Origin of the sequence: Pseudomonas sp. 203-8, assembly GCF_020708595.1 — a bacterium.
Classification (GTDB): Bacteria; Pseudomonadota; Gammaproteobacteria; order Pseudomonadales; family Pseudomonadaceae; genus Pseudomonas; species Pseudomonas aeruginosa.
Genome location: NZ_JAJFDF010000017.1, coordinates 1 through 56577 on the forward strand (window position 1 = coordinate 1; position 56577 = coordinate 56577).

56 protein-coding genes and 4 tRNA genes (1 of these 60 only partly in view) are annotated in these 56577 nt (G+C 63.5%); 55 read left to right on the plus strand and 5 right to left on the minus strand.

The annotated features are described in order from the left end of the window. Window positions 1-229: 229 nt before the first annotated feature. From birA to bfr, 50 genes are all read left to right on the plus strand, one after another. On the plus strand, window positions 230-1168 hold the full coding sequence (gene birA / locus LJF27_RS29390; RefSeq protein WP_003117986.1) for a bifunctional biotin--[acetyl-CoA-carboxylase] ligase/biotin operon repressor BirA: 939 nt from the start codon (window positions 230-232) through the stop codon (window positions 1166-1168). Then, window positions 1165-1911, plus strand: coding sequence for a pantothenate kinase (locus tag LJF27_RS29395; protein WP_003118934.1), 747 nt, complete (start codon window positions 1165-1167; stop codon window positions 1909-1911). Before birA ends, LJF27_RS29395 begins: the two co-directional genes overlap by 4 nt. Before the next feature lie 8 nt (window positions 1912-1919). Next, complete coding sequence (locus LJF27_RS29400; protein WP_003118935.1) at window positions 1920-2624, plus strand: SPOR domain-containing protein; 705 nt, start codon at window positions 1920-1922, stop codon at window positions 2622-2624. 147 nt (window positions 2625-2771) lie between these two features. Next, a tRNA-Tyr gene (locus tag LJF27_RS29405) sits at window positions 2772-2856 on the plus strand. Window positions 2857-2882: 26 nt separating this feature from the next. Beyond that, window positions 2883-2956 (plus strand) — tRNA-Gly (locus LJF27_RS29410). A 19-nt stretch (window positions 2957-2975) separates the two neighbouring features. After that, a tRNA-Thr gene (locus tag LJF27_RS29415) sits at window positions 2976-3051 on the plus strand. An 84-nt stretch (window positions 3052-3135) separates the two neighbouring features. Continuing rightward, window positions 3136-4329 (plus strand): elongation factor Tu, encoded by a 1194-nt coding sequence (tuf, locus tag LJF27_RS29420; RefSeq protein ID WP_003115146.1) that lies wholly within the window; start codon window positions 3136-3138, stop codon window positions 4327-4329. Window positions 4330-4384: 55 nt separating this feature from the next. Next, window positions 4385-4460: transfer RNA gene (locus tag LJF27_RS29425), tRNA-Trp, on the plus strand. Between the two features lie 45 nt (window positions 4461-4505). Further along, window positions 4506-4874 (plus strand): preprotein translocase subunit SecE, encoded by a 369-nt coding sequence (gene secE, locus LJF27_RS29430; protein ID WP_003108030.1) that lies wholly within the window; start codon window positions 4506-4508, stop codon window positions 4872-4874. Between the two features lie 9 nt (window positions 4875-4883). Then, a complete protein-coding gene (gene nusG / locus LJF27_RS29435; RefSeq protein ID WP_003108028.1) occupies window positions 4884-5417 on the plus strand; it encodes a transcription termination/antitermination protein NusG in 534 nt (177 codons plus the stop codon). Between the two features lie 116 nt (window positions 5418-5533). Further along, window positions 5534-5965 carry a 50S ribosomal protein L11 gene (rplK, locus tag LJF27_RS29440; RefSeq protein WP_003093751.1) on the plus strand — a complete coding sequence of 144 codons (432 nt, stop codon included), beginning with the start codon at window positions 5534-5536 and terminating at the stop codon, window positions 5963-5965. Continuing rightward, the gene (rplA, locus tag LJF27_RS29445; protein WP_003093749.1) at window positions 5965-6660 is read left to right on the plus strand and encodes a 50S ribosomal protein L1; all 696 of its coding nucleotides are present in this window, start codon (window positions 5965-5967) and stop codon (window positions 6658-6660) included. The genes rplK and rplA overlap by 1 nt, the downstream gene beginning before the upstream one ends. A gap of 198 nt (window positions 6661-6858) precedes the next feature. After that, window positions 6859-7359, plus strand: a complete 501-nt coding sequence (rplJ, locus tag LJF27_RS29450; protein ID WP_003093748.1) for a 50S ribosomal protein L10 — start codon at window positions 6859-6861, stop codon at window positions 7357-7359. A gap of 78 nt (window positions 7360-7437) precedes the next feature. Beyond that, window positions 7438-7806 carry a 50S ribosomal protein L7/L12 gene (rplL, locus tag LJF27_RS29455; protein WP_003093747.1) on the plus strand — a complete coding sequence of 123 codons (369 nt, stop codon included), beginning with the start codon at window positions 7438-7440 and terminating at the stop codon, window positions 7804-7806. 221 nt (window positions 7807-8027) lie between these two features. Beyond that, window positions 8028-12101, plus strand: a complete 4074-nt coding sequence (gene rpoB / locus LJF27_RS29460) for a DNA-directed RNA polymerase subunit beta (RefSeq protein WP_003093746.1) — start codon at window positions 8028-8030, stop codon at window positions 12099-12101. Between the two features lie 65 nt (window positions 12102-12166). Continuing rightward, window positions 12167-16366: a DNA-directed RNA polymerase subunit beta' gene (gene rpoC, locus LJF27_RS29465; protein WP_003093745.1), complete on the plus strand. Its 4200-nt coding sequence runs from the start codon at window positions 12167-12169 to the stop codon at window positions 16364-16366. 151 nt (window positions 16367-16517) lie between these two features. Continuing rightward, entirely contained in the window at window positions 16518-16889 is a 372-nt protein-coding gene (gene rpsL / locus LJF27_RS29470; protein ID WP_003093744.1) for a 30S ribosomal protein S12, read from the plus strand. 99 nt (window positions 16890-16988) lie between these two features. Further along, window positions 16989-17459, plus strand: a complete 471-nt coding sequence (gene rpsG / locus LJF27_RS29475) for a 30S ribosomal protein S7 (RefSeq protein ID WP_003093742.1) — start codon at window positions 16989-16991, stop codon at window positions 17457-17459. 30 nt (window positions 17460-17489) lie between these two features. Next, window positions 17490-19610 carry an elongation factor G gene (gene fusA, locus LJF27_RS29480; RefSeq protein WP_003093741.1) on the plus strand — a complete coding sequence of 707 codons (2121 nt, stop codon included), beginning with the start codon at window positions 17490-17492 and terminating at the stop codon, window positions 19608-19610. A gap of 30 nt (window positions 19611-19640) precedes the next feature. Next, window positions 19641-20834, plus strand: coding sequence for an elongation factor Tu (gene tuf / locus LJF27_RS29485; protein ID WP_003115146.1), 1194 nt, complete (start codon window positions 19641-19643; stop codon window positions 20832-20834). Window positions 20835-20990: 156 nt separating this feature from the next. Then, complete coding sequence (rpsJ, locus tag LJF27_RS29490) at window positions 20991-21302, plus strand: 30S ribosomal protein S10 (RefSeq protein ID WP_003103876.1); 312 nt, start codon at window positions 20991-20993, stop codon at window positions 21300-21302. Between the two features lie 82 nt (window positions 21303-21384). Beyond that, window positions 21385-22020 (plus strand): 50S ribosomal protein L3, encoded by a 636-nt coding sequence (rplC, locus tag LJF27_RS29495; protein ID WP_003103877.1) that lies wholly within the window; start codon window positions 21385-21387, stop codon window positions 22018-22020. Window positions 22021-22033: 13 nt separating this feature from the next. Then, entirely contained in the window at window positions 22034-22636 is a 603-nt protein-coding gene (gene rplD / locus LJF27_RS29500; protein ID WP_003093737.1) for a 50S ribosomal protein L4, read from the plus strand. Beyond that, entirely contained in the window at window positions 22633-22932 is a 300-nt protein-coding gene (gene rplW, locus LJF27_RS29505; RefSeq protein ID WP_003093736.1) for a 50S ribosomal protein L23, read from the plus strand. Before rplD ends, rplW begins: the two co-directional genes overlap by 4 nt. An 11-nt stretch (window positions 22933-22943) precedes the next feature. Further along, the gene (gene rplB / locus LJF27_RS29510; protein WP_003103878.1) at window positions 22944-23765 is read left to right on the plus strand and encodes a 50S ribosomal protein L2; all 822 of its coding nucleotides are present in this window, start codon (window positions 22944-22946) and stop codon (window positions 23763-23765) included. A gap of 16 nt (window positions 23766-23781) precedes the next feature. Further along, window positions 23782-24057 carry a 30S ribosomal protein S19 gene (gene rpsS, locus LJF27_RS29515; protein ID WP_003093734.1) on the plus strand — a complete coding sequence of 92 codons (276 nt, stop codon included), beginning with the start codon at window positions 23782-23784 and terminating at the stop codon, window positions 24055-24057. Window positions 24058-24069: 12 nt separating this feature from the next. Continuing rightward, window positions 24070-24402, plus strand: a complete 333-nt coding sequence (gene rplV / locus LJF27_RS29520) for a 50S ribosomal protein L22 (protein ID WP_003103908.1) — start codon at window positions 24070-24072, stop codon at window positions 24400-24402. A gap of 12 nt (window positions 24403-24414) precedes the next feature. Further along, a complete protein-coding gene (gene rpsC / locus LJF27_RS29525; protein WP_003093727.1) occupies window positions 24415-25101 on the plus strand; it encodes a 30S ribosomal protein S3 in 687 nt (228 codons plus the stop codon). 11 nt (window positions 25102-25112) lie between these two features. Beyond that, window positions 25113-25526 (plus strand): 50S ribosomal protein L16, encoded by a 414-nt coding sequence (rplP, locus tag LJF27_RS29530; protein ID WP_003093723.1) that lies wholly within the window; start codon window positions 25113-25115, stop codon window positions 25524-25526. Continuing rightward, on the plus strand, window positions 25526-25717 hold the full coding sequence (gene rpmC, locus LJF27_RS29535; protein ID WP_003093720.1) for a 50S ribosomal protein L29: 192 nt from the start codon (window positions 25526-25528) through the stop codon (window positions 25715-25717). Before rplP ends, rpmC begins: the two co-directional genes overlap by 1 nt. A 2-nt stretch (window positions 25718-25719) precedes the next feature. Further along, window positions 25720-25986 carry a 30S ribosomal protein S17 gene (gene rpsQ, locus LJF27_RS29540; RefSeq protein ID WP_003093717.1) on the plus strand — a complete coding sequence of 89 codons (267 nt, stop codon included), beginning with the start codon at window positions 25720-25722 and terminating at the stop codon, window positions 25984-25986. A gap of 23 nt (window positions 25987-26009) precedes the next feature. Beyond that, window positions 26010-26378, plus strand: a complete 369-nt coding sequence (gene rplN / locus LJF27_RS29545) for a 50S ribosomal protein L14 (protein ID WP_003093714.1) — start codon at window positions 26010-26012, stop codon at window positions 26376-26378. A 12-nt stretch (window positions 26379-26390) separates the two neighbouring features. Next, a complete protein-coding gene (gene rplX / locus LJF27_RS29550) occupies window positions 26391-26705 on the plus strand; it encodes a 50S ribosomal protein L24 (RefSeq protein ID WP_003093711.1) in 315 nt (104 codons plus the stop codon). A gap of 19 nt (window positions 26706-26724) precedes the next feature. Continuing rightward, window positions 26725-27264: a 50S ribosomal protein L5 gene (rplE, locus tag LJF27_RS29555; protein WP_003093703.1), complete on the plus strand. Its 540-nt coding sequence runs from the start codon at window positions 26725-26727 to the stop codon at window positions 27262-27264. Between the two features lie 13 nt (window positions 27265-27277). Beyond that, window positions 27278-27583, plus strand: coding sequence for a 30S ribosomal protein S14 (rpsN, locus tag LJF27_RS29560; RefSeq protein ID WP_003093701.1), 306 nt, complete (start codon window positions 27278-27280; stop codon window positions 27581-27583). A gap of 189 nt (window positions 27584-27772) precedes the next feature. Further along, on the plus strand, window positions 27773-28165 hold the full coding sequence (rpsH, locus tag LJF27_RS29565) for a 30S ribosomal protein S8 (RefSeq protein ID WP_003093700.1): 393 nt from the start codon (window positions 27773-27775) through the stop codon (window positions 28163-28165). A gap of 11 nt (window positions 28166-28176) precedes the next feature. Further along, window positions 28177-28710: a 50S ribosomal protein L6 gene (gene rplF / locus LJF27_RS29570; protein WP_003093699.1), complete on the plus strand. Its 534-nt coding sequence runs from the start codon at window positions 28177-28179 to the stop codon at window positions 28708-28710. A 10-nt stretch (window positions 28711-28720) separates the two neighbouring features. Beyond that, window positions 28721-29071 (plus strand): 50S ribosomal protein L18, encoded by a 351-nt coding sequence (gene rplR, locus LJF27_RS29575; protein WP_003093698.1) that lies wholly within the window; start codon window positions 28721-28723, stop codon window positions 29069-29071. Window positions 29072-29074: 3 nt separating this feature from the next. Further along, complete coding sequence (gene rpsE, locus LJF27_RS29580) at window positions 29075-29575, plus strand: 30S ribosomal protein S5 (RefSeq protein WP_003093697.1); 501 nt, start codon at window positions 29075-29077, stop codon at window positions 29573-29575. Window positions 29576-29577: 2 nt separating this feature from the next. Continuing rightward, entirely contained in the window at window positions 29578-29754 is a 177-nt protein-coding gene (rpmD, locus tag LJF27_RS29585) for a 50S ribosomal protein L30 (protein ID WP_003093696.1), read from the plus strand. A 3-nt stretch (window positions 29755-29757) separates the two neighbouring features. Beyond that, on the plus strand, window positions 29758-30192 hold the full coding sequence (rplO, locus tag LJF27_RS29590) for a 50S ribosomal protein L15 (protein ID WP_015502295.1): 435 nt from the start codon (window positions 29758-29760) through the stop codon (window positions 30190-30192). Further along, complete coding sequence (gene secY, locus LJF27_RS29595; RefSeq protein ID WP_023102833.1) at window positions 30193-31521, plus strand: preprotein translocase subunit SecY; 1329 nt, start codon at window positions 30193-30195, stop codon at window positions 31519-31521. It abuts the gene before it with no gap. A 28-nt stretch (window positions 31522-31549) separates the two neighbouring features. Then, complete coding sequence (gene rpmJ / locus LJF27_RS29600; protein WP_003093693.1) at window positions 31550-31666, plus strand: 50S ribosomal protein L36; 117 nt, start codon at window positions 31550-31552, stop codon at window positions 31664-31666. Between the two features lie 130 nt (window positions 31667-31796). Then, on the plus strand, window positions 31797-32153 hold the full coding sequence (gene rpsM, locus LJF27_RS29605; RefSeq protein ID WP_003093692.1) for a 30S ribosomal protein S13: 357 nt from the start codon (window positions 31797-31799) through the stop codon (window positions 32151-32153). 18 nt (window positions 32154-32171) lie between these two features. Then, on the plus strand, window positions 32172-32561 hold the full coding sequence (rpsK, locus tag LJF27_RS29610) for a 30S ribosomal protein S11 (protein WP_003093689.1): 390 nt from the start codon (window positions 32172-32174) through the stop codon (window positions 32559-32561). A 16-nt stretch (window positions 32562-32577) separates the two neighbouring features. Then, window positions 32578-33198, plus strand: a complete 621-nt coding sequence (gene rpsD / locus LJF27_RS29615; RefSeq protein WP_003093678.1) for a 30S ribosomal protein S4 — start codon at window positions 32578-32580, stop codon at window positions 33196-33198. A 22-nt stretch (window positions 33199-33220) separates the two neighbouring features. Continuing rightward, window positions 33221-34222, plus strand: coding sequence for a DNA-directed RNA polymerase subunit alpha (locus LJF27_RS29620; RefSeq protein ID WP_003093675.1), 1002 nt, complete (start codon window positions 33221-33223; stop codon window positions 34220-34222). Between the two features lie 43 nt (window positions 34223-34265). Next, window positions 34266-34655: a 50S ribosomal protein L17 gene (rplQ, locus tag LJF27_RS29625; RefSeq protein ID WP_003093672.1), complete on the plus strand. Its 390-nt coding sequence runs from the start codon at window positions 34266-34268 to the stop codon at window positions 34653-34655. A gap of 281 nt (window positions 34656-34936) precedes the next feature. Beyond that, entirely contained in the window at window positions 34937-36385 is a 1449-nt protein-coding gene (katA, locus tag LJF27_RS29630) for a catalase KatA (protein WP_023117197.1), read from the plus strand. 130 nt (window positions 36386-36515) lie between these two features. Next, window positions 36516-36980, plus strand: coding sequence for a bacterioferritin (gene bfr / locus LJF27_RS29635; protein WP_003093668.1), 465 nt, complete (start codon window positions 36516-36518; stop codon window positions 36978-36980). Window positions 36981-37050: 70 nt separating this feature from the next. Here the strand turns inward: bfr and uvrA are convergent, their stop codons facing one another. Next, entirely contained in the window at window positions 37051-39888 is a 2838-nt protein-coding gene (uvrA, locus tag LJF27_RS29640; protein WP_003093663.1) for an excinuclease ABC subunit UvrA, read from the minus strand. 213 nt (window positions 39889-40101) lie between these two features. Between uvrA and LJF27_RS29645 the strand changes: the two genes are divergently transcribed. Together LJF27_RS29645 and ssb are read left to right on the plus strand one after the other, a co-directional pair. After that, window positions 40102-41490 carry an MFS transporter gene (locus LJF27_RS29645; RefSeq protein WP_003103910.1) on the plus strand — a complete coding sequence of 463 codons (1389 nt, stop codon included), beginning with the start codon at window positions 40102-40104 and terminating at the stop codon, window positions 41488-41490. Between the two features lie 16 nt (window positions 41491-41506). Next, window positions 41507-42004, plus strand: a complete 498-nt coding sequence (gene ssb / locus LJF27_RS29650; RefSeq protein ID WP_003114685.1) for a single-stranded DNA-binding protein — start codon at window positions 41507-41509, stop codon at window positions 42002-42004. Between the two features lie 88 nt (window positions 42005-42092). Here ssb and pchA read toward each other — a convergent pair whose 3' ends face one another. The 4 genes from pchA to pchD are packed head-to-tail and all read right to left on the minus strand — an operon-like array spanning window position 42093 to window position 46220. Beyond that, a complete protein-coding gene (pchA, locus tag LJF27_RS29655; protein WP_003114686.1) occupies window positions 42093-43523 on the minus strand; it encodes an isochorismate synthase PchA in 1431 nt (476 codons plus the stop codon). Continuing rightward, window positions 43520-43825, minus strand: coding sequence for an isochorismate lyase PchB (gene pchB / locus LJF27_RS29660; RefSeq protein ID WP_009877106.1), 306 nt, complete (start codon window positions 43823-43825; stop codon window positions 43520-43522). Before pchB ends, pchA begins: the two co-directional genes overlap by 4 nt. Beyond that, window positions 43825-44580 carry a pyochelin biosynthesis editing thioesterase PchC gene (pchC, locus tag LJF27_RS29665; protein WP_003114687.1) on the minus strand — a complete coding sequence of 252 codons (756 nt, stop codon included), beginning with the start codon at window positions 44578-44580 and terminating at the stop codon, window positions 43825-43827. The genes pchB and pchC overlap by 1 nt, the downstream gene beginning before the upstream one ends. Further along, window positions 44577-46220 carry a pyochelin biosynthesis salicyl-AMP ligase PchD gene (gene pchD, locus LJF27_RS29670; protein WP_003118945.1) on the minus strand — a complete coding sequence of 548 codons (1644 nt, stop codon included), beginning with the start codon at window positions 46218-46220 and terminating at the stop codon, window positions 44577-44579. Before pchD ends, pchC begins: the two co-directional genes overlap by 4 nt. A 229-nt stretch (window positions 46221-46449) precedes the next feature. Between pchD and pchR the strand changes: the two genes are divergently transcribed. The 3 genes from pchR to pchF all read left to right on the plus strand — a co-directional run. After that, window positions 46450-47340, plus strand: a complete 891-nt coding sequence (gene pchR / locus LJF27_RS29675; protein WP_003106955.1) for a pyochelin biosynthesis transcriptional regulator PchR — start codon at window positions 46450-46452, stop codon at window positions 47338-47340. Window positions 47341-47533: 193 nt separating this feature from the next. Further along, window positions 47534-51850, plus strand: a complete 4317-nt coding sequence (gene pchE / locus LJF27_RS29680) for a pyochelin non-ribosomal peptide synthetase PchE (protein ID WP_023117196.1) — start codon at window positions 47534-47536, stop codon at window positions 51848-51850. Continuing rightward, window positions 51847-56577: the 5' portion of a pyochelin non-ribosomal peptide synthetase PchF gene (pchF, locus tag LJF27_RS29685; RefSeq protein WP_023117195.1), read on the plus strand. It continues 711 nt past the right edge of the window; 4731 of the gene's 5442 nt are visible here — the first part of the coding sequence; the start codon lies at window positions 51847-51849; the stop codon falls past the right edge of the window. The genes pchE and pchF overlap by 4 nt, the downstream gene beginning before the upstream one ends.

Consider the following 56577-nt stretch of genomic DNA (forward strand, 5'->3'; position numbering starts at 1 on the left):
GAAGTGAAACGACGCATCGCCGATGGTAGTGTGGGGTCTCCCCATGTGAGAGTAGGTCATCGTCAAGCTCCTATCCCAAAACCCCTGGTCAGCGATGACCGGGGGTTTTGCTTTTGCGCGCGGAAAAGTCTGCGAAAATCCGGGGAAAAGGCAGCTATACGGCAGGGCTTTTCGTAGGCAAAGCGCAAGTGCCTCTATATGATGCGTGCCTGGCTAGTGTGGGGCGTCTATGCAGACCTTGCTGAAACTACTTCAAGACGGGCGATTCCACTCCGGTGAGGAGTTGGGGGCAGTACTGGGCATCAGTCGCAGTGCAGTCTGGAAACGCTTGCAGCACCTGGAGGCTGAACATGGCCTGCAGTTCCACAAGGTGCGTGGCCGGGGTTACCGCCTGGCGAGTCCCCTCAGTCTCCTGGATCCGCGGAAGATCGACAGCCTCTGGCCGGTCGAGATCATGCCCACCGTCGATTCGACCAATAGCGAGGCCATGCGCAGGCTCGCGGCTGGAGCCTCGACGCCTTTCGTTATCGTCGCCGAGCAGCAGACTGCCGGGCGTGGACGTCGCGGCCGAGCCTGGGTCAGTCCCTATGGAGAGAACCTCTATTATTCTCTGGCCATTACTGTCAGGGGGGGCGCTCGGGAGCTCGAAGGGTTGAGCCTGGTTGTCGGTCTCGCGGTGCTCCGGGCCCTGGAGTCTTTGGGCGTCCGGGACGCCGGGTTGAAGTGGCCGAACGACCTTCTGCAGGGAGGCAAGAAGATCGCCGGAATTCTCCTGGAGCTGAGTGGCGACCCCGCGGATCTGTGTCATGTCGTTATCGGCATAGGGATCAACGTCAACATGAAGACCGCCACTGATATCGGCCAGCCTTGGACCTCCCTGCGCGAAGCGCTGGGGGAACTGGTGGATCGTTCGCGGCTGCTTTCTGCTCTCAATCGGCAGTTGGCCGATTATCTCGATAGGCATTCGCGCGAAGGCTTTGCTGCAAGTCGCGAGGAGTGGGAGTCCTGCAATCTCTGGCAGGGTGCCCAGGTCATTCTCTCGACTGCTCTGAGTTCCATCGAGGGTCGTGTGCTGGGTGTCGATAGCCGAGGAGCGCTGCGTCTCGAGGTGGATGGCGTGGAGCAGGGGTTCAGTGGAGGGGAGCTTAGTTTGAGGTTGCGTCAATGATTCTTGAGCTCGACTGTGGAAACTCGCTGATCAAGTGGCGGGTCATCGAGGGCGCGTCACGGTCGGTCGCCGGTGGCCTTGCGGAGTCCGATGATGCCCTGGTCGAACAGTTAACGTCGCAGCAAGCGTTGCCAGTGCGAGCCTGTCGCCTGGTGAGCGTTCGCAGCGAGCAGGAAACCTCGCAACTGGTCGCACGGTTGGAGCAGCTGTTCCCGGTTTCGGCGCTGGTTGCATCATCCGGCAAGCAGTTGGCGGGTGTGCGCAACGGCTATCTCGATTACCAGCGCCTGGGGCTCGACCGCTGGCTGGCCCTCGTCGCGGCTCATCACCTGGCTAAGAAGGCCTGCCTGGTCATCGATCTGGGGACCGCGGTCACCTCTGACCTGGTCGCGGCGGATGGAGTGCATCTGGGGGGCTACATATGCCCGGGCATGACCCTGATGAGAAGCCAGTTGCGCACCCATACCCGACGTATCCGCTACGACGATGCAGAGGCCCGTCGGGCGCTTGCCAGTCTCCAGCCGGGGCAGGCCACGGCCGAGGCGGTTGAGCGGGGTTGTCTGCTCATGCTCAGGGGGTTCGTTCGTGAGCAGTACGCCATGGCGTGCGAGCTGCTCGGTCCGGATTGTGAAATATTCCTGACGGGTGGGGATGCCGAACTGGTTCGCGACGAACTGGCTGGCGCCCGGATCATGCCGGACCTGGTTTTCGTAGGGCTGGCACTGGCTTGCCCGATTGAGTGAGAGGATCTATGCGCTGGTTCTTCCTGTTTCTCCTGGCCCTGAACGTCTTCTACTACGTCTGGCACCAGCAGCAATCCCCGCTACGGGCCAAGGAAATCGCACCGCTGGAACTCTATAAGGATGGGCAGAAGAACATTCTGCTGTTGGCCGAGAGCAACCTTGCTTCCAGGGCGCGCTCGGGATCGCAGGTGCCGGCGCCGAGTGTGCCTCCGGCTGCCGAAGAGTCGATCGCATCCGAGTCGGCCTGTCTCTATCTTGGCGGAGGCGGTGAGGAGGCGGATGCCCGAAGGTTGCAGCAGCGCCTGCTGGGCCTGGATATCGAGGCGGAGGTCGAGGCCCGTGGGGAGATGAGCGTCGATTACTGGGTCTATCTTCCTCCGCTAGCCTCGCGGGAGGCTGCGCTTCGTCAGTTGAAGGAGCTTCAGGCGCGCAATATCGACAGCTACCTGATTGGCGAGGGAGTGCTGGCCAATGGCATTTCTTTGGGGATGTTTTCCGCGCGGGATTCGGCTGAAAGTGCGCAGGCCCGTCTCAAGACGGCAGGTTACGAGGCGGAGCTGAAGGAATTGCCCCGCGGGCAGCGTGATTTCTGGGTAAGGGTGGCACCCGGCAGCCGGCGTCTGGTGGATGAGCAACTGCTCCAGGAGCTGGCTCGGGACTTCAAGGGATTGCAGCATCAAATAATGTCGTGCAAAGGTGTTGCATCCCCCTGATGGTTTGCATAGAATGGCGCCCGCTTCGCAGGGGGAAGGCTGAAAGACTCCTACCATGAAGTTGCTGTTGAAACCTAAGTTCAGGTTTTTTAAGAGAAAACTCTTGACAGCAAGGTGGCAGACGTAGAGAATGCCGCCCACCAGTTTGGAGGGATTCCCGAGTGGCCAAAGGGATCAGACTGTAAATCTGACGTCATAGACTTCGAAGGTTCGAATCCTTCTCCCTCCACCAGTTTAAAAGCGTGAGCTTCGGGCTCCGCGGGTATAGTTCAGTGGTAGAACCTCAGCCTTCCAAGCTGATGATGCGGGTTCGATTCCCGCTACCCGCTCCAGTCAAGTTGCTTGTGTTTCGCTCATGTAGCTCAGTTGGTAGAGCACACCCTTGGTAAGGGTGAGGTCAGCGGTTCAAATCCGCTCATGAGCTCCATTTATCCAGGGGCAGATATGAAAATATCTGCCCTTGTTCTAATGGTAGCGTGATCCGCTCAATTCCTTGAAGGGGATGGTCTCCATGGCTAAAGAAAAATTTGAACGGAACAAGCCGCACGTCAACGTCGGCACCATCGGTCACGTTGACCATGGCAAGACCACTCTGACCGCTGCACTGACCAAGGTCTGCTCCGACACCTGGGGTGGTTCCGCTCGTGCTTTCGATCAGATCGACAACGCGCCGGAAGAAAAGGCCCGCGGTATCACCATCAACACCTCGCACGTTGAATACGATTCCGCTGTTCGTCACTACGCCCACGTTGACTGCCCCGGTCACGCCGACTACGTGAAGAACATGATCACCGGTGCTGCCCAGATGGACGGCGCGATCCTGGTTTGCTCGGCTGCCGACGGCCCCATGCCGCAGACCCGCGAGCACATCCTGCTGTCCCGCCAGGTAGGCGTTCCCTACATCGTCGTGTTCCTGAACAAGGCCGACATGGTCGACGACGCCGAGCTGCTGGAACTGGTCGAGATGGAAGTTCGCGATCTGCTGAACACCTACGACTTCCCGGGCGACGACACTCCGATCATCATTGGTTCCGCGCTGATGGCGCTGGAAGGCAAGGATGACAACGGCATCGGCGTAAGCGCCGTGCAGAAGCTGGTAGAGACCCTGGACTCCTACATTCCGGAGCCGGTTCGTGCCATCGACCAGCCGTTCCTGATGCCGATCGAAGACGTGTTCTCGATCTCCGGCCGCGGTACCGTGGTAACCGGTCGTGTAGAGCGCGGCATCATCAAGGTCCAGGAAGAAGTGGAAATCGTCGGCATCAAGGCGACCACCAAGACCACCTGCACCGGCGTTGAAATGTTCCGCAAGCTGCTCGACGAAGGTCGTGCTGGTGAGAACGTTGGTATCCTGCTGCGTGGCACCAAGCGTGAAGACGTAGAGCGTGGCCAGGTGCTGGCCAAGCCGGGCACCATCAAGCCGCACACCAAGTTCGAGTGCGAAGTGTACGTGCTGTCCAAGGAAGAAGGTGGTCGTCACACCCCGTTCTTCAAGGGCTACCGTCCGCAGTTCTACTTCCGTACCACCGACGTGACCGGTAACTGCGAACTGCCGGAAGGCGTAGAGATGGTAATGCCGGGCGACAACATCAAGATGGTTGTCACCCTGATCGCTCCGATCGCCATGGAAGATGGCCTGCGCTTCGCGATCCGCGAAGGCGGCCGTACCGTTGGCGCCGGCGTGGTTGCCAAGATCATCGAATAATATCGGTTGATCTTCCCCTCTCAGGCCGGCATAATGGTCGGCCTGATTTTGCTTCAGGCCAGTAGCTCAATTGGCAGAGCGGCGGTCTCCAAAACCGCAGGTTGGGGGTTCGATTCCCTCCTGGCCTGCCAGATTTCCCAAGTAAATCTGGCTTTTCTTCACGAGATTCCTAACAGATGAATGCCAAGGCAGAAGCCAAAGAATCACGTTTTGATCTCTTGAAATGGCTCTTGGTTGCCGTTCTGGTTGTGGTTGCCGTTGTGGGCAATCAGTACTTTTCGGCTCAACCAATCCTGTATCGCGTTCTCGGTATTCTCGTTCTGGCGGTGATCGCTGCCTTCCTGGCTCTGCAAACGGCCAAGGGGCAGGCCTTCTTTAGTCTTGCTAAGGAAGCGCGCGTCGAGATTCGCAAGGTCGTATGGCCGAGTCGTCAAGAAACAACTCAGACCACGCTGATCGTGGTCGCGGTAGTGCTGGTAATGGCGCTGCTGCTGTGGGGGCTCGATTCCCTGCTGGGTTGGTTGGTTTCCATGATTGTAGGTTAAGGGTGCGCCGTGGCTAAGCGTTGGTACGTTGTGCATGCATACTCGGGCTACGAGAAGCATGTCATGCGCTCGCTGATCGAGCGTGTCAAGCTTGCTGGCATGGAAGAAGAGTTCGGCGAGATTCTGGTTCCCACCGAAGAAGTGGTGGAGATGCGGAACGGCCAGAAGCGCAAGAGCGAGCGCAAATTCTTCCCTGGCTATGTGCTGGTTCAGATGGAAATGAACGAAGGTACCTGGCACCTGGTGAAGGATACCCCGCGTGTCATGGGCTTCATCGGCGGGACTGCCGACAAGCCGGCTCCGATCACCGATCGTGAGGCTGATGCAATCCTGCGTCGCGTGGCCGATAGCGGCGACAAGCCCAAGCCGAAGACCCTGTTCGAGCCGGGCGAGACCGTTCGTGTCATCGATGGTCCTTTCGCCGACTTCAATGGTGTCGTCGAAGAAGTTAACTACGAGAAGAGCCGGATCCAAGTGGCCGTGCTCATCTTTGGCCGCTCTACCCCGGTGGAGCTGGAGTTCAGTCAGGTCGAAAAGGTCTAGCTGAAAACGCATCCCTCACCCCGCAGCCCAAGGCTGCGGGGTTTTGTCGTCACTGGGATAAACGCGAAAGCAACCGGGGAGCCTTCAGGCGCTTGTACCCGAATTTGGAGTAGCAAATGGCTAAGAAAATCCAGGCTTATATCAAGCTGCAAGTAAAGGCCGGTCAGGCCAACCCGTCGCCGCCGGTCGGCCCTGCCCTGGGTCAGCACGGCGTGAACATCATGGAATTCTGCAAGGCGTTCAACGCCAAGACCCAAGGCCAAGAGCCGGGCCTGCCGACTCCTGTGATCATCACCGTTTACAGCGACCGTAGCTTCACCTTCGAAACCAAGAGCACCCCGGCTGCCGTCCTGCTGAAAAAAGCAGCTGGCATCACCAGCGGCTCCGCTCGTCCGAACTCCCAGAAAGTCGGCACAGTTACCCGTGCCCAGCTGGAAGAGATCGCCAAGACCAAGCAGGCTGACCTGACCGCTGCTGATCTGGACGCTGCTGTACGTACCATCGCTGGCTCCGCGCGCAGCATGGGCCTGAACGTGGAGGGTGTGTAATGGCTAAGCTGACCAAGCGCCAGAAGGCGATTGCCGAGAAAGTAGTTGCCGGCAAGCAGTACAGCTTCGAAGAGGCCGCCAAGCTGCTGGCCGAGCTGTCCACCATCAAGTTCAAGGAGTCCGTGGACGTTGCCGTGAACCTCGGCGTCGATCCGCGTAAATCCGACCAGGTCGTTCGTGGCGCCACCGTCCTGCCGAACGGCACCGGCAAGAGCGTCCGCGTTGCCGTCTTCACCCAGGGTCCGGCTGCCGAAGCCGCTCTGGCTGCCGGCGCCGACAAGGTGGGCATGGACGAACTGGCTGCCGAAATGAAAGGCGGCGACCTGAACTACGACGTCGTCATCGCTTCCCCGGATGCCATGCGTGTCGTCGGCCAGCTGGGCCAGATCCTCGGCCCGCGTGGTCTGATGCCGAACCCGAAAGTCGGCACCGTGACTCCGGACGTCGCTACCGCCGTGAAGAATGCCAAGGCTGGTCAGGTACGTTTCCGTACCGACAAGAACGGCATCATCCACAGCTCCGTCGGTAAGGTCGATTTCGAGCCGGCCAAGCTGCAGCAGAACGTCGAAGCGCTGCTGGCCGACCTGAAGCGCCTGAAGCCGTCCTCGTCGAAAGGCGTGTACGTCAAGCGCGTGACCCTGAGCACCACCATGGGTCCGGGCCTGCAGATCGACCTGGCTTCCCTGGAAGCCTAAGTGAAATCGTGCAGCGGGTTCTGCCCGCTGCACAGGTATTGGGGTCCCTGCCTGGCGGGGGCTATCCAAGACCGTAGGTGGCGCAAGCCTTAAACCACAAGCCTACGCAGATGGTGCTCCCGATTCGGTTACCGAATCAGACACCAAAACGACGTCCGGCCCCGGCTGGACGAAACGGTAACATCCAGGAGTAAACCCGTGGCAATTAAACTCGAAGACAAGAAGGCCATCGTCGCTGAAGTCAACGAGGCTGCCAAAGCTGCCCTGTCCGCTGTCGTGGCCGATGCCCGTGGCGTGACCGTAGGCGCCATGACCGGACTCCGTAAAGAGGCCCGCGAAGCTGGTGTGTACGTGAAAGTCGTACGTAACACCCTGCTCAAGCGCGCCGTTGAAGGCACCCAGTTCGACGTGCTCAACGACGTGTTCAAAGGCCCGACCCTGATCGCTTTCTCCAATGAACATCCGGGCGCTGCCGCTCGTATCTTCCGTGAGTTCGCCAAGGGTCAGGACAAGTTCGAGATCAAGGCGGCTGCCTTCGAGGGTCAGTTCCTCGCAGCCAATCAGATCGACGTACTGGCAAGCCTGCCGACCTACGACGAAGCCGTATCGCAGCTGATGAGCGTGATTCAGGGCGCTACCAGCAAGCTGGCTCGTACTCTGGCGGCCATTCGCGACCAGAAAGAAGCTGCTGCCGCCTAAGTCGGCTCGCAAGCGCTTTCAATCTTATTTGTTTAATACGATGGCCGCAGGCCGTCCCCCAATACAGGAATTAGAGTCATGGCTCTGACCAACGAAGACATCATCAACGCCGTATCCGAAATGTCCGTCATGCAAGTGGTCGAACTGATCAAGGCGATGGAAGAGAAGTTCGGCGTTACCGCTGCTGCCGCTACCGTTGCCGCTGCTGGCCCGGCTGCTGCCGCTGCCGAAGAGCAGACCGAGTTCACCATCGTCCTGGCCGAAGCTGGCGACAAGAAAGTGAACGTGATCAAGGTCGTTCGCGAACTGACCGGTCTGGGTCTGAAAGAAGCCAAGGCTGTCGTAGACGGCGCTCCGGGCGTGGTGAAGGAAGGCGCTTCGAAAGAAGAAGCCGAAGCCGCCAAGAAAGCCCTGGAAGAAGCAGGCGCCAAAGTCGAGCTCAAGTAAGCGACGACCTTGCGTCTACAGCCCGAGCGTCAAGCGAAAGGCTGATGGCTGGTGGCTTTTGCCACCGGCCTTTTTCCGTTCTGGGTGGACTCGCCTCGGGCGTTCCACCCAAGACGTGAAAGTGCCCCGAGTGGGCAATGCAGGCCAAGGGGTCTGCAAGATTTTCCGGCTGCTCCCGTCGGAGACGCCAAACAAGCAGGTGACCAAGCTGGGGAACGCTGATGGCTTACTCATACACTGAGAAAAAACGTATCCGCAAGGACTTTAGCAAGTTGCCGGACGTCATGGATGTGCCGTATTTGCTGGCCATCCAGCTGGATTCCTATCGCGAATTCCTGCAGGCTGGCGCAACCAAGGAGCAGTTCCGAGATATCGGTCTGCACGCGGCCTTCAAGTCCGTTTTCCCGATTATCAGCTATTCCGGCAATGCTGCCCTGGAATACGTCGGCTACCGTCTGGGTGAGCCGGCATTCGATGTCAAGGAGTGCGTGCTGCGCGGCGTGACCTTCGCCGTACCGCTGCGCGTGAAAGTTCGCCTGATCATCTTCGACCGCGAGTCGTCGAACAAGGCGATCAAGGACATCAAGGAACAAGAAGTCTACATGGGGGAAATCCCCCTGATGACCGAGAACGGTACCTTCATCATCAACGGTACCGAGCGTGTCATCGTCTCCCAGCTGCACCGTTCCCCGGGCGTGTTCTTCGACCACGACCGTGGCAAGACCCACAGCTCCGGCAAGCTGCTGTACTCCGCGCGGATCATTCCTTACCGCGGTTCCTGGCTGGACTTCGAGTTCGATCCGAAGGACTGCGTGTTCGTCCGTATCGACCGTCGCCGCAAGCTGCCGGCCTCGGTACTGCTGCGCGCGCTCGGCTACAGCACCGAAGAGATCCTCAACGCCTTCTACGCGACCAACGTCTTCCACATCAAGGGCGAGACCCTGAACCTGGAACTGGTCCCGCAGCGCCTGCGCGGTGAAGTCGCGAGCATCGACATCAAGGATGGCAGCGGCAAGGTGATCGTGGAGCAGGGGCGTCGTATCACTGCCCGCCACATCAACCAGCTGGAAAAGGCTGGCGTGAGTCAGCTGGAAGTGCCGTTCGACTACCTGATCGGCCGTACCATCGCCAAGGCGATCGTGCATCCGGCTACCGGCGAGATCATCGCCGAGTGCAACACCGAGCTGACCCTCGACCTCCTGGCCAAGGTGGCCAAGGCCCAGGTCGTGCGCATCGAGACCCTGTACACCAACGACATCGACTGCGGTCCGTTCATCTCCGACACCCTGAAGATCGACAACACCAGCAACCAGCTGGAAGCCCTGGTCGAGATCTACCGGATGATGCGTCCGGGCGAGCCGCCGACCAAGGAAGCTGCCGAGACCCTGTTCGGCAACCTGTTCTTCAGCGCCGAGCGTTACGACCTGTCGGCCGTAGGCCGGATGAAGTTCAACCGCCGTATCGGTCGTACCGAGATCGAAGGTCCGGGCGTCCTGAGCAAGGAAGACATCATCGATGTGCTCAAGACCCTCGTCGACATCCGTAACGGCAAGGGCATCGTCGATGACATCGACCACCTGGGCAACCGTCGTGTCCGTTGCGTCGGCGAAATGGCCGAGAACCAGTTCCGCGTGGGCCTGGTGCGTGTCGAGCGCGCGGTCAAGGAACGCCTGTCCATGGCCGAAAGCGAAGGCCTGATGCCGCAAGACCTGATCAACGCCAAGCCGGTGGCTGCCGCGATCAAGGAGTTCTTCGGTTCGAGCCAGCTGTCGCAGTTCATGGACCAGAACAACCCGCTTTCCGAGATCACCCACAAGCGCCGCGTCTCCGCGCTTGGCCCGGGCGGTCTGACCCGTGAGCGTGCGGGCTTCGAGGTTCGTGACGTACACCCGACCCACTACGGCCGCGTGTGCCCGATCGAAACCCCTGAAGGTCCGAACATCGGTCTGATCAACTCCCTGGCGACCTACGCCCGCACCAACAAGTACGGCTTCCTCGAGAGCCCGTACCGCGTGGTCAAGGACAGCCTGGTAACCGACGAGATCGTGTTCCTGTCGGCGATCGAAGAAGCCGACCACGTCATCGCCCAGGCTTCGGCGACCCTCAACGAGAAGGGTCAACTGGTGGACGAGCTGGTGGCCGTGCGTCACCTGAACGAATTCACCGTGAAGGCGCCGGAAGACGTGACCCTGATGGACGTGTCGCCGAAGCAGGTCGTTTCCGTCGCTGCCTCGCTGATTCCGTTCCTCGAGCACGATGACGCCAACCGCGCACTCATGGGCTCGAACATGCAGCGTCAGGCCGTGCCGACCCTGCGTGCCGACAAGCCGCTGGTGGGTACCGGCATGGAGCGCAACGTGGCGCGCGACTCCGGCGTCTGCGTCGTGGCTCGCCGTGGCGGTGTGATCGACTCGGTCGATGCCAGCCGTGTCGTGGTTCGCGTGGCGGATGACGAAGTCGAGACCGGCGAAGCGGGTGTCGACATCTACAACCTGACCAAGTACACCCGTTCCAACCAGAACACCTGCATCAACCAGCGTCCGCTGGTGAGCAAGGGTGACGTGGTCGCGCGCGGCGACATCCTGGCCGACGGTCCGTCCACCGACATGGGCGAACTGGCCCTGGGCCAGAACATGCGCGTAGCGTTCATGCCCTGGAACGGCTTCAACTTCGAAGACTCCATCTGCCTGTCCGAGCGCGTGGTCCAGGAAGATCGTTTCACCACGATCCACATTCAGGAACTGACCTGCGTCGCTCGTGACACCAAGCTCGGCCCAGAGGAAATCACCGCGGACATCCCGAACGTGGGCGAGGCCGCGCTGAACAAGCTGGACGAAGCCGGTATCGTCTACGTCGGCGCCGAAGTGCAGGCCGGCGACATCCTGGTCGGCAAGGTCACTCCGAAAGGCGAGACCCAGCTGACTCCGGAAGAGAAGCTGCTGCGCGCGATCTTCGGTGAGAAGGCGTCCGACGTGAAGGACACCTCCCTGCGTGTGCCGACCGGCACCAAGGGTACCGTCATCGACGTTCAGGTCTTCACCCGCGACGGCGTCGAGCGCGATTCCCGCGCGCTGTCCATCGAGAAGATGCAACTCGACCAGATCCGCAAGGACCTGAACGAAGAGTTCCGCATCGTCGAAGGCGCGACCTTCGAGCGTCTGCGTGCCGCCCTGGTCGGTGCCAAGGCTGAAGGTGGCCCGGCGCTGAAGAAGGGCACGGAGATCACCGACGACTACCTCGACGGTCTCGAGCGCGGCCAGTGGTTCAAGCTGCGCATGGCCGACGACGCCCTGAACGAACAGCTGGAGAAGGCCCAGGCCTACATCAGCGATCGTCGCCAGCTCCTGGACGACAAGTTCGAGGACAAGAAGCGCAAGCTGCAGCAGGGCGACGACCTGGCTCCGGGCGTGCTGAAGATCGTCAAGGTCTACCTGGCGATCAAGCGTCGCATCCAGCCGGGCGACAAGATGGCCGGCCGTCACGGTAACAAGGGTGTGGTCTCGGTGATCATGCCGGTGGAAGACATGCCGCACGATGCCAACGGCACCCCGGTCGACATCGTCCTCAACCCGCTGGGCGTACCGTCGCGTATGAACGTCGGTCAGATCCTCGAAACCCACCTGGGCCTCGCGGCCAAGGGGCTGGGCGAGAAGATCAACCGCATGCTCGAAGAGCAGCGCAAGGTCGCCGAACTGCGTAAGTTCCTGCACGAGATCTACAACGAGATCGGCGGTCGCGAGGAAAACCTCGACGAGCTGGGCGACAACGAGATCCTCGCGCTGGCCAAGAACCTGCGCGGTGGCGTACCGATGGCGACCCCGGTGTTCGATGGCGCCAAGGAACGCGAGATCAAGGCCATGCTGAAGCTGGCCGACCTGCCGGAAAGCGGCCAGATGCGTCTGTTCGACGGCCGTACCGGCAACCAGTTCGAGCGTCCGACCACCGTCGGCTACATGTACATGCTCAAGCTGAACCACCTGGTGGACGACAAGATGCACGCCCGTTCCACCGGCTCGTACAGCCTGGTTACCCAGCAGCCGCTGGGTGGTAAGGCACAGTTCGGTGGTCAGCGCTTCGGTGAGATGGAGGTGTGGGCGCTGGAAGCCTATGGCGCGGCGTACACCCTGCAGGAAATGCTGACGGTCAAGTCGGACGACGTGAACGGCCGGACCAAGATGTACAAGAACATCGTGGACGGCGATCACCGCATGGAGGCCGGCATGCCCGAGTCCTTCAACGTTCTGATCAAAGAGATCCGTTCGCTCGGCATCGACATCGAACTGGAAACCGAATAACACGTGACGCTAGACGGTGCGGCTGGTCAAGGCCGGTCGCACCGGGTCCGTGAGGAGGAAAGGCCTTGAAAGACTTGCTTAATCTGTTGAAAAACCAGGGTCAAATCGAAGAGTTCGATGCCATCCGTATTGGCCTGGCTTCGCCCGAGATGATTCGTTCCTGGTCTTTCGGCGAAGTTAAAAAGCCGGAAACCATCAACTACCGTACCTTCAAGCCGGAGCGCGACGGCCTGTTCTGCGCCAAGATCTTCGGCCCGGTGAAGGACTACGAGTGCCTGTGCGGCAAGTACAAGCGCCTCAAGCACCGCGGTGTGATCTGCGAGAAGTGCGGCGTGGAAGTCGCCCTGGCCAAGGTGCGCCGCGAGCGCATGGGCCACATCGAGCTGGCTTCGCCGGTTGCCCACATCTGGTTCCTGAAGTCGCTGCCGTCCCGTATCGGCCTGCTGCTGGACATGACCCTGCGCGATATCGAGCGCGTGCTCTATTTCGAGAGCTACGTGGTGATCGATCCGGGCATGACCACCCTGGAAAAGGGCCAGCTGCTGAACGACGAGCAATACTTCGAGGCCCTCGAAGAGTTCGGTGACGATTTCGATGCTCGCATGGGCGCCGAAGCCGTTCACGAACTGCTCAACGCCATCGATCTGGAGCACGAGATCGGCCGCCTGCGCGAAGAGATTCCGCAGACCAACTCGGAAACCAAGATCAAGAAGCTGTCCAAGCGCCTGAAGCTGATGGAAGCCTTCCAGGGCTCCGGCAACAAGCCTGAGTGGATGGTCCTGACCGTCCTGCCGGTGCTGCCGCCGGACCTGCGTCCGCTGGTTCCGCTGGATGGCGGTCGCTTCGCGACTTCCGACCTGAACGACCTGTATCGTCGGGTGATCAACCGTAACAACCGTCTGAAGCGCCTGCTCGACCTGGCCGCTCCGGACATCATCGTGCGCAACGAAAAGCGCATGCTGCAGGAAGCCGTCGACGCCCTGCTCGACAACGGCCGTCGCGGTCGCGCCATCACCGGCTCGAACAAGCGTCCGCTGAAGTCGCTGGCCGACATGATCAAGGGCAAGCAAGGTCGCTTCCGTCAGAACCTGCTCGGCAAGCGCGTGGACTACTCCGGTCGTTCCGTGATCACCGTGGGCCCGACCCTGCGCCTGCACCAGTGCGGTCTGCCGAAGAAGATGGCCCTGGAGCTGTTCAAGCCGTTCATTTTCGGCAAGCTGGAAGGTCGTGGTATGGCCACCACCATCAAGGCCGCCAAGAAAATGGTCGAGCGCGAGCTGCCCGAGGTCTGGGACGTTCTCGCCGAAGTCATCCGCGAGCATCCGGTTCTCCTGAACCGTGCGCCGACCCTGCACCGTCTGGGCATCCAGGCGTTCGAGCCGGTCCTCATCGAAGGCAAGGCGATCCAGCTGCACCCGCTGGTCTGCGCCGCGTACAACGCCGACTTCGACGGTGACCAGATGGCCGTCCACGTTCCGCTGACCCTCGAGGCCCAGCTGGAAGCGCGCGCGCTGATGATGTCCACCAACAACATCCTGTCGCCCGCCAACGGCGAGCCGATCATCGTTCCGTCGCAGGACGTGGTAATGGGTCTGTACTACATGACCCGTGAAGCGATCAACGCGAAGGGCGAGGGCATGGCCTTCGCCGACCTGCAGGAAGTCGACCGCGCCTACCGCAGCGGCCAGGCGTCCCTGCACGCTCGCGTAAAAGTGCGCATCAACGAAAAGATCAAGGGTGAAGACGGCCAACTGACCGCCAATACCCGTATCGTCGACACCACCGTCGGTCGCGCGCTGCTGTTCCAGGTCGTTCCGGCCGGCCTGCCGTTCGACGTGGTCAACCAGTCGATGAAGAAGAAGGCGATCTCCAAGCTGATCAACCACTGCTATCGCGTGGTGGGTCTGAAGGACACCGTCATCTTCGCCGACCAGCTGATGTACACCGGTTTCGCCTACTCGACCATTTCCGGCGTGTCCATCGGCGTCAACGACTTCGTCATCCCGGACGAGAAGGCGCGGATCATCAACGCCGCCACCGACGAAGTGAAGGAGATCGAGAGCCAGTACGCCTCCGGCCTGGTAACCCAGGGCGAGAAGTACAACAAGGTGATCGACCTGTGGTCGAAGGCCAACGACGAAGTGTCCAAGGCGATGATGGCCAACCTCTCGAAAGAGAAGGTCGTCGATCGCGAGGGCAAGGAAGTCGACCAGGAGTCCTTCAACTCCATGTACATGATGGCTGACTCGGGTGCGCGGGGCTCCGCGGCCCAGATCCGTCAGCTGGCAGGTATGCGTGGCCTGATGGCCAAGCCGGACGGCTCGATCATCGAGACCCCGATCACCGCGAACTTCCGGGAAGGCCTGAACGTACTCCAGTACTTCATCTCCACCCACGGTGCTCGTAAGGGTCTGGCGGATACCGCGCTGAAGACCGCGAACTCCGGTTACCTGACCCGTCGTCTGGTCGACGTGGCCCAGGATCTGGTAGTGACCGAGATCGATTGCGGTACCGAGCACGGCCTGCTGATGTCGCCGCACATCGAAGGCGGCGACGTGGTCGAACCGCTCGGCGAGCGCGTGCTCGGCCGTGTGATTGCGCGCGACGTGTTCAAGCCGGGCAGCGACGAGGTCATCGTGCCGGCCGGCACCCTGATCGACGAGAAGTGGGTCGACTTCCTCGAAGTGATGAGCGTCGACGAAGTGGTGGTGCGTTCCCCGATCACCTGCGAAACCCGTCATGGCATCTGCGCCATGTGCTACGGCCGCGACCTGGCTCGTGGCCATCGCGTCAACATCGGCGAGGCGGTCGGTGTCATCGCTGCCCAGTCCATCGGTGAGCCGGGCACCCAGCTGACCATGCGTACCTTCCACATCGGTGGTGCGGCCAGCCGGACCTCCGCGGCCGACAACGTCCAGGTGAAGAACGGCGGCACCATCCGCCTGCACAACCTGAAGCATGTGGTTCGTGCCGACGGCGCGCTGGTCGCGGTTTCCCGTTCCGGCGAACTGGCGGTTGCCGACGACTTCGGTCGCGAGCGCGAGCGCTACAAGCTGCCGTACGGCGCGGTGATCTCGGTCAAGGAAGGTGACAAGGTCGACCCGGGCGCTATCGTCGCCAAGTGGGACCCGCACACCCACCCGATCGTCACCGAGGTGGACGGTACCGTGGCCTTCGTGGGCATGGAAGAGGGCATCACCGTCAAGCGTCAGACCGACGAACTGACCGGCCTGACCAACATCGAAGTGATGGATCCGAAGGACCGTCCGGCTGCCGGCAAGGACATCCGTCCGGCCGTGAAGCTGATCGATGCCGCGGGCAAGGACCTGCTGCTGCCGGGTACCGACGTACCGGCGCAGTACTTCCTGCCGGCCAACGCCCTGGTCAACCTGACCGACGGCGCCAAGGTGAGCATCGGTGACGTTGTCGCGCGTATCCCGCAGGAAACCTCGAAGACCCGTGACATCACCGGTGGTCTGCCGCGCGTTGCCGACCTGTTCGAGGCTCGTCGTCCGAAAGAGCCTTCGATCCTGGCGGAAATCAGCGGCACCATCTCCTTCGGCAAGGAGACCAAGGGCAAGCGCCGCCTGGTCATCACGCCGAACGATGGCAGCGATCCGTACGAGGAGCTGATTCCGAAGTGGCGTCACCTGAACGTGTTCGAAGGCGAACAGGTGAACCGCGGCGAAGTCATCTCCGACGGTCCGAGCAACCCGCACGACATCCTGCGCCTGCTGGGCGTGAGCTCGCTGGCGAAGTACATCGTCAACGAGATCCAGGACGTCTACCGTCTGCAGGGCGTGAAGATCAACGACAAGCACATCGAGACCATCCTGCGTCAGATGCTGCGCAAGGTCGAAGTCAGCGAGTCCGGCGACTCCAGCTTCATCAAAGGCGACCAGGTGGAACTCACCCAGGTGCTGGAAGAGAACGAACAGCTCGGTACCGAGGACAAGTTCCCGGCCAAGTACGAGCGCGTTCTGCTGGGTATCACCAAGGCTTCCCTGTCGACCGAGTCGTTCATTTCCGCGGCGTCGTTCCAGGAGACCACCCGCGTCCTCACCGAGGCGGCGGTCACCGGCAAGCGCGACTTCCTGCGTGGTCTGAAAGAGAACGTGGTCGTGGGTCGCCTGATCCCGGCCGGTACCGGTCTGGCTTACCACAGCGAGCGCAAGCGTCAGCGCGACCTCGGCAAGCCGCAGCGTGTGAGTGCCAGCGAGGCGGAAGCCGCACTGACCGAAGCGCTGAACTCGAGCGGTAACTAAGCATCAACGACAAGCCCCGGCTATCCCGATAGCCGGGGCTTTGTCTTGACGGTGTACAAGAACCTCTTTACTATTTTGTACCCCGAAAATTGGCAGGGCGCATGCTCTGTCATTTCGTTTGTGTGTCGTAAGACAATCAGTGGAGCTATAGATGGCAACTATCAACCAGCTGGTGCGTAAGCCGCGCAAGCGCATGGTCGACAAGAGCGACGTGCCTGCGCTGCAGAACTGCCCGCAACGTCGTGGCGTATGCACCCGCGTATACACCACCACGCCGAAAAAGCCGAACTCGGCACTGCGTAAGGTATGCCGTGTACGTCTGACCAACGGTTTCGAGGTTTCCTCGTACATCGGTGGTGAAGGTCACAACCTGCAAGAGCACAGCGTAGTGCTGATCCGTGGCGGTCGTGTAAAGGACCTTCCGGGTGTGCGTTACCACACCGTGCGCGGTTCGCTGGACACCTCGGGTGTCAAAGACCGTAAGCAGGGTCGTTCGAAGTACGGCGCCAAGCGTCCGAAGTAATAGCGTTTTTATATTTATCTGAGTCGATAAGAGTAAGGTCGGGCGTAACTTGACTGTTATGGTCCCGGGCTAACCTGAAGACCGTTTGAGGGCTTATCAATGCCAAGACGTCGTGTAGCGGCCAAGCGTGAAGTGCTGGCTGATCCGAAATACGGAAGCCAGATCCTGGCCAAGTTCATGAACCACGTGATGGAAAGCGGCAAGAAAGCCGTTGCCGAGCGTATCGTTTACGGTGCGCTGGACAAGGTGAAGGAACGCGGCAAGGCCGATCCCCTGGAAACCTTCGAAAAAGCTCTCGATGCCATCGCTCCGCTGGTCGAAGTGAAGTCCCGCCGCGTAGGTGGTGCGACTTACCAGGTTCCGGTCGAAGTCCGTCCGTCCCGTCGTAATGCCCTGGCCATGCGTTGGCTGGTGGACTTCGCCCGCAAGCGTGGCGAGAAGTCCATGGCTCTGCGCCTGGCTGGCGAGCTGCTGGATGCCGCTGAAGGCAAGGGCGCAGCAGTCAAGAAGCGTGAAGACGTGCACCGTATGGCAGAGGCCAACAAGGCCTTCTCGCACTACCGGTTCTAATCGCGCTGCCCAACCCCCGAGGACCTTATTGTGGCCCGTACTACACCCATCAACCGCTACCGTAATATCGGTATCTGTGCCCACGTTGACGCGGGCAAGACCACCACCACGGAGCGGGTTCTGTTCTATACCGGCGTCAACCACAAGCTGGGCGAAGTGCATGACGGCGCTGCGACCACCGACTGGATGGTGCAGGAGCAGGAGCGCGGTATCACCATTACCTCCGCTGCCGTTACCACCTTCTGGAAGGGCTCGCGCGGTCAGTACGACAACTATCGCGTAAACGTCATCGACACCCCCGGCCACGTAGACTTCACCATCGAGGTGGAGCGTTCCCTGCGTGTATTGGATGGCGCTGTCGTGGTGTTCTGTGGCACCTCCGGCGTAGAGCCGCAGTCGGAAACCGTATGGCGTCAGGCCAACAAGTACGGCGTACCGCGCATCGTCTACGTCAACAAGATGGACCGCCAGGGCGCGAACTTCCTGCGCGTCGTCGAGCAGATCAAGAAGCGCCTGGGTCATACCCCGGTTCCGGTCCAGCTCGCCATCGGCGCTGAAGAGAACTTCGTCGGTCAGGTCGACCTGATCAAGATGAAGGCCATCTACTGGAACGATGACGACAAGGGCATGACCTACCGCGAGGAAGAAATTCCTGCGGAGCTCAAGGACCTGGCCGAAGAGTGGCGTTCCAGCATGGTCGAGGCTGCGGCCGAAGCCAACGAAGAGCTGATGAACAAGTACCTCGAAGAGGGCGAGCTCTCCGAAGCCGAGATCAAGGAAGGCCTGCGTCTGCGCACCCTGGCGTGCGAGATCGTTCCGGCCGTCTGCGGTTCCTCGTTCAAGAACAAGGGCGTTCCGCTGGTTCTCGATGCCGTCATCGACTACCTCCCGGCTCCGACCGAGATCCCTGCGATCAAGGGCGTCAGCCCGGACGACGAGACCGTCGAAGACGAGCGTCATGCCGACGACAACGAACCGTTCTCGTCCCTGGCGTTCAAGATCGCTACCGACCCGTTCGTCGGTACCCTGACCTTCGCCCGCGTTTACTCCGGCGTCCTGAGTTCCGGCGACTCCGTCCTGAACTCGGTGAAAGGCAAGAAAGAGCGCGTCGGTCGGATGGTGCAGATGCACGCCAACCAGCGTGAAGAGATCAAGGAAGTGCGCGCAGGCGACATCGCTGCCCTGATCGGCATGAAGGACGTCACCACCGGTGACACCCTGTGCTCGATCGAGAAGCCGATCATCCTCGAGCGCATGGACTTCCCCGAGCCGGTAATCTCGGTCGCTGTAGAGCCGAAGACCAAGGCTGACCAGGAGAAGATGGGTATCGCCCTCGGCAAGCTGGCCCAGGAAGACCCGTCGTTCCGTGTCAAGACCGACGAAGAGTCCGGTCAGACCATCATCTCCGGCATGGGCGAGCTGCACCTGGACATCATCGTCGACCGCATGAAGCGCGAGTTCGGCGTCGAGGCCAACATCGGCAAGCCGCAGGTTGCCTACCGTGAGACCATCACCAAGGACAACGTGGAGATCGAAGGCAAGTTCGTTCGCCAGTCCGGTGGTCGCGGTCAGTTCGGTCATTGCTGGATCCGTTTCTCGGCCGCGGACGTGGACGAGAAGGGCAACATCACCGAAGGCCTGGTGTTCGAGAACGAAGTCGTGGGCGGTGTGGTTCCGAAGGAATACATCCCGGCGATCCAGAAGGGTATCGAAGAGCAGATGAAGAACGGCGTCGTTGCCGGCTATCCGCTCATCGGCCTGAAGGCTACCGTTTTCGATGGTTCCTACCATGACGTCGACTCCAACGAGATGGCGTTCAAGATCGCTGCTTCCATGGCGACCAAGCAGCTGGCCCAGAAGGGCGGCGGCAAGGTGCTCGAGCCGATCATGAAGGTAGAGGTGGTGACTCCTGAGGACTACATGGGTGACGTGATGGGCGACCTGAACCGTCGTCGTGGTCTGATTCAGGGGATGGAGGACACGGTTTCCGGTAAGGTTATTCGTGCCGAGGTTCCGCTGGGTGAGATGTTCGGTTATGCGACCGACGTGCGTTCCATGTCCCAGGGTCGCGCGAGCTACTCCATGGAATTCTCCAAATACGCCGAAGCTCCGTCGAACATCGTCGAAGCGCTGGTTAAAAAACAAGGTTGATTCAGCCCTTTAAGTAAGAGGTTTACTGTCGTGGCTAAGGAAAAATTCGAACGTAACAAACCGCACGTCAACGTCGGCACCATCGGTCACGTTGACCATGGCAAGACCACTCTGACCGCTGCACTGACCAAGGTCTGCTCCGACACCTGGGGTGGTTCCGCTCGTGCTTTCGATCAGATCGACAACGCGCCGGAAGAAAAGGCCCGCGGTATCACCATCAACACCTCGCACGTTGAATACGATTCCGCTGTTCGTCACTACGCCCACGTTGACTGCCCCGGTCACGCCGACTACGTGAAGAACATGATCACCGGTGCTGCCCAGATGGACGGCGCGATCCTGGTTTGCTCGGCTGCCGACGGCCCCATGCCGCAGACCCGCGAGCACATCCTGCTGTCCCGCCAGGTAGGCGTTCCCTACATCGTCGTGTTCCTGAACAAGGCCGACATGGTTGACGACGCCGAGCTGCTGGAACTGGTCGAGATGGAAGTTCGCGATCTGCTGAACACCTACGACTTCCCGGGCGACGACACTCCGATCATCATCGGTTCCGCGCTGATGGCGCTGGAAGGCAAGGATGACAACGGCATCGGCGTAAGCGCCGTGCAGAAGCTGGTAGAGACCCTGGACTCCTACATTCCGGAGCCGGTTCGTGCCATCGACCAGCCGTTCCTGATGCCGATCGAAGACGTGTTCTCGATCTCCGGTCGTGGTACCGTGGTAACCGGTCGTGTAGAGCGCGGCATCATCAAGGTCCAGGAAGAAGTGGAAATCGTCGGCATCAAGGCGACCACCAAGACCACCTGCACCGGCGTTGAAATGTTCCGCAAGCTGCTCGACGAAGGTCGTGCTGGTGAGAACGTTGGTATCCTGCTGCGTGGCACCAAGCGTGAAGACGTAGAGCGTGGCCAGGTACTGGCCAAGCCGGGCACCATCAAGCCGCACACCAAGTTCGAGTGCGAAGTGTACGTGCTGTCCAAGGAAGAAGGTGGTCGTCACACCCCGTTCTTCAAGGGCTACCGTCCGCAGTTCTACTTCCGTACCACTGACGTGACCGGTAACTGCGAGCTGCCGGAAGGCGTAGAGATGGTAATGCCGGGCGACAACATCAAGATGGTTGTCACCCTGATCGCTCCGATCGCCATGGAAGATGGCCTGCGCTTCGCGATCCGCGAAGGCGGCCGTACCGTTGGCGCCGGCGTGGTTGCCAAGATCATCGAGTAATCGCTGATCCTGCCATCAGAAAAGGGGCCCTCCGGGGCCCCTTTTTTCGTTCGTTGGTTAAATATTGACACCCTGTGGGGGCATCCGTACAATTGCGCCTCCTTTTAACGGGCGTAGTCCGTCCGTTGGGAATGGTAAATTGGAGTCTGAGGTCAAATGCAAAACCAACAAATCCGGATTCGGTTGAAGGCTTTTGACCATCGCCTGATCGATCAATCAACCCAGGAAATCGTGGAAACCGCGAAACGTACTGGTGCTCAGGTGCGTGGTCCAATCCCTCTGCCGACCCGCAAGGAACGTTTCACCGTGCTGATCTCTCCGCACGTCAACAAAGATGCGCGTGATCAGTACGAAATTCGTACACATAAGCGTGTACTGGACATCGTCCAGCCGACGGATAAAACCGTCGATGCGCTGATGAAGCTCGATCTTGCTGCAGGCGTTGAAGTACAGATCAGCCTCGGCTAATGCCTTCGGCATTGGTCGTGTAACGCTCTGAAATGGGCGGCCATAGCGGGTGAAAGCCCCGTACACTCAAGAGGTTTACAACATGACAATTGGTGTTGTCGGTCGTAAATGCGGCATGACCCGCATTTTCACCGAGGAAGGTGTCTCTATTCCGGTTACGGTCATCGAGGTCGAGCCGAATCGCGTCACCCAGTTCAAGACTGAAGAAACCGATGGCTACCGTGCAGTGCAAGTCACCGCCGGCGAGCGTCGTGCTTCTCGCGTTACCAAAGCGCAAGCTGGTCACTTTGCCAAGGCGAATGTCGCCGCCGGTCGCGGCGTGTGGGAATTCCGTCTGGGCGAAGAGCAGTATGCCGCTGGTGACCAGATCACTGTCGATCTGTTCCAGGCAGGCCAGATGGTAGACGTTACCGGCGAGTCCAAGGGTAAGGGCTTCGCGGGCACCATCAAGCGCTGGAACTTCCGTGGTCAGGATAACACCCACGGTAACTCCGTTTCCCACCGCGTCCCGGGTTCCATCGGCCAGTGCCAGACTCCTGGTCGAGTGTTCAAGGGCAAGAAAATGTCCGGTCATCTGGGTGCGGAGCGGGTAACCGTTCAATCCCTGGAGATCGTGCGCGTCGATGCTGAACGCAATCTGCTGCTGGTCAAGGGTGCCGTTCCCGGCGCTACCGGCGGTGATGTGATCGTGCGTCCGGCAGCCAAGGCTCGCGGTTAAGGGGGAAGCTGAGATGCAATTGAATGTGAACGGCGCTCAGGCTATCGAAGTCTCCGAGCGTACCTTTGGTGGCGAATTCAACGAGACCCTGGTGCACCAGGCAGTCGTGGCCTACATGGCTGGCGGCCGTCAGGGCAGCAAGGCGCAGAAGACTCGCTCCGAAGTCTCTGGTGGTGGCAAGAAGCCGTGGCGTCAGAAGGGCACCGGTCGTGCTCGTGCTGGCACCATCCGTAGCCCCATCTGGCGTGGGGGCGGCACCACTTTCGCCGCTAAACCGCGTAGCCACGAACAGAAGCTGAACAAGAAGATGTACCGCGCAGCACTGCGCTCCATCCTTGCCGAGCTCGTTCGTCTGGACCGTCTGGTCGTCGTTGCCGACTTCGCTGTCGATGCACCGAAAACCAAGGGCCTGGTTGCCAAGCTGGACACCCTGGGTCTGAAAGACGTGCTGATCGTGACCGATGGTGTCGACGAGAACCTGTACCTCGCTGCGCGCAACCTGGCGCACGTCGATGTACGTGATGTCCAAGGTTCCGACCCCGTCAGCCTGATCGCCTACGACAAGGTGCTGGTCACCGTGTCCGCCGTGAAGAAGTTCGAGGAGCTGCTGGGATGAACCAGGAACGCGTATTCAAAGTGCTGCTTGGTCCGCACATCTCCGAGAAAGCCACGGGTCTCGCGGACGGCAAGAGCCAATTCGTTTTCAAGGTTGCCACCGATGCAACCAAGCTGGAAATCAAGAAGGCCGTAGAAAGCCTGTTCAGCGTGAAGGTACAGCGCGTCACTACCCTGAACGTCAAGGGTAAGACCAAGCGCACCGCTCGCGGTCTGGGCAAGCGTAACGACTGGAAAAAAGCGTACATCGCTCTCCAGCCGGGCCAAGATCTCGATTTCGCCACCAGCGCTGAGTAAAGGGGTGCATCATGGCAATCGTTAAGTGCAAACCGACTTCCGCTGGTCGTCGCTTTGTCGTCAAGGTGGTGAATCAGGAGCTGCACAAAGGCGCTCCCTACGCACCGCTGCTGGAAAAGAAATCCAAGTCTGGCGGCCGTAACAACAACGGTCGTATCACCACCCGTCATATCGGTGGTGGTCACAAGCAGCACTACCGTCTGGTCGACTTCCGTCGCAACAAGGATGGCATCCCTGCCATCGTTGAGCGCGTCGAATACGATCCGAACCGCACTGCACACATCGCTCTGCTGAAGTATGCAGACGGCGAGCGTCGCTACATCATCGCCCCCAAGGGCGTTGCTGCAGGTGACCAGCTGATCTCCGGTATCGGTGCGCCGATCAAGGCAGGCAACAGCATGCCTCTGCGCAACATCCCGGTGGGTAGCACTGTTCATGGTATCGAGCTGAAGCCGGGTAAAGGCGCTCAGATCGCTCGCTCCGCTGGCGCTTCCGCCCAGCTGGTCGCGCGTGAAGGTGCGTACGTAACCCTGCGTCTGCGCTCCGGTGAAATGCGTAAAGTCCTGGCTGAGTGCCGTGCGACCCTGGGCGAAGTCTCGAACTCCGAGCACAGCCTGCGTTCGCTGGGTAAAGCCGGTGCTACGCGCTGGCGTGGTGTTCGCCCGACCGTTCGCGGCGTGGCGATGAACCCGGTCGACCACCCGCATGGTGGTGGTGAAGGCCGTACCTCTGCTGGTCGTCATCCGGTATCGCCGTGGGGTCTTCAGACCAAGGGTAAGAAGACTCGCTCGAACAAGCGTACCGATAACATGATCGTCCGCCGCCGCAAGTAAATAGAGGGATACCACAGTGCCACGTTCACTGAAAAAAGGTCCGTTTATCGATCTTCACCTGTTGAAGAAGGTCGAAGTCGCGGTGGAAAAGAACGACCGCAAGCCGATCAAGACCTGGTCGCGTCGTTCGATGATTCTGCCGCATATGGTTGGTCTGACCATCGCCGTGCACAACGGCCGTCAACACGTACCGGTTCTCGTCAACGAGGACATGGTCGGCCACAAACTGGGCGAGTTCGCCGCTACCCGCACCTACCGCGGGCATGCTGCGGACAAGAAAGCCAAGCGTTAAGGGGTAAGGAAGATGGAAGTAGCCGCTAAGCTGTCGGGCGCTCGTATCTCCGCCCAGAAAGCCCGCTTGGTCGCCGACCAGATCCGCGGGAAGAAGGTGGGCGAAGCGCTCAACCTCCTGGCTTTCAGCAGTAAGAAAGCCGCCGAGATCATGAAGAAAGTGCTGGAGTCGGCCGTTGCCAACGCTGAGCACAACGAAGGCGCCGATGTGGATGACCTGAAGGTCTCCACCGTCTTCGTCAACGAAGGTCGTTCGCTCAAGCGCATCATGCCGCGTGCCAAAGGCCGTGCTGATCGCATCGTGAAGCGGTCTTGCCATATCACGGTCAAGGTTGCGGACAAGTAACGGAGTCGACAGATGGGTCAGAAAGTACATCCCAATGGCATTCGCCTGGGTATCGTCAAGGAGCACACCTCCGTTTGGTACGCAGACCGCAAGAACTATGCGGATTACCTGTTTGCCGACCTGAAGGTGCGTGAGTACCTCCAAGACAAACTAAAAAGCGCGTCCGTAAGCCGTATCGATATTCATCGTCCGGCTCAAACCGCACGCATCACCATCCACACCGCTCGTCCCGGCATCGTGATCGGCAAGAAAGGTGAAGATGTTGAGAAACTGCGCCAGGACCTGACCAAGCAAATGGGTGTGCCTGTGCACATCAACATCGAGGAAATCCGCAAGCCGGAACTCGATGCCATGCTGGTTGCGCAGAGCGTAGCCCAGCAGCTGGAGCGTCGCGTAATGTTCCGTCGCGCCATGAAGCGCGCCGTACAGAACGCCATGCGCATTGGTGCCAAGGGCATCAAGATTCAGGTCAGCGGTCGTCTGGGTGGGGCTGAAATCGCCCGTACCGAATGGTATCGCGAAGGTCGTGTGCCCCTGCACACCCTGCGCGCCGATATCGACTATGCCACCTACGAAGCGCACACCACTTACGGTGTGATCGGTGTCAAGGTTTGGATCTTCAAGGGCGAGGTCATCGGTGGCCGCCAGGAAGAGCTGAAGCCGGTAGCACCCGCTCCTCGTAAAAAAGCTGCTAGGTAAGGAGTACGCAAATGCTGCAACCCAAGCGTACGAAGTTCCGCAAACAAATGACCGGCCACAACCGTGGTCTGGCTCATCGTGGTAGTAAGGTCAGCTTCGGTGAGTACGCACTGAAGGCCACTAGCCGTGGCCGCCTTACTGCTCGTCAGATCGAGTCCGCGCGTCGTGCGCTGACCCGTCACGTGAAGCGTGGCGGCAAGATCTGGATCCGCGTATTCCCTGACAAGCCTGTCACCAAGAAGCCCCTCGAAGTTCGTATGGGTAAAGGTAAGGGTGGGGTCGAGTACTGGGTAGCCCAGATCCAGCCGGGCAAGGTCCTGTACGAGATCGAGGGTGTTTCCGAAGAGCTGGCGCGTGAGGCTTTCGCCCTGGCTGCTGCAAAGCTGCCCCTCGCCACCTCCTTTGTTAAGCGGACGGTGATGTGATGAAAGCGAATGAACTTCGTGAAAAATCCGTTGAGCAGCTGAACGAGCAACTGCTCGGCCTGCTGCGCGACCAGTTCAATCTGCGCATGCAGAAAGCAACTGGCCAGTTGGGGCAGTCTCACCTGCTCTCGCAGGTTAAGCGCGACATCGCTCGCGTTAAAACTGTGCTCAATCAGCAAGCAGGTAAGTGATCATGGCTGAAGCTCAGAAAACCGTCCGTACGCTGACCGGCCGCGTCGTCAGCGACAAAATGGACAAGACCGTCACCGTACTGATCGAGCGTCGCGTCAAGCACCCGATCTACGGCAAATACGTCAAGCGTTCGACCAAACTGCACGCACACGACGAATCCAATCAGTGCCGCATTGGTGACCTGGTCACCATTCGCGAAACCCGTCCGCTGGCCAAGACCAAGGCCTGGACCCTGGTTGATATCGTTGAACGCGCGGTGGAAGTCTAAGGACTAGGGGTCGGAGAAATTATATGATTCAGACTCAATCCATGCTCGATGTCGCTGACAACAGCGGCGCGCGTCGTGTGATGTGCATCAAGGTGCTCGGCGGTTCCCACCGCCGTTACGCCGGCATCGGCGACATCATCAAGGTCACCGTCAAGGAAGCGATTCCGCGCGGCAAAGTGAAGAAGGGCCAGGTCATGACTGCCGTGGTCGTTCGCACCAAGCACGGCGTACGTCGTACCGACGGTTCCATCATCCGCTTCGACGGCAACGCCGCCGTCCTGCTGAACAACAAGCAGGAGCCGATCGGCACCCGTATCTTTGGGCCAGTGACTCGTGAACTCCGTACCGAGAAGTTCATGAAGATCGTCTCGCTCGCCCCCGAAGTGCTGTAAGGAGTAGCCGTCATGCAAAAGATTCGTCGTGACGACGAAGTAATCGTCATTGCCGGCAAGGACAAGGGCAAGCGTGGCAAGGTGCTGAAGGTTCTCGCTGACGACCGTCTGGTCGTCGGCGGGGTGAACCTGATCAAGCGCCACACCAAGCCCAATCCGATGCTCGGCCAACAGGGCGGTATCGTCGAGAAGGAGGCGCCTCTGCACGTCTCCAACGTCGCCATCTTCAATACTGAAACCAGCAAGGCTGACCGCGTTGGCTTCAAGGTAGAAGACGGTAAGAAAATTCGTGTCTTCAAGTCGACCCAGAAACCGGTTCAGGCTTGAGGCTGCTAGGTAGATCACCATGGCACGATTGAAAGAAATTTATCGGAAGGAAATCGCGCCCAAGCTGAAAGAAGAGCTTCAGCTGGCGAACGTGATGGAAGTTCCGCGCGTTACCAAAATCACCCTGAACATGGGTCTTGGCGAGGCGGTCGGTGACAAGAAGATCATCGAGAACGCCGTAGCCGATCTGGAAAAGATCACTGGTCAGAAGCCGGTCGTGACTTACGCTCGTAAGTCCATCGCAGGCTTCAAGATCCGTGAAGGCTGGCCGATCGGCGTCAAGGTCACCCTGCGTAGCGACCGGATGTACGAGTTCCTGGATCGTCTGCTGTCCATCTCCCTGCCGCGCGTGCGTGACTTCCGCGGCCTGAATGCCAAGTCCTTCGATGGTCGCGGCAACTACAGCATGGGCGTGAAAGAGCAGATCATCTTCCCGGAAATCGATTACGACAAGATCGATGCGCTGCGTGGCCTGGACATCACCCTGACCACCACCGCTCGTACGGATGACGAAGGTCGCGCCCTGCTGCGTGCTTTCAAATTCCCGTTCCGTAACTGATTGGAGTAGGAACATGGCTAAAGAGAGCATGAAGAACCGCGAGCTGAAGCGTCAGCTGACGGTAGCCAAGTACGCCAAGAAGCGTGCCGAGCTGAAAGCGATCATCGCTAATCCGAACTCCTCTGCGGAAGAGCGTTGGAATGCCCAGGTCGCCCTGCAGAAGCAACCGCGTGACGCCAGCGCCAGCCGCCTGCGTAACCGTTGCCGCCTGACCGGTCGTCCGCACGGCTTCTACCGCAAGTTCGGCCTGAGCCGTAACAAGCTGCGCGAAGCCGCCATGCGCGGCGACGTACCGGGTCTGGTGAAAGCCAGCTGGTAATCGCAGCGAACGGTGTCGCCAGTCGGCACCGTTGATCGCGACATCGAATCAAGCCCCTCATGGGGCTTGATTCGTTTTGGCGTGATCTCTAGAATACCCGGCTCCCCTGAGCCTGGGTTTGTTTCGCCTGGCGTTTATGGGCGAATTGAAGTTGAAGGCTTATTCTTTTGTATCAGGAGCGTTAAGCCCATGAGTATGCAGGACCCGTTAGCAGACATGCTAACTCGCATCCGTAATGCCCAGATGGCTGAAAAGACCGTCGTAAGCATGCCGTCCTCGAAACTGAAAGCGGCGGTAGCCAAAGTCCTGAAGGACGAAGGCTATATTGCGGATTTCCAGATCAGCTCGGAAGTAAAACCCCAGCTGTCCATCGAACTGAAGTACTTCGAAGGCAAGCCTGTCATCGAAGAGGTCAAGCGCATCAGCCGTCCTGGCCTGCGTCAGTACAAATCCGTTGAGCAACTGCCGAAAGTTCGTGGCGGCCTCGGTGTGTCGATCGTCTCCACCAACAAAGGTGTGATGACCGATCGTGCTGCCCGTGCTGCTGGTGTTGGCGGCGAAGTGCTCTGCACTGTGTTCTAAGGGGAATCAGCATGTCTCGCGTTGCTAAGAACCCCGTCAAGCTGCCTGCCGGCGTTGAAATCAAACTGGCTGGTCAGCAACTGTCCATCAAGGGCGCCAAAGGTGCTCTGGAGCTCAAGGTCCATCCTTCGGTCGAAGTGATCCAGGACAGCGGTGAGCTGCGTTTTGCTGCGCGTAACGGCGACCAGCAGACTCGCGCCATGGCTGGTACCACCCGTGCTCTGGTGAACAACATGGTAGTCGGCGTCAGCCAGGGCTTCGAGCGCAAGCTCCAGCTGGTCGGCGTTGGTTACAAAGCGCAGGCCAAGGGCCAAGTGCTGTCCCTGTCCCTCGGCTTCTCCCATCCGGTTGATTACGAACTGCCGGCCGGCATCGTCGCTGAGACCCCCAGCCAGACCGATATCCTGATCAAGGGTATCGACAAGCAGCTGGTCGGTCAGGTTGCTGCCGAAATTCGCGACTTCCGTCCGCCGGAGCCTTACAAAGGCAAGGGCGTGCGTTACGCCGACGAAGTCGTCCGTCGTAAAGAAGCCAAGAAGAAGTAGGGCATAGCAAATGAGCGTCAAGAAAGAAACCCGTCTGCGTCGCGCTCGCAAGGCACGCCTGAAGATGCGCGAGCTGGAAACCGTACGCCTCTGCGTGTACCGCTCTTCCCAGCACATTTACGCCCAGGTCATTGCGGCCGACGGCGGCAAGGTCCTGGCCAGCGCCTCGACCCTGGACAAAGACCTGCGCGAAGGTGCCACCGGCAACATCGATGCAGCCAAGAAAGTTGGTCAACTGGTCGCCGAGCGCGCCAAAGCGGCCGGCGTCACCCAGGTGGCGTTCGATCGTTCTGGCTTCAAGTACCACGGCCGTGTGAAAGCGCTGGCTGATGCCGCTCGTGAAGGCGGACTGGAGTTCTAAGTTATGGCAAACAACGAGCAAAAGCGCGACGAAGGCTACATCGAGAAGCTGGTTCAGGTTAACCGCGTCGCCAAAACCGTAAAAGGTGGCCGTATCTTCGCTTTCACCGCACTGACCGTGGTGGGTGATGGCAAGGGTCGCGTTGGTTTCGGTCGTGGCAAGGCGCGTGAAGTGCCGGCCGCCATCCAGAAAGCAATGGAAGCCGCTCGCCGCAACATGATCCAAGTCGATCTGAACGGCACCACCCTGCAGTATCCGACCAAGTCCGCCCATGGCGCCTCCAAGGTGTACATGCAGCCGGCTTCGGAAGGTACCGGCATCATCGCCGGCGGCGCCATGCGTGCCGTTCTGGAAGTGGCTGGTGTGCAGAACGTCCTGGCCAAGTGCTATGGCTCCACCAATCCGGTGAACGTGGTTTACGCCACCTTCAAGGGCCTGAAGAACATGCAGGCTCCGGAAGCAGTAGCGGCCAAGCGTGGCAAGAGCGTCGAGGAGATTCTCTAACCATGGCAACTGTCAAAGTCACTCTGGTCAAGAGCCTGAACGGCCGTCTGGCCAACCACAAGGCTTGCGTCAAGGGTCTCGGCCTGCGTCGCATCAATCATACCGTCGAAGTTCAGGACACTCCTGAGAACCGCGGCATGATCAACAAGGCCTACTACCTGCTGCGTGTGGAGGGTTAATCCATGCAACTGAACGATCTGCGTTCCGCGCCGGGTGCCCGTCGCGAAAAGCACCGTCCGGGCCGTGGCATCGGTAGCGGTCTGGGCAAGACCGGTGGCCGTGGTCACAAAGGTCTGACCTCCCGCTCCGGTGGCAAGGTCGCTCCGGGCTTCGAGGGTGGTCAACAGCCTCTGCACCGTCGCCTGCCGAAGTTCGGCTTCGTTTCCCTGAAGGCCATGGATCGTGCTGAAGTACGCACCTCCGAGCTGGCCAAGGTCGAAGGCGACGTCGTCAGCCTGCAGACCCTGAAGGATGCCAACCTGATCAACCAGCACGTACAGCGCGTCAAAGTCATGCTGTCCGGCGAAGTTGGTCGTGCGGTCACCCTGAAAGGTATCGCCGCCACCAAGGGTGCGCGTGCGGCTATCGAAGCAGTTGGCGGTAAATTCGAGGACTAAATGGCTAAGCAAGGTGCTCTCTCTGCGCTAAGCAACGGCGGTCTGTCCGAGCTCTGGGCACGTCTGCGTTTCCTGTTCCTGGCGATCATCGTCTATCGGATCGGCGCGCACATCCCAGTTCCGGGCATCAACCCCGATCGCTTGGCGGCACTGTTCCGGCAGAACGAGGGGACCATTCTTAGCCTCTTCAACATGTTTTCCGGCGGCGCGCTGGAGCGCATGAGTATCTTTGCACTGGGGATCATGCCGTACATCTCGGCATCGATCATCATGCAGCTCATGACCGCTATCAGCCCGCAGCTGGAGCAGTTGAAGAAAGAGGGTGAGTCTGGGCGTCGCAAGATCAGCCAGTACACCCGCTACGGTACTGTAGTCCTGGCACTGGTCCAGGCCATCGGCATGTCCGTTGGCCTGGGCAGCCAGGGCGTAGCCTTCTCCAACGACTTCGGCTTCTACTTCGTGGCTGTCACCACCTTCGTGGCTGGTGCCATGTTCATGATGTGGCTGGGCGAGCAGATCACCGAGCGCGGTGTCGGCAACGGCATCTCGATGTTGATCTTCGCTGGTATCGTTGCAGGCCTGCCGCGCGCCATCGGTCAGTCTTTCGAGTCTGCCCGTCAAGGTGACATCAACATCTTCGCCCTGATCGGCGTCGGCCTGCTGGCCGTGGCGATCATCGCGTTCGTGGTGTTCATCGAGCGTGGCCAGCGTCGCATCGCGGTGCATTACGCCAAGCGCCAGCAAGGCCGCAAGGTGTTTGCAGCGCAGACCAGCCATCTGCCGTTGAAGGTGAACATGGCGGGTGTGATTCCCGCGATTTTCGCCAGCAGTATCCTGCTGTTCCCGGCGTCCCTGGGCTCCTGGTTCGGTCAGTCGGAAGGCTTGGGTTGGTTGCAGGACATCGCGCAAGCGATCGCTCCGGGGCAGCCGCTGAACATCTTGCTGTTCACTGCAGGGATCGTTTTCTTCTGCTTCTTCTATACAGCGCTGATGTTCAACCCGAAGGACGTGGCGGAGAACCTCAAGAAGTCCGGTGCATTTATTCCGGGCATCCGTCCGGGCGAACAGTCCGCTCGCTACATCGATGGCGTGCTGACCCGTTTGACCATGTTCGGTGCTCTGTACATGACGGCTGTCTGCCTGCTGCCCCAGTTCCTGGTGGTTGCGGCGCACGTGCCGTTCTATCTTGGCGGGACCTCGCTGTTGATCGTGGTCGTGGTTGTCATGGACTTTATGGCCCAGGTGCAATCTCACCTCGTTTCTCACCAGTATGAATCCCTGATGAAGAAAGCCAACCTGAAGGGCTACGGCAGCGGCATGCTGCGCTGATAGACCCGTAAGGTTCGAGGAGTTGGTGATGAAAGTTCGTGCATCGGTCAAGAAGCTGTGCCGTAACTGCAAAATCATCCGTCGCGATGGCATCGTGCGGGTGATCTGCAGCGCGGAACCGCGTCACAAGCAGCGCCAAGGCTGATTGTGATCCACGCGTGATAACCCGGCAGCTAGTGTGCTGCCGGGTTGATTATTTGCTATTACAGCGCTAATATCCGCGCCCTTTCTTGGCTTCCTGGGCGCAGGGTAGCTGTCAATTGGAGTTTTTCTGAATGGCCCGTATTGCAGGCGTCAACATTCCGGATAACAAGCACACTGTTATCTCGCTGACCTACATCTATGGTGTTGGTCGCACTACTGCTCAGAGCATCTGCGCAGCCACCGGCGTAAACCCGGCTGCCAAGATCAAGGACCTGAGCGACGAGCAGATCGATCAGTTGCGTAACGAAGTCGCGAAGATCACCACCGAAGGTGACCTGCGTCGCGAAATCAACATGAACATCAAGCGTCTGATGGACCTCGGTTGCTACCGCGGTCTGCGTCATCGTCGCGGTCTGCCGGTTCGCGGTCAGCGTACCAAGACCAACGCGCGTACCCGCAAGGGCCCGCGTAAGCCGATCCGCAAGTAATCGCGTAGGAATCTAGTCATGGCAAAACCTGCTGCTCGTCCCCGTAAGAAAGTCAAAAAGACAGTGGTCGATGGGATCGCCCACATCCACGCGTCTTTCAACAACACCATCGTGACCATCACCGACCGTCAGGGCAACGCACTGTCCTGGGCGACCTCCGGTGGTTCCGGTTTCCGCGGCTCGCGTAAGAGCACCCCGTTCGCTGCCCAGGTAGCGGCCGAGCGTGCCGGCCAGGCTGCCCTGGAATACGGTCTGAAGAACCTGGACGTCAACGTCAAGGGCCCGGGCCCGGGCCGCGAGTCCGCCGTTCGCGCTCTGAATGCTTGCGGCTACAAGATCGCCAGCATCACCGACGTAACCCCGATCCCGCATAACGGCTGCCGTCCGCCGAAAAAGCGTCGCGTGTAATAGGAGACAGTGAGAAATGGCTCGTTACATTGGTCCCAAGTGCAAACTGTCTCGCCGTGAAGGCACCGACCTGTTCCTGAAGAGCGGCGCCCGCGCCCTCGACTCGAAGTGCAAGGCTGAAAACGTTCCTGGCCAGCATGGCCAGCGTCGTGGCCGTCTGTCCGACTACGGTCTGCAGCTGCGTGAAAAGCAGAAAGTACGTCGCATCTACGGCGTGCTGGAGCGTCAGTTCCGCGGTTACTACCAGGAAGCTTCCCGTCGCAAGGGTTCTACCGGTGAGAACCTGCTGCAACTGCTCGAGTGCCGCCTGGACAACGTCGTATACCGCATGGGCTTCGGTTCCACTCGTTCGGAATCCCGCCAACTGGTATCCCACAAGGCCATCACCGTCAACGGTCAGACCGTCAACATCCCTTCCTACCAAGTGAAGGCCGGTGACGTCGTAGCTGTTCGCGAAAAATCGAAGAACCAGCTGCGTATCGCTCAGGCTCTGGAACTCTGTGGCCAGCGCGGTCGCGTCGAGTGGGTCGAAGTCGACCTCGACAAGAAGGCTGGTACCTTCAAGAGTGCTCCGGCTCGCAGCGACCTGTCCGCTGATATCAACGAAAACCTGATTGTCGAGCTCTACTCCAAGTAAGGGCTAGAAAATAGGTGCATCCATGCAGAGTTCGGTAAATGAGTTCCTGACCCCCCGCCACATCGATGTGCAGGTGGTCAGTCAAACCCGCGCCAAGATCACGCTCGAGCCTCTCGAGCGTGGTTTTGGTCACACCCTGGGCAACGCGCTGCGTCGCATCCTGTTGTCCTCCATGCCTGGCTGCGCAGTGGTCGAGGCCGAGATCGACGGCGTACTCCACGAGTACTCGGCGATCGAAGGTGTGCAGGAAGATGTAATCGAGATCCTGCTGAACCTGAAAGGTCTGGCCATCAAGCTGCACGGTCGTGATGAAGTGACGCTGACCCTGGCTAAGAAGGGCTCGGGTGTTGTGACTGCTGCCGATATTCAGCTGGATCACGATGTTGAGATCATCAACGGTGACCACGTTATCGCCAACCTGGCAGACAACGGCGCGCTGAACATGAAGCTGAAGGTAGCTCGTGGCCGTGGCTACGAGCCTGCCGACGCACGTCAGAGCGATGAAGACGAAAGCCGCAGCATCGGCCGTCTGCAGCTCGACGCATCGTTCAGCCCGGTCCGTCGTGTCTCCTACGTGGTGGAAAACGCCCGTGTCGAGCAGCGCACCAACCTGGACAAACTGGTCCTGGACCTGGAAACCAACGGCACCCTGGATCCCGAAGAGGCTATCCGTCGCGCCGCTACCATCCTGCAACAGCAGCTGGCAGCGTTCGTGGACCTCAAGGGCGACAGCGAACCCGTCGTTGAAGAGCAGGAAGACGAGATCGATCCGATCCTCCTGCGCCCGGTCGATGACCTGGAACTGACCGTACGTTCGGCCAACTGCCTGAAGGCGGAAAACATCTACTACATCGGTGACCTGATCCAGCGCACCGAAGTGGAGCTGTTGAAAACGCCGAACCTGGGCAAGAAGTCCCTGACCGAAATCAAGGACGTTCTGGCTTCCCGTGGTCTGTCCCTCGGTATGCGCCTCGATAACTGGCCGCCGGCAAGTCTTAAGAAAGACGACAAGGCCACTGCCTGATCGTCGTAACTACCGAACGTAAAGTTTGGAAAGGAATTGAACCATGCGCCATCGTAAAAGTGGTCGTCACCTGAGCCGCACCAGCGCGCACCGCAAGGCTATGTTCCAGAACATGGCGGTGTCGCTGTTCGAACATGAACTGATCAAAACCACCCTGCCCAAGGCCAAGGAACTGCGTCGCGTTGCCGAGCCGCTGATCACCCTGGCCAAGGAAGACAGCGTCGCCAACCGTCGCCTGGCTTTCGACCGTACCCGTTCGAAAGCTGCCGTTGGCAAGCTGTTCAACGACCTGGGCAAGCGCTACGCCAACCGTCCGGGCGGCTACCTGCGCATCCTGAAGTGCGGTTTCCGCGCTGGCGACAACGCCCCCATGGCGTACGTCGAGCTGGTTGATCGTCCTGTCGGCGGTGAAGTCGTAGAAGCTGCCGAATAAGGCATCTGCTGCACAAGAAACCGGGCCCAGGCCCGGTTTTTTTATTACCTGCCTTAAAGTTTTTATCTATCGGCTCGCTGTCTTTAATAAATTGGATTGCGGGAGGGCTGTCATTCATCCTTAACCTGCTTTTACGAAAAGCTACGTTCGGATAAGCGAGATCAATGCAAAGGGCGCTTGGTTCAGCCGACAGGTTGTCCTCCGCCAATCCCTGGTCCACGCTGATGATTTCCGTGTAGCCGCTTCGCTTCATAGCACGTTAGCCGTTGAGGAGAGAGTAAATGGAAGAGAAGACCCGCCTGACCACTGCCGCTGGCGCACCGGTGGTCGATAACCAGAACGTGCAGACCGCCGGTCCGCGTGGCCCGATGTTGCTGCAGGACGTGTGGTTCCTCGAGAAGCTCGCCCACTTCGATCGCGAAGTGATCCCCGAGCGACGCATGCATGCGAAAGGCTCCGCGGCCTACGGCACCTTCACCGTCACCCATGACATCACCCCCTACACCCGGGCGAAGATCTTCTCCCAGGTCGGCAAGAAGACCGATATGTTCCTGCGCTTCTCCACCGTCGCCGGTGAGCGTGGCGCGGCGGATGCCGAGCGTGACATCCGCGGCTTCTCCATGCGTTTCTACACCGAGCAGGGCAACTGGGACCTGGTCGGCAACAACACCCCGGTGTTCTATCTGCGCGACCCGCTCAAGTTCCCCGATCTCAACCACGTGGTGAAGCGTGACCCGCGCACCAACCTGCGCAATGCGACCTTCAAGTGGGACTTTTTCTCTCACCTCCCCGAGTCGCTGCATCAGTTGACCATCGACTTCAGCGACCGCGGCCTGCCGAAGAGCTATCGGCACATCCATGGTTTCGGCAGCCATACCTTCAGCTTCATCAATGCGAACAACGAGCGCTTCTGGGTCAAGTTCCACTTCAAGACCCAACAGGGCATCGAGAACCTGACCAACGCCGAGGCCGCCGAAGTGATCGCCCAGGACCGCGAGAGTTCGCAGCGCGACTTGTACGAGAGCATCGAGAAAGGCGACTTCCCGCGCTGGAAGATGTACGTGCAGATCATGCCCGAGAAGGAAGCGGCTACCTATCGCTACAACCCGTTCGACCTGACCAAGGTCTGGCCCCACGGTGACTACCCGTTGATCGAAGTGGGCTTCTTCGAGCTGAACCGTAACCCGGACAACTACTTCGCCGAGGTCGAGCAGGCCGCTTTCACGCCGGCCAACGTGGTGCCCGGTATCGGTTTCTCGCCGGACAAGATGCTCCAGGGCCGTCTGTTCTCCTACGGCGACGCCCATCGCTATCGCCTGGGCGTCAACCACCACCAGATCCCGGTGAACGCCGCGCGTTGCCCGCACCAGGTCTACCACCGCGATGGCGGCATGCGGGTGGACGGCAACAACGCCCATCAGCGCGTCACCTACGAGCCGAACAGCTTCAACCAGTGGCAGGAGCAGCCTGACTTCTCCGAGCCGCCGCTGAGCCTGGAGGGCGCGGCGGACCACTGGAACCACCGGGTGGACGACGACTACTACAGCCAGCCCGCCGCGCTGTTCCATCTGTTCACCGACCAGCAGAAGCAGCGGCTGTTCGCCAACATCGCCGAAGACATCCGCGATGTACCGGAACAGATCCAGCGTCGCCAGATCGGCCTGTTCCTCAAGGTCGACCCGGCCTACGGCAAAGGCGTCGCCGACGCCCTCGGCCTGAAGCTGGACTGATGGCCTGATGAGGCCCCCGGCCCCCTTCCTAGGAAGGGGGCTTTTTTATCTGCATTGGCTTGACCCGGATCAGGCGGAGCCGGGAGCATATGCGGCTAGATTCCTAGTTTTCTCCAGGGAGAGCCCCCCGATGCAAGGCCATCCGGAAGTCATCGATTACCTCAACACGCTGTTGACCGGCGAGCTGGCCGCGCGCGACCAGTACTTCATCCACTCGCGCATGTACGAGGACTGGGGCTTCAGCAAGCTCTACGAGCGCCTCAACCACGAGATGGAGGAGGAGACCCAGCACGCCGACGCCCTGCTGCGCCGTATCCTCCTGCTCGAAGGTACGCCGCGCATGCGTCCCGACGATATCCACCCGGGCACCACGGTGCCGGAGATGCTCGAGGCCGACCTCAAGCTCGAGCGCCATGTCCGCGCCGCGCTGGCCAAGGGCATCGCCCTCTGCGAGCAGCATAAGGACTTCGTCAGCCGCGACATCCTCAAGGCCCAGTTGGCCGACACCGAGGAAGACCACGCCTACTGGTTGGAGCAACAGCTTGGCCTGATCGCCAGGATGGGCCTGGAGAACTACCTGCAGTCGCAGATCTGACCCTACCCGCGGATACGAAAAAGCCCCTGCGCCTCACGGCCGCAGGGGCTTTTTCATGAGCGCCCGGCAATCAGGCGCGATCGCGTTCCAGCAGCGGCTTGAGGAAGTGGCCGGTGTGCGACTGGGGCATCTCGGCCACCTGCTCTGGCGTGCCGTTGGCGATGATCTGGCCACCCTTGGAGCCGCCCTCGGGGCCGAGGTCGACCAGCCAGTCGGCGGTCTTGATCACGTCCAGGTTGTGCTCGATCACCACCACGGTGTTGCCGTGGTCGCGCAGGCGGTGGAGCACGTCGAGCAGTTGCTGGATGTCGGCGAAATGCAGGCCGGTGGTCGGTTCGTCGAGGATGTACAGGGTCTTGCCGGTATCGCGCTTGGACAGCTCGCGGGACAGCTTGACCCGTTGCGCCTCGCCGCCCGAGAGGGTGGTCGCGCTCTGGCCCAGCTTGATGTAGGACAGGCCGACGTCCATCAGCGTCTGCAGCTTGCGCGCCAGGGCGGGGACGGCGTCGAAGAACTCGCGGGCTTCCTCGATGGTCATCTCCAGCACCTCGTGGATGCTCTTGCCCTTGTAGCGGATCTCCAGGGTCTCGCGGTTGTAGCGCTTGCCCTTGCAGACATCGCAGGGAACGTAGATGTCCGGCAGGAAGTGCATCTCCACCTTGATCACGCCGTCGCCCTGGCAGGCCTCGCAACGGCCGCCCTTGACGTTGAACGAGAAGCGGCCGGGACCGTAGCCGCGCGAGCGGGCCTCCGGCACGCCGGAGAACAGTTCGCGGATCGGCGTGAACAGGCCGGTATAGGTCGCCGGGTTGGAGCGCGGGGTACGACCGATCGGGCTCTGGTCGATGTCGACCACCTTGTCCAGGTGCTGCAGGCCGTCGAACGAGTCATACGGCGCCACTTCCAGGGTAGTCGCGCCGTTCAGCGCGGTGGCGGTGATCGGGAACAGGGTGTTGTTGATCAGCGTCGACTTGCCGGAGCCCGAGACCCCGGTGATGCAGGTGAACAGGCCGACCGGGATTTCCAGGTTGACGTTCTGCAGGTTGTTGCCGCGGGCGCCTTTCAGCTTCAGCAGCTTCTTCTTGTCGCGCGGGGTGCGCTTGGCCGGAACCGCGATTTTCTTGCGCCCGGAAAGGTACTTGCCGGTCAGCGAGTCGGGGTGGTTCATCACCTGGTCGGGCGTACCTTCCGCCACTACCTGGCCGCCGTGCACGCCGGCGCCCGGACCGATGTCGACGACGTAGTCGGCGAGTCGGATCGCGTCCTCGTCGTGCTCGACCACGATCACCGTGTTGCCGAGGTTGCGTAGGTGGGTGAGGGTGCCGAGCAGGCGCTCGTTGTCGCGTTGGTGCAGGCCGATCGAGGGTTCGTCGAGGATGTACATCACTCCCACCAGGCCGGCGCCGATCTGGCTGGCCAGGCGGATGCGCTGGGCTTCGCCGCCGGACAGGGTGTCGGCGCTGCGGTCGAGGGTCAGGTAGTCGAGGCCGACGTTGACCAGGAATTGCAGGCGGTCGCGGATTTCCTTGAGGATCTTCGCCGCGATCTCGCCACGGCGGCCGGTCAGGCTGAGTCCGGCGGCATACTCGCAGGCTTCGCCGACCGGCATCGCGGTGATCGCCGGCAGCGTCCGGTCGCCGACCCACACATGCCGCGCCTCGCGGCGCAGGCGGGTACCGTGGCAATCCGGGCAGGGCTGGGTGCTGAGGAACTTGGCCAGCTCCTCGCGGACCGTGGCCGACTCGGTCTCGCGGTAGCGCCGCTCAAGGTTCGGCAGGATGCCTTCGAAGGGGTGCGAACGCTTGACGATGTCGCCGCGGTCGTTGAGATAGCGGAAGTCGACGTTTTCCCGGCCGGAGCCGTAGAGCACCACCTTCTGGTGTTCGGCTCCGAGTTCGTCGAAGGGTTCTTCCAGGCTGAAGCCGTAATGCTGGGCCAGCGAACCGAGCATCTGGAAGTAATAGACGTTGCGCCGGTCCCAGCCGCGGATCGCGCCCTCGGCCAGGGTCAACTCGCCGTTGACCACCCGGCGCGCGTCGAAGAATTGCTTCACGCCGAGGCCGTCGCAGGTCGGACAGGCGCCGGCCGGGTTGTTGAAGGAGAACAGCTTGGGTTCCAGCTCGCTGATAGAGTGGCCGCAGACCGGGCAGGCGAAGCGCGCCGAGAAGATGATCTCCTCGACATCCTCGTCCTCGTCCATCGGTGCTACCAGGGCGATACCGTCGGCCAGGGACAGGGCGGTCTCGAACGACTCGGCCAGGCGTTGCTGGAGGTCCGCGCGAACCTTGAAGCGGTCCACCACCACATCGATGCTGTGCTTCTTCTGCTTATCCAGCTTCGGCACTTCGTCGAGTTCGTAGAGCTTGCCGTCGACCCGGGCGCGGACGAAGCCCTGCGCGCGCATCTCGTCGAACACCGCCAGGTGCTCGCCCTTGCGCTCGCGGATCACCGGCGCCAGCAGCATCAGCTTGCTGCCTTCCGGCAGGGCCAGGACCTGGTCGACCATCTGGCTGACGGTCTGCGCCTCCAGCGGGATGTCGTGGTCCGGGCAGCGCGGGGTACCGACGCGGGCATAAAGCAGGCGCAGGTAGTCGTAGATCTCGGTGATCGTACCCACGGTGGAGCGTGGGTTGTGGGAAGTGGACTTCTGTTCGATGGAAATCGCCGGCGACAGCCCTTCGATGGTGTCCACGTCCGGCTTCTCCATCATCGACAGGAACTGCCGGGCGTAGGCCGAGAGGGATTCCACGTAGCGCCGCTGGCCTTCCGCATAGAGCGTGTCGAAAGCCAGGGAAGACTTGCCGGAACCGGAAAGACCGGTGATCACGATCAGTTTGTCGCGTGGCAGTGTGAGGTCGACGTTCTTCAGGTTGTGGGTACGCGCCCCACGAATCAGGATCTTATCCACAGCGGCCTCGCATGGCGGGCGAAAACCGCTGATTATACGGCTGGCCGCTAGCGCGCGGCAAAGTGGCGCGCCTGTGCCGCGAGGGGGCGGACTGGTAGAATGCGCGGCATTTTTCCGGCGCGGGCATTGCCCTGGCCGCCCAGGAGCGGGCGGCGGCGCCATCGGCAGGGGCATGAGGCCTTGCCCTGCAGCGGTTTCTTCCATGAGGGTGTTATGCACGACTCACATACTGAGCGGATGAGCGGTACCGAAACGCGAGCGGCCGTCGGGCTGTCACTGGTATTCGCCTTCCGCATGCTCGGCATGTTCATGGTCCTGCCGGTGCTGGCCACCTACGGCCAGGACCTGGCCGGCGCGACCCCGGCGCTGATCGGCCTGGCCATCGGCGCCTATGGCCTGACCCAGGCGATCCTGCAGATTCCCTTCGGGACCATTTCCGACCGCATCGGCCGGCGCCCGGTGATCGTCGTCGGGCTGCTGATCTTTGCCGCCGGCGCGGCCCTCGCGGCCAATGCCGACTCCATCTGGGGGGTGATCGCCGGCCGCGTCCTGCAGGGCGCCGGGGCGATCTCGGCGGCGGTGATGGCACTGCTCTCCGACCTCACCCGCGAGCAACACCGGACCAAGGCGATGGCGATGATCGGCATGAGCATCGGCGTCTCCTTCGCCGTGGCCATGGTGCTCGGCCCGGTGCTGACCCATCTGTTCGGCCTGCATGGGCTGTTCTGGTTCACCGCCGGGATGGCGCTGGTCGGCCTGCTGCTGATCCTGTTCTTCGTCCCACAGCCGGACCACATGACCCAGCACCGCGAATCCAGCGTGGCGCGCCAGGCCCTGCTGCCGACCCTGAAGCACGGCGACCTGCTGCGCCTGGACGCCGGCATCCTGATCCTCCACGCCATCCTCATGGCCAGCTTCGTCGCCTTGCCGCTGGCGCTGGTGCACGAGGGTGGCCTGCCCAAGGAGCAGCACTGGTGGGTCTACCTGACCGCGCTGCTGGTCGGTTTCTTCGGCATGGTGCCGTTCATCATCTACGCCGAGAAGAAGCGTCGCATGAAGCGCGTGCTGACCGGCGCGGTGGCGACCCTGCTGGCCTGCGAACTGTTCTTCCTGGTCTTCGGTCACAGCCTGGCCATGCTGGTGGTCGGCACGGTGGTGTTCTTCACTGCCTTCAACCTGCTCGAAGCCTCGCTGCCGTCGCTGGTCAGCAAGGTCTCGCCGGCCGGCGGCAAGGGCACGGCGATGGGGGTGTATTCCACCAGCCAGTTCCTCGGTGCGGCGCTGGGCGGCATCCTCGGCGGCTGGATGTTCCAGCACGGCGGGCTGAGCATGGTGTTCATCGGATGCGCGGTGCTCGCTGCCCTCTGGCTGGCGATTGCTGTTACCATGCGCGAACCGCCTTATGTGACCAGCATTCGCCTGCCGCTCGCGCCCGCCGCGCTGCAGGACGCGGTGCTGGTCCAGCGATTCAGGGCGTTGCCCGGTGTGGCAGACGCCGTGGTGGTGGCCGAGGAGGCCGCCGCCTATGTCAAAGTGGATACCCAACAAGTGGATCGCACCGCCCTCGAGCGCCTGGCCCAGGCCGCGCCGGGCGGATGCTGAACCTTAGGAGAACGTCATGGCCCGTGGGGTTAACAAAGTCATTCTGGTTGGTAACGTCGGTGGTGACCCGGAAACCCGCTACATGCCCAACGGCAATGCGGTGACCAACATCACCCTCGCCACCAGCGAGAGCTGGAAGGACAAGCAGACCGGCCAGCAACAGGAGCGCACCGAATGGCACCGCGTGGTGTTCTTCGGCCGCCTGGCGGAGATCGCCGGCGAGTACCTGCGCAAGGGTTCCCAGGTCTACGTCGAAGGCAGCCTGCGCACCCGCAAGTGGCAGGGCCAGGATGGTCAGGATCGCTACACCACCGAGATCGTGGTCGACATCAACGGCAACATGCAGTTGCTCGGCGGCCGCCCCTCCGGCGACGATTCGCAGCGCGCCCCGCGCGAGCCCATGCAGCGCCCGCAGCAGGCCCCGCAGCAGCAGTCGCGTCCGGCCCCGCAGCAGCAACCGGCGCCGCAACCGGCCCAGGACTACGACAGCTTCGACGACGACATTCCGTTCTAAGCGACGCCCTTGCGGCGCGGCCCGTCCGCGCCACGGGCAGACCTTCGAAGACCCCCTGCCGCCCTCGGGCCGCAGGGGGTCTTCGTTTTCAGGCGACGCCGCGCTGCAAGGGCACTTCGTCCAGGCCGCCTATGGCGGATAGAGCTTCCCGCATGGCACTGAGCTTAAGGCAGGTTTCGCGATACTCGTGGGCCGGTTCCGAATCGCCTACCAGACCGCAGCCGGCGAACAGGTAGCCCCGGCCCGGCGTGAGCAGGGCCGAGCGCAGCGCCACCAGGAAATCGCCGTTGCCTTCGCCGTCGAGCCAGCCCAGCGGCGCGGCGTACCAGCCACGGTCCATCCCTTCGTGCTGGCGGATGTAGTCCAGCGCCGCGCTGCGTGGGTAGCCGCCCACCGCGGGGGTCGGATGCAGCGCCTGCAGCAGCCGCAGGATGCCGCCTGCGTCGGCGAGGCGGGCGCGGATCGGCGTGTTCAGGTGCTGGACTCGCGCCAGTCGTTTCAGGCCGGGCGCATCGGGGATTTCCAGCACCTCGCTGAAGGGTTCCAGGGCCGTACGGATCGCCTCCACCACCAACTGGTGTTCGTGCCTGTCCTTGGCGCTGTCCAGCAGGGCCTGTCCGAGCCGCGCATCTTCCTGGGCATCGCCGCCGCGGGCGATGGTCCCGGCCAGGGCATGGGTGAGTGCCTCGCCGGCGCGAATGCGGACCAGGCGTTCCGGGGAGGCGCCGAGGAAGCAGGCGTTGCCGCGGCGACAGGCGAACAGCTGGGCGTCGGCATGTTGCAGACGCAGGTGTTCGATGACCTGCCACGGCTCGATGTCGCCGAGAGGCCGGGCCTGGGTGCGGGCCAGCACGACCTTGCCGAAGCGTCCCTGGCGGACACTGCTTACCGCGTCGCTCACCTTGGCTTCCCATTGCCTGCGCTCCTGCGCCGAAGCGTCGCCCTGCGCGCCAGCGGTCGGCCCCGAGGGCCGGCGTCTGGCCGGCTGCCTCAGGCGCAGTAGCGCCGAGCAGTGGTAGGCGGCCAGGGCCAGGGCATCTTCGCCGGGCTTGGCCAGGTGTTGGCAGAGTACCCGGTAGCGTTCGCCCTCGCGCAGCACGGTGATGCCGGCGAGCATCAGGCTGGCATCGGCGAAGGCTTGCCAGTGTTCCTCGCGCGGGCCGCGCGGATCGAAGCGGAATCCGCCGCACAGGCGCGGCGCCAGCGGGCCCTCGACCACGGCGTCGGCGCAGAGCAATTGCCAGTTTTCCTCGATCCGGGCGAAGCGCTGTTCGCCGTGGCCTTGCAGCTCCAGGGCGCAGCCCCAGGCGAAGAACGCCAGCTCGGGCTGTTCCCAGTACAGGCAGGGCGTTTGCCGGTCGTCCCAGGCACCGAATACCTGCAGCGGGTCCAATGGGTCGATCTCGAACGACGCCGCCACCAAGACCGGACGATCGAGCGCCTGCGCCTGGCCGATGGCGCGCTCGAAGGTGCCGCGCAAGGCGTGCAGGCACTGGCTCAGGGGCGCCAGCCGGCTCATGCGGCACCCCGTGTCTGGCGCCAGTACTTGATCTGCTCGGCGATGTACCAGTGGATGATCTGCGCGAACAGTCCCTCGACGAAGGGCGCGTCGAGTCCGTTTTCCTCGGCCCAGCGGGCGCGCTCGGGGAGCATCGCGGCGACCCGCTCGGGCGCCGGAATCGCCGCCTCGCTGGCCTTGAAGCGCGACGCCGCCTTGACGTAGTCCATGCGGCGGCCGAGGGCCTGGACGATATCCAGGTCGATCCGGTCGATGGCCTCGCGGATGTCCGCCAGGTCGGTGCAGTCTTCGGGAGTTTTCATCATGCAACCTCTCGGGAAAGGGCGTCGGGATGTGCGAGGCGGCGCAGCAGGTGCTCGATCACCGCGTCGCGCCCCTCGCTCAGGTAGAAGTGGCCGCCAGGAAAGCGCCGCAGCCTGGCGGGAGTCCGGCTGGCGTCGCTCCAGGCCTGCGCCTCGGCGGCGCTGACTTCCTCGTCGTGCTCGCCGAGGAGGACGTCGAGGGCGCAGGCCAGGGCGATGGGCTGCGCCCGTCGGTAGGTCTCGATCGCCTGGTAGTCGGCGCGCAGGATCGGCAGGAACAGCGCGCGCAGGTCGGCGTCCTCGAGTAGCTCGCTGGCGCCACCCTGGCGGCGGACGTCCTCCAGCAGCGCCGCCTCGTCGCCGCGGTGCAACGCGCCGCCGCGTTGCCGGTGCGGTGCCGGATGGGCGGAGACGAACAGGTGGCGCAGCGGCGCGCCGGCGCTTTCCAGGCGCAGGGCGGTTTCGTAGGCCAGCGCCGCGCCGAGACTGTGGCCGAACAGCGCCAGGGGCGCGTCGGCGAAATCGCGCAGGGCGAGGGCGGCGCCGTCGGCGAGGTCCTCCAAGCGGGTGGCCGGCGCCTCGTTGAAGCGGTCCTCGCGACCCGGGTACTGCAGGGCAAGCAGGTCGATGTCTGGCGGCAGGCGTTCGCTCCAGCTACGGAAGAAGCTGGCGCTGCCGCCTGCATGGGGGAAGCAGGCCAGGCGCAGGCGCGGCATCGGCGTCAGGCGGAACGGCCGGACCCAGGCGGCGCTCATGCGCGGGCCTCCAGCTCGCGGCGCAGGCGCTCGCGCAGGTCCTTCTTGCTGATCTTGCCGATGCCGGTTTGGGGGAAGGCCGGGACCAGCTCGATGCGGTCCGGCACCTTGAACGCGGCCAGCCCGCAGGCGTGCAGGTATTGCTTCAGCTTCAGCGCCGAGGGCGCCGGCTGGCGCGGGATGACGAAGGCGCAGGTGCGCTCGCCGAGCAGGCTGTCGGGCATCGCCACGACGGTGGCGTCGTGCACCTGCGGATGGGCTATCAGCAGGTTCTCCACCTCTTCCGCGGCGATCTTCTCGCCGCCGCGGTTGATCTGGTCCTTGTCGCGGCCCTCCACCACCAGGTAGCCGTCCTTGTCGCGGCTGACCCGGTCGCCGGTGCGGTAGAAGCCGTCCGCGCTGAAGGCCTTGGCGTTGTGTTCGGGCAGGCGGTAGTAGCCGCGGATGGTGTAGGGACCGCGCACGGTCAGTTCGCCCACCTCGCCGGGGCCGACCTCGCGGCCCTCGGCGTCGACCACCCGCACTTCGTCGTCCGGCGACAGCGGCCGGCCCTGGGTATGCAGCACGCGTTCGGGCGGATCGTCCAGGCGGGTGTAGCAGATCAGCCCCTCGGCCATTCCCAGCACCTGTTGCAACTGGCAGCCGAGCACCGGTTCGACGCGTTGCGCGGCACTGCTGCCGAGCCTGGAGCCGCCGACCTGGAGCAGACGCAGGCTGGATAGATCGGCGCGGCGGCTTTCCTGGGCATCCAGCCAGAGCATCGCCAGCGGCGGTACCAGGGCGGTGTGGGTGACCCGTTCACGGGCGATCAGGGCGAAGCAATGCTCGGGATCGGCGCGCTGGCTGACCACCACGCGGCCGCCGGCCAGCAGCGTGCCGATCACTCCGGGGCAGCAGAGAGTGAAGTTGTGCGCCATCGGCAAGCCGGTGAGGTACACCGTGTGCTCGTCGAAGCCGCAGACCTCGGCGCTGGCGCGGACGTTGTAGAGATACTCGCGATGACGCCGGGGAATCAGCTTCGGCGTGCCGGTGGTGCCGCCGGACAACTGGAAGCAGGCGATATCCTCGGCGCGGGCGGCGCAGTCTTCCAGCGCGTCGGCCTGGTACAGCGGTGCCAGCGCTTGCAGCGGCGCCTCGGCTTCGCCGTGGATCAGCGCCATCCGGCAGGCGCCGCTGGCGAGCAGCTCACGGGCCATCGGCCGTGGGTCGAAGCCGTCGATCCGTTCGGCGCCGATGTAGGCCTTGGCCTCGGCGAAGCGACAGAAACCGCTGATCTCATGCTGGCGATGGGCGGGGAGGGCGAGCACCGGGCGTACGCCGAGCTGGAACAGGGCGAAGCAGGTCTCGACGAAGGCGATGCCGTTGGGCAGGTGCAGCACTACCGTGTCGCCATGTGCGAGGCCGGCCTGGCGCAGTCCGGCTGCCAGGCGGCGGCAGCGCTGGAGCAGGTCGGCATAGCTGAGCCGCTGGTCGTCGTCGCAGAGCGCGATCCGCCGCGGATGGCGCGCGGCGCTGGCGGCCAGGGCTTCGGCGAAGTTCTGGTCCTGCCAGTGGCCGGCGTCGAGATAGCGGCGGACGAAGGCGGCGGGCCAGTCGGGGGCGTCGTCGACGGCCGATGGGGTGACGGGCGAGGAAGTCATGCGATCTCCGTGGATGCGGTCGATTGCCATTGCTGGGAAATGAGATTTATTATCATTGGCGGGCGGCAGGGACCGCGCAAGCCCGCGCCTTTCGATTGCGGGGCTTTTTCATTCGCTGCAGGGGCGGAGTGCAGGGCGCTTTGTCCATCTCCGCTAAAAAGTCCCCCTGCCCCCACGTATCCAGGAAGGCGTCGCCGCGTCGGCAGCGCCCGGGCTACAGGAAAACCTGATGACCATCACCATCATTGCTCCGCCACAGGCCGATGCCGCCGCGCCGGCACCGGGCAACCGGCCCGGCGTCGCGCACATCGATCCGAACATGAAGCTGGTGACCGGAACCTTCTGTTCGGCCAGCGAGGACTGGTTCGAGGAACCGCTGGAGCGCGGCCTGCGCCTGATCCTCGTGCAGAGCGGCCAGTTGCGCTGCCGGATTCCCGGCCAGCCCGAGCACCTCATCGAGGGGCCGAGCCTGTGCACCATCGCCAACGATGGCGACTTCACCTCGGCGCAGATCTACGGCACCGACAAGCCGTTGCGCTACACCATCGTCCAGCTCGGCGTCGAAGCCCTGGACAGCCGCCTCGGCTGGCTGCCCGAGCAACTGATACGCCGCCCCGGCGGCGATCCGCGAATCATGAGCTGCCCGGCGCCGCGGGCGATGCAGGCGTTGGCCTCGCAGATCGCCACCTGCCAGATGCTCGGTCCGACCCGCGATCTCTACCTCGGCGGCAAGGCCCTGGAGTTGGCCGCGCTCAGCGCACAGTTCCTTTCCGGCGAGGGGCGCCCCGTCGAGGAGCCGCGCATCACCTGCTCGGAGGTCGAGCGCATCCACGCCGCCCGCGACCTGCTGGTCGGCGCCTTGCAGGAGCCGCCGTCGCTGGACACGCTGGCCAGCCGCGTGGGCATGAACCCGCGCAAGCTGACTGCCGGCTTTCGCAAGGTGTTCGGCGCCAGCGTATTCGGCTACCTGCAGGAATACCGCCTGCGCGAGGCGCACCGGATGCTCTGCGACGAAGAGGCGAACGTCTCCACGGTGGCCTACCGGGTGGGCTACAGCCCGGCGCATTTCTCCATCGCTTTCCGCAAGCGCTACGGCATCTCCCCCAGCGAGATCCGCTGAGTCTCCGCGACGACCCCCGACCCGGCCACGGGAGGGGTGTCGCCGCTGCGGGATGACGCTGCATCTAACGAAACAGTCCGGCTGTCTAAAGCATTGCCGGCCAGGCCTCCCAGGCAAGTGAGATAAGGTCGCATTTGATAATCGTTGCCAGGAACTGGCAACCGACCTCAGATGCTTGCCCTAGGGAGCCCCCATGGATCTGCCCCCCGATTCCCGTACCGCCCTGCGCGGCTGGCTGACCGAGCAGCTCGCCGACCTGCTCGGTGAACCGCTTGCCGACGTGCGCGCCCTGGCGGACGACGACGACCTGCTGGGCTGCGGCCTCGACTCGATCCGCCTGATGTACCTGCAGGAACGCCTGCGCGCGCGTGGCTCGACGCTGGACTTCGCCCAGTTGGCGCAGCGCCCCTGCCTGGGGGCCTGGCTCGACCTGCTGGCCTGCGCGGACCGGTTGTCCGCCCCGGCAACGGTCGCGCTGCCGACGGCGCAGGATCGCGATCAGCCGTTCGAGCTGTCTTCCGTGCAGCAGGCCTACTGGCTGGGACGTGGCGCCGGCGAGGTGCTGGGCAACGTCAGCTGCCATGCCTTCCTGGAATTCCGCGCGCGGGATGTCGACCCGCAGCGCCTGGCCGCGGCGGCGGAGTGCGTGCGTCAACGCCACCCGATGTTGCGGGCGCGCTTCCTCGACGGTCGCCAGCAGATCCTTCCGACGCCGCCGCTGTCCTGCTTCGACCTGCAGGACTGGCGCACCTTGCAGGTGGACGAGGCCGAGCGCGACTGGCAGGCGCTGCGCGACTGGCGCGCCCATGAATGCCTGGCGGTGGAGCGCGGCCAGGTGTTCCTGCTCGGGCTGGTGCGCATGCCGGGCGGCGAGGATCGCCTCTGGCTGAGTCTCGACCTGCTTGCCGCCGATGTCGAAAGCCTGCGCCTGCTGCTGGCCGAACTGGGCGTTGCCTACCTGGCGCCGGAGCGCCTGGCGGAGCCGCCGGCGCTGCATTTCGCCGACTACCTGGCGCACCGTGCGGCGCAACGCGCCGAGGCCGCGGCGCGGGCCCGCGACTACTGGCTGGAACGCCTGCCGCGCTTGCCGGACGCGCCGGCCCTGCCGTTGGCCTGCGCGCCGGAAAGCATCCGCCAGCCGCGCACCCGGCGCCTGGCATTCCAGCTTTCCGCCGGCGAGAGCCGGCGCCTGGAGCGTCTTGCCGCGCAGCATGGCGTGACCTTGTCCAGCGTGTTCGGCTGCGCCTTCGCGCTGGTCCTGGCGCGCTGGAGCGAAAGCGCGGAATTTCTCCTCAACGTGCCGTTGTTCGATCGGCATGCCGACGACCCGCGTATCGGCGAGGTGATCGCCGACTTCACCACCCTGTTGCTGCTGGAGTGCCGGATGCAGGCCGGGGTGTCCTTCGCCGAGGCGGTGAAGAGCTTCCAGCGCAACCTCCACGGAGCCATCGACCACGCCGCATTCCCCGCCCTGGAGGTGCTCCGCGAGGCGCGCCGGCAGGGCCAGCCACGCTCGGCGCCGGTGGTGTTCGCCAGCAACCTGGGCGAGGAGGGCTTCGTCCCGGCGGCCTTCCGCGACGCTTTCGGCGATCTCCACGACATGCTCTCGCAGACCCCGCAGGTCTGGCTCGACCACCAGCTCTACCGGGTGGGCGACGGTATCCTGCTGGCCTGGGATAGCGTCGTCGGCCTGTTCCCCGAAGGTCTGCCGGAAACCATGTTCGAAGCCTACGTGGGGCTGCTCCAGCGTCTCTGCGACAGCGCCTGGGAGCAGCCCGCCGATCTGCCGTTGCCCTGGGCGCAGCAGGCGCGCCGGGCCCTGCTCAACGGCCAGCCGGCATGCGCCACGGCGCGCACCCTACATCGCGACTTCTTCCTTCGCGCCGCCGAGGCGCCGGATGCCGACGCGCTGCTCTATCGCGACCAACGTGTCACCCGCGGCGAACTGGCCGAGCGTGCGCTGCGCATCGCCGGCGGCCTGCGCGAAGCCGGGGTGCGCCCTGGCGACGCGGTCGAGGTCAGCCTGCCGCGCGGACCGCAGCAGGTCGCGGCGGTATTCGGCGTGCTCGCCGCAGGCGCCTGCTACGTGCCGCTGGACATCGACCAGCCGCCCGCACGGCGGCGCCTGATCGAAGAGGCCGCCGGGGTATGCCTGGCGATCACCGAGGAGGACGATCCGCAGGCCTTGCCGCCGCGCCTGGATGTCCAGCGCCTGCTGCGCGGCCCGGCGCTGGCCGCCCCCGTGCCGCTGGCGCCGCAGGCGAGTGCCTATGTGATCTACACCTCGGGCTCCACCGGGGTGCCCAAGGGCGTCGAGGTCAGCCACGCGGCGGCGATCAATACCATCGACGCGCTGCTCGACCTGCTGCGGGTGAACGCATCGGATCGCTTGCTGGCGGTCTCCGCGCTGGACTTCGATCTGTCGGTCTTCGACCTGTTCGGCGGCCTCGGCGCCGGTGCCAGCCTGGTCCTGCCGGCCCAGGAACAGGCGCGCGATGCCGCTGCCTGGGCGGAGGCTATCCAGCGGCATGCGGTGAGCCTGTGGAACTCGGCGCCGGCCTTGCTGGAGATGGCCCTCAGCCTGCCGGCGAGCCAGGCCGACTATCGCAGTCTGCGGGCGGTGCTGCTGTCCGGCGACTGGGTGGCCCTGGACCTGCCCGGCCGCCTGCGCCCACGTTGTGCCGAAGGCTGCCGCCTGCATGTGCTGGGTGGCGCTACCGAAGCGGGCATCTGGTCGAACCTGCAGAGCGTCGATACGGTGCCGCCGCACTGGCGTTCGATTCCCTACGGCCGGCCATTGCCGGGACAGGCCTACCGGGTGGTCGACACCCACGGGCGCGACGTGCCGGACCTGGTGGTCGGCGAGCTGTGGATCGGCGGCGCCAGCCTGGCCCGCGGCTATCGCAACGATCCCGAACTCAGCGCCCGGCGCTTCGTCCACGATGCCCAGGGCCGCTGGTATCGCACCGGCGATCGCGGTCGCTACTGGGGCGACGGTACCCTGGAATTCCTCGGTCGGGTCGACCAGCAGGTGAAAGTGCGCGGCCAGCGCATCGAGTTGGGCGAGGTGGAGGCCGCGCTGTGCGCCCAGGCTGGCGTGGAGAGCGCCTGCGCGGCGGTGCTCGGCGGTGGCGTGGCGAGCCTCGGCGCGGTGCTGGTACCGCGCCTGGCGCCACGGGCCGAAGGCTCCATGGAACTACCGGCCGCACAGCCCTTCGCCGGCCTGGCAGAGGCCGAGGCGGTACTCACCCGGGAAATCCTCGGCGCGCTGCTGGAGGCGCCGCTGGAGCTAGACGACGGTTTGCGCCGGCGCTGGCTGGACTGGCTAGCGGACTCCGCCGCCAGCGCGCTGCCGTCGCTCGACGAGGCGTTGCGCCGGCTCGGCTGGCAGGCCGCGGGGCTGACCGCGATGGGCAACGCTCTGCGCGGCCTGCTCGCCGGCGAACAGGCGCCGGCCGCGCTGCTCCTCGATCCCTGGCTGGCGCCGCAGGCGGTGGCCGCGCGCCTGCCGGACGGCCGCGAGGCCCTGGCGCGCCTGCTCGAAGCGCTGCCGACGCCGGCTGCCGGCGAACGCCTGCGGGTGGCGGTGCTGGATACCCGCGCCGGGCTCTGGCTCGACCAGGGCATGGCCTCGCTGTTGCGCCCGGGGCTGGAACTGACCCTCTTCGAACGCAGCCGCGTCCTCCTCGACGCCGCCGCCACCCGCTTGCCGGAACGGATCGTGGTGCAGGCGCTGGACGACGGCCTGCTACCTGCCGAGCACCTCGGTCGCTACGACCGGGTGATCAGCTTCGCCGCGCTGCACGCCTACGAGGCCAGCCGCGAAGGCCTGGCGCTGGCGGCGGCGCTGCTGCGCCCGCAGGGCCGCCTGTTGCTGGTGGACCTGCTATGCGAGTCGCCACTGGCGCTGCTCGGTGCGGCCTTGCTCGACGACCGGCCGCTGCGCCTGGCGGAGTTGCCGAGCCTGTTGGCCGATCTCGCCGCTGCGGGACTGGCGCCGCGTTGCCTGTGGCGCAGCGAACGGCTCGCCCTGGTCGAGGCGCTGGCGCCGGGACTCGGGCTCGACGCCGCCGCGCTCCAGGCCGGCCTGGAGCAACGCCTGCCCCAGGCGATGCGGCCCGAACGCCTGTGGTGCCTGCCAAGCCTGCCGTTGAACGGCAATGGCAAGGTCGATCGTCGCCGCCTGGCCGAGAGCATGACCCGCGCACTCGGCGAGTGTCGTCACGAGCCCTCGGCGGAGGAGCCGCTGGAAGCCCATGAGCAAGCGCTGGCCGAGTGCTGGGAAGCGGTTCTCAAACGCCCGGTGCGTCGTCGCGAGGCGAGCTTCTTCAGCCTCGGCGGCGACAGCCTGCTGGCGACCCGCCTGCTGGCCGGCATACGTGAGCGTTTCGGCGTACGCCTGGGCATGGCCGACTTCTATCGCCAGCCGACCCTGGCCGGTCTTGCCCGCCACTTGCAGGCGCAGACCGTCGAAATCGAGGAAACCCAACTGGAAGAGGGCGTGCTATGAGCCTCGGCGAACTGCTGGAAACCTGCCGCAGCCGGCGCATCGAACTCTGGAGCGAGGCGGGCCGCCTGCGCTATCGCGCCCCACAGGGCGCCCTCGACGCCGGCCTCGCCGAGCGCCTGCGGGCCGAGCGCGAGGCCCTGCTGGAACACCTGGAAGGCGGCCCTGGCTGGCGCGCCGAACCCGACCTGGCCCACCAGCGCTTCCCATTGACCCCGGTGCAGGCCGCCTACGTGCTGGGCCGCCAGGCGGCCTTCGACTACGGCGGTAACGCCTGCCAGCTGTACGCCGAGTACGACTGGCCGGTCGACACCGATCCGGCGCGCCTGGAGGCGGCCTGGAACGCCATGGTCGAGCGCCACCCGATGCTGCGCGCGGTGATCGAGGACAACGCCTGGCAGCGCGTCCTGCCCGAGGTGCCCTGGCAGCGGCTGACCGTGCATGCCTGCGCGGGGCTCGACGAGGCCGCTTTCCAGGCGCACCTGGAGCGGGTCCGCGAACGCCTCGACCACGCCTGCGCGGCGCTCGACCAGTGGCCGGTCCTGCGCCCCGAGCTGAGTATCGGCCGGGATGCCTGCGTACTGCACTGCTCGGTGGATTTCACCCTGGTCGACTACGCCAGCCTGCAATTGCTGCTTGGCGAATGGCGCCGCCGCTATCTCGATCCGCAATGGACGGCGGAACCGCTGGAGGCGACCTTCCGCGACTATGTCGGCGTCGAGCAGCGCCGACGCCAGTCGCCAGCCTGGCAGCGCGACCGCGACTGGTGGCTGGCGCGTCTCGACGCGCTACCGGGGCGTCCCGACCTGCCGCTGCGGGTGCAGCCGGACACCCGGTCCACGCGCTTCCGGCACTTCCACGCGCGCCTCGACGAGGCCGCCTGGCAGGCGCTCGGCGCGCGCGCCGGCGAACACGGCCTGAGCGCTGCCGGCGTGGCCCTGGCGGCCTTCGCCGAGACCATCGGTCGCTGGAGCCAGGCACCGGCGTTCTGTCTCAACCTGACGGTACTCAACCGGCCGCCGCTGCATCCGCAGCTGGCGCAGGTGCTCGGTGACTTCACCGCGCTCAGCCTGCTGGCAGTGGACAGCCGCCACGGCGACAGTTTCGTCGAGCGTGCCCGACGCATCGGCGAGCAGATGTTCGACGACCTCGACCACCCGACCTTCAGCGGCGTCGACCTGCTGCGCGAACTGGCGCGCCGGCGTGGTCGCGGCGCCGATCTGATGCCGGTGGTGTTCACCAGTGGCATCGGCAGCGTGCAGCGCCTGCTCGGCGATGGCGAGGCGCCGCGCGCGCCACGCTACATGATCAGCCAGACCCCGCAGGTCTGGCTGGACTGCCAGGTCACCGACCAGTTCGGCGGCCTGGAGATCGGCTGGGACGTACGCCTCGGGTTGTTCCCCGAGGGCCAGGCGGAAGCCATGTTCGACGACTTCGTCGGGCTGCTCCGGCGCCTGGCGCAGAGCCCGCGCGCCTGGACCGACGGCGATGCCACGGAACCCGTCGAGGCGCCGCCGCAGGCGTTGCCCGGTAGTGCCCGGAGCATCGCCGCCGGTTTCGCCGAGCGTGCCCTGCTGACCCCCGACGCCACGGTGATCCACGATGCCGCCGGCAGCTACAGCTACCGCCAGGTCGCCCAGCACGCCAGCGCCCTGCGCCGCGTCCTGGAAGCGCACGGCGCGGGCCGTGGCCGGCGGGTCGCGGTGATGCTGCCGAAAAGCGCCGCGCAATTGGTCGCGGTGATCGGCATCCTCCAGGCCGGCGCCGCCTATGTGCCGGTAGACATCCGCCAGCCTCCGCTGCGGCGCCAGGCGATCCTCGCCAGCGCCGAAGTGGTCGCGCTGGTTTGCCTGGAAAGCGATGTCCCGGACGTCGGCTGCGCCTGCGTGGCCATCGACCGGCTGGCCGCCGACAGCGCCTGGCCGCCACCGCCCGCGGCGGAGGTGGCGGCGGACGACCTCGCCTACGTGATCTACACCTCCGGCTCCACCGGCACGCCAAAGGGCGTGATGCTCAGCCATGCGGCGGTGAGCAACACGCTGCTCGACATCAACCAGCGCTACGGCGTCGACGCCAACGACCGCGTCCTCGGCCTCGCCGAGCTGAGCTTCGACCTCTCGGTCTACGACTTCTTCGGCGCCACCGCGGCGGGGGCCCAGGTGGTCCTCCCGGACCCGGCGCGCGGCAGCGATCCATCGCACTGGGCGGAACTGCTGGAACGCCACGCCATCACCCTGTGGAACTCGGTGCCGGCCCAAGGCCAGATGCTCATCGATTACCTGGAGAGCGAGCCGCAACGTCACCTGCCGGGACCGCGCTGCGTGCTCTGGTCCGGTGACTGGATTCCGGTCAGCCTGCCGACCCGCTGGTGGCGGCGCTGGCCGGACAGCGCGCTGTTCAGCCTGGGCGGCGCCACCGAGGCGGCGATCTGGTCGATCGAGCAGCCGATCCGCCCGCAGCACACCGAGCTGGCCAGCATCCCTTATGGCCGTGCCCTGCGCGGGCAGAGCGTGGAAGTCCTGGATGCCCGCGGGCGGCGCTGCCCGCCGGGCGTGCGCGGCGAGATCCATATCGGCGGGGTGGGCCTGGCGCTCGGCTACGCCGGCGATCCGCAGCGCACCGCCGAACGCTTCGTCCGTCACCCCGATGGCCGTCGCCTGTATCGCACCGGCGACCTCGGCCGCTATCTGGCCGACGGCAGCATCGAGTTCCTCGGCCGCGAGGACGACCAGGTGAAGATTCGCGGCCACCGCATCGAACTGGCCGAGCTGGACGCCGCGCTGTGCGCTCATCCGCAGGTCAATCTGGCGGCCACCGTGGTGCTCGGCGAGACCCACGAGCGCAGCCTGGCCAGCTTCGTCACCCTGCATGCGCCGGCGGAGGCTGGCGAGGATCCGCGTACGGCGCTCGACGCGGTGCGCCAGCGGGCGGCCCAGGCCTTGCGCCGCGACTGGGGCAGCGAGGAGGGCATCGCCGCGGCGGTGGCCGCACTCGACCGTGCCTGCCTCGCCTCGCTGGCCGCCTGGCTGGCCGGCAGCGGTCTGTTCGCCAGTGCGACGCCGCTGGACTTCGCCACCCTGTGCCAGCGCCTGGGTATCGCCGAGGCGCGCCAGCGCCTGCTGCGCCACTGGTTGCGCCAGCTGGAGGAGGGCGGCTACCTGCGCGCCGAGGGCGAGGGCGAGGGCGAGGGCTGGCTGGGCTGCGCCGAGCGTCCCGCGCAGAGTCCGGAGGACGCCTGGACGGCGTTCGCCGGCTGCGCGCCGGCGGCGCTCTGGCCGGCCGAGCTGGTCGCCTACCTGCGTGACAGCGCGCAATCCCTCGGCGAGCAACTGGCCGGGCGGATCAGCCCGGCGGCGCTGATGTTCCCGCAGGGCTCGGCGCGCATCGCCGAGGCCATGTACAGCCAGGGCCTGCATGCCCAGGCGCTGCACGAGGCCATGGCCGAGGCCATCGCCGCCATCGTCGAGCGCCAGCCGCAACGGCGCTGGCGCCTGCTGGAGCTTGGCGCCGGCACCGCCGCCGCCAGCCGCACGGTGATCGCCCGGTTGGCACCGCTGGTGCAGCGAGGGGTGGAGGTGGACTACCTGTTCACCGACGTTTCCAGCTACTTCCTCGCCGCCGCCCGCGAGCGCTTCGCCGACCAGCCGTGGGTACGCTTCGGCCGCTTCGACATGAACGGCGATCTTCTCGACCAGGGCGTGGCGCCGCACTCGGTGGATATCCTGCTCAGCTCCGGGGCCTTGAACAACGCGCTGGACACCCCGGCGCTGCTGGCCGGCCTGCGCGAGTTGCTGAGCGCCGACGCCTGGCTGGTGATCCAGGAACTGACGCGCGAGCACAACGAGATCAGCGTCAGCCAGAGCCTGATGATGGAGAACCCGCGCGATCTCCGCGACGAGCGCCGCCAACTGTTCGTCCACACCGGGCAATGGCTGGAGTGGCTGGCGGCACAGGGTGGCGACCTGGCTTGTGGGGTGGTGCCGCCGGGCAGCGCTCTCGACCTGCTTGGCTACGATGTCCTGCTGGCTCGCTGCAAGACCGACCGCGCCCGCCTGGAGCCGGCCGAGCTGCTGGCCTTCGTCGAAGCGCGGGTGCCGCGCTACATGCTCCCGGCGCAGTTGCGCGTGCTCGAACGCCTGCCGGTCACCGGCAACGGCAAGATCGACCGCAAGGCCCTGACCGGCTTTGCCCGCCAGCCCCAGGCGGACCTTCGGCATGGCGTCGCGCAGGCACCGGCCGACGAACTGGAGAATGCGCTGCTGGCACTCTGGCGGGAGGTGCTGGACAACCCGTCGCTGGGCGTCGAGCAAGACTTCTTCGGGGCCGGCGGCGACTCGCTGTTGATCGCCCAGTTGATCGCCCGTTTGCGCGAACGACTGGAAAGCGCCCGTCGGCATCCGTTCGATCGCCTGCTACGCTGGGCGCTCAGCCAGCCGACGCCGCGCGGCCTGGCCGAACGCCTGCGCAGCGCGCCGGAAGAGGGCCGTGGGCCAGCCCTGGCCGCGGCGCGCGGCGTCGCCCCGGCGCAGGCCGGCATGTCGCGCGCACCGCTCGCCGAGGGCGCGGTGGCGCTCGACCCGCTGGTGCGCCTGGTGCCCGGCGAGGGCGTGCCGCGGGTGCTGGTCCACGAAGGCCTCGGCACGCTACTGCCGTACCGCCCGCTGCTTCGCGCCCTGGGTGAGGGGCGGCCGTTGCTGGGGCTGGCCGTGCATGACAGCGACGCCTACCTG

Bases quoted from the DNA above. Each gene is read 5' to 3' on its own strand.
- birA (WP_003117986.1), top strand. From the start codon at position 230: ATGCAGACCTTGCTGAAACTACTTCAAGACGGGCGATTCCACTCCGGT.
- LJF27_RS29395 (WP_003118934.1), top strand. From the start codon at position 1,165: ATGATTCTTGAGCTCGACTGTGGAAACTCGCTGATCAAGTGGCGGGTC.
- LJF27_RS29400 (WP_003118935.1), top strand. From the start codon at position 1,920: ATGCGCTGGTTCTTCCTGTTTCTCCTGGCCCTGAACGTCTTCTACTAC.
- tuf (WP_003115146.1), top strand. From the start codon at position 3,136: ATGGCTAAAGAAAAATTTGAACGGAACAAGCCGCACGTCAACGTCGGC.
- secE (WP_003108030.1), top strand. From the start codon at position 4,506: ATGAATGCCAAGGCAGAAGCCAAAGAATCACGTTTTGATCTCTTGAAA.
- rplK (WP_003093751.1), top strand. From the start codon at position 5,534: ATGGCTAAGAAAATCCAGGCTTATATCAAGCTGCAAGTAAAGGCCGGT.
- rplA (WP_003093749.1), top strand. From the start codon at position 5,965: ATGGCTAAGCTGACCAAGCGCCAGAAGGCGATTGCCGAGAAAGTAGTT.
- rplL (WP_003093747.1), top strand. From the start codon at position 7,438: ATGGCTCTGACCAACGAAGACATCATCAACGCCGTATCCGAAATGTCC.
- rpoB (WP_003093746.1), top strand. From the start codon at position 8,028: ATGGCTTACTCATACACTGAGAAAAAACGTATCCGCAAGGACTTTAGC.
- rpsL (WP_003093744.1), top strand. From the start codon at position 16,518: ATGGCAACTATCAACCAGCTGGTGCGTAAGCCGCGCAAGCGCATGGTC.
- rpsG (WP_003093742.1), top strand. From the start codon at position 16,989: ATGCCAAGACGTCGTGTAGCGGCCAAGCGTGAAGTGCTGGCTGATCCG.
- rpsJ (WP_003103876.1), top strand. From the start codon at position 20,991: ATGCAAAACCAACAAATCCGGATTCGGTTGAAGGCTTTTGACCATCGC.
- rplC (WP_003103877.1), top strand. From the start codon at position 21,385: ATGACAATTGGTGTTGTCGGTCGTAAATGCGGCATGACCCGCATTTTC.
- rplD (WP_003093737.1), top strand. From the start codon at position 22,034: ATGCAATTGAATGTGAACGGCGCTCAGGCTATCGAAGTCTCCGAGCGT.
- rplW (WP_003093736.1), top strand. From the start codon at position 22,633: ATGAACCAGGAACGCGTATTCAAAGTGCTGCTTGGTCCGCACATCTCC.
- rplB (WP_003103878.1), top strand. From the start codon at position 22,944: ATGGCAATCGTTAAGTGCAAACCGACTTCCGCTGGTCGTCGCTTTGTC.
- rplV (WP_003103908.1), top strand. From the start codon at position 24,070: ATGGAAGTAGCCGCTAAGCTGTCGGGCGCTCGTATCTCCGCCCAGAAA.
- rpsC (WP_003093727.1), top strand. From the start codon at position 24,415: ATGGGTCAGAAAGTACATCCCAATGGCATTCGCCTGGGTATCGTCAAG.
- rplP (WP_003093723.1), top strand. From the start codon at position 25,113: ATGCTGCAACCCAAGCGTACGAAGTTCCGCAAACAAATGACCGGCCAC.
- rpmC (WP_003093720.1), top strand. From the start codon at position 25,526: ATGAAAGCGAATGAACTTCGTGAAAAATCCGTTGAGCAGCTGAACGAG.
- rpsQ (WP_003093717.1), top strand. From the start codon at position 25,720: ATGGCTGAAGCTCAGAAAACCGTCCGTACGCTGACCGGCCGCGTCGTC.
- rplN (WP_003093714.1), top strand. From the start codon at position 26,010: ATGATTCAGACTCAATCCATGCTCGATGTCGCTGACAACAGCGGCGCG.
- rplX (WP_003093711.1), top strand. From the start codon at position 26,391: ATGCAAAAGATTCGTCGTGACGACGAAGTAATCGTCATTGCCGGCAAG.
- rplE (WP_003093703.1), top strand. From the start codon at position 26,725: ATGGCACGATTGAAAGAAATTTATCGGAAGGAAATCGCGCCCAAGCTG.
- rpsN (WP_003093701.1), top strand. From the start codon at position 27,278: ATGGCTAAAGAGAGCATGAAGAACCGCGAGCTGAAGCGTCAGCTGACG.
- rpsH (WP_003093700.1), top strand. From the start codon at position 27,773: ATGAGTATGCAGGACCCGTTAGCAGACATGCTAACTCGCATCCGTAAT.
- rplF (WP_003093699.1), top strand. From the start codon at position 28,177: ATGTCTCGCGTTGCTAAGAACCCCGTCAAGCTGCCTGCCGGCGTTGAA.
- rplR (WP_003093698.1), top strand. From the start codon at position 28,721: ATGAGCGTCAAGAAAGAAACCCGTCTGCGTCGCGCTCGCAAGGCACGC.
- rpsE (WP_003093697.1), top strand. From the start codon at position 29,075: ATGGCAAACAACGAGCAAAAGCGCGACGAAGGCTACATCGAGAAGCTG.
- rpmD (WP_003093696.1), top strand. From the start codon at position 29,578: ATGGCAACTGTCAAAGTCACTCTGGTCAAGAGCCTGAACGGCCGTCTG.
- rplO (WP_015502295.1), top strand. From the start codon at position 29,758: ATGCAACTGAACGATCTGCGTTCCGCGCCGGGTGCCCGTCGCGAAAAG.
- secY (WP_023102833.1), top strand. From the start codon at position 30,193: ATGGCTAAGCAAGGTGCTCTCTCTGCGCTAAGCAACGGCGGTCTGTCC.
- rpmJ (WP_003093693.1), top strand. From the start codon at position 31,550: ATGAAAGTTCGTGCATCGGTCAAGAAGCTGTGCCGTAACTGCAAAATC.
- rpsM (WP_003093692.1), top strand. From the start codon at position 31,797: ATGGCCCGTATTGCAGGCGTCAACATTCCGGATAACAAGCACACTGTT.
- rpsK (WP_003093689.1), top strand. From the start codon at position 32,172: ATGGCAAAACCTGCTGCTCGTCCCCGTAAGAAAGTCAAAAAGACAGTG.
- rpsD (WP_003093678.1), top strand. From the start codon at position 32,578: ATGGCTCGTTACATTGGTCCCAAGTGCAAACTGTCTCGCCGTGAAGGC.
- LJF27_RS29620 (WP_003093675.1), top strand. From the start codon at position 33,221: ATGCAGAGTTCGGTAAATGAGTTCCTGACCCCCCGCCACATCGATGTG.
- rplQ (WP_003093672.1), top strand. From the start codon at position 34,266: ATGCGCCATCGTAAAAGTGGTCGTCACCTGAGCCGCACCAGCGCGCAC.
- katA (WP_023117197.1), top strand. From the start codon at position 34,937: ATGGAAGAGAAGACCCGCCTGACCACTGCCGCTGGCGCACCGGTGGTC.
- bfr (WP_003093668.1), top strand. From the start codon at position 36,516: ATGCAAGGCCATCCGGAAGTCATCGATTACCTCAACACGCTGTTGACC.
- LJF27_RS29645 (WP_003103910.1), top strand. From the start codon at position 40,102: ATGCACGACTCACATACTGAGCGGATGAGCGGTACCGAAACGCGAGCG.
- ssb (WP_003114685.1), top strand. From the start codon at position 41,507: ATGGCCCGTGGGGTTAACAAAGTCATTCTGGTTGGTAACGTCGGTGGT.
- pchA (WP_003114686.1), bottom strand. From the start codon at position 43,523: ATGAGCCGGCTGGCGCCCCTGAGCCAGTGCCTGCACGCCTTGCGCGGC.
- pchB (WP_009877106.1), bottom strand. From the start codon at position 43,825: ATGAAAACTCCCGAAGACTGCACCGACCTGGCGGACATCCGCGAGGCC.
- pchC (WP_003114687.1), bottom strand. From the start codon at position 44,580: ATGAGCGCCGCCTGGGTCCGGCCGTTCCGCCTGACGCCGATGCCGCGC.
- pchD (WP_003118945.1), bottom strand. From the start codon at position 46,220: ATGACTTCCTCGCCCGTCACCCCATCGGCCGTCGACGACGCCCCCGAC.
- pchR (WP_003106955.1), top strand. From the start codon at position 46,450: ATGACCATCACCATCATTGCTCCGCCACAGGCCGATGCCGCCGCGCCG.
- pchE (WP_023117196.1), top strand. From the start codon at position 47,534: ATGGATCTGCCCCCCGATTCCCGTACCGCCCTGCGCGGCTGGCTGACC.